Below are 57671 nucleotides of genomic sequence, written 5' to 3' on the forward strand. Positions count from 1 at the left end.
GAGCAGGAGCGGCAGCTCGAAGGCGAGACCGAAGACGATCACCATGCGCGTGACGATGTTGAGGTAGTCGTCGACGGGCAGCAGGTTCGTCGTGTTGTCGGGGGTGAACTCGAGCAGGACCGCGGCCGTCTGCGGCATCAGCTTGTAGGCGAGCGCGGCACCCACGAGGAACAGCGGCACACCCGCGCCGACGAAGCTCAGTGCGTACTTCTTCTCGTGCTTGTGGAGACCCGGGGCGAGGAACGCCCAGAGCTGGTAGAGCCAGACGGGAGTGGAGAGCACCACGCCCGCCATGAGGGAGACCTTGAGAGCGATGGAGAACGGAGCGACCAGACCGTTCACCGTCATCTCGGCGCACGGGTGGCCGTTCTCCTGGACTTTCCTGCCGTTGGTGCAGCCGACCGACTCCAGGATGGGGCGGATCAGGAAGTCGATCAGGTCCTTGTAGAAAAAGGCCGTGACCGACGTGATGACGATGACCGCCAGGACCGCGATCAGCAGCCGGTTACGCAACTCGCGCAGGTGATCAGCGAGAGGCATCCGCCCCTCGCCGTCCTTCTCCTGCTTGCGGGCAGACTTGAGCAACCCACTTCCCTCGTTTCGTGCGGCAGCTGTCGGAGGAACCCTTCAGCTGTCAGCTCTGGGTGGTGGGCTTCGCTTCGTTCACCGGGCGGGAGCTCGTGACATCGCCGGGGGCGGCCTGAATCGTGCGCGCAGCGGCAGGCTGCTGGGCACTCTGGTCGGCGGCCGCTTCCTTCGCGGGCGTCGCCGGCTCGTCGTCCTTCCGCATCGCCTTGGCCTCGCTCTTGAGGATGCGGGCCGACTTGCCCAGCGAACGGGCCATGTCGGGAAGCTTCTTGGCGCCGAACAACAGCAGGATGACAGCGATGATCAGAACGATCTCGAGAGGCTTCAGATTGCCCATGATGTGCTTCCTTCTCGCTGAGGCGGCTGGACGTGGGCTCGCTGCCCTTGGGCCGGACACACATCCGACCATTCGCTGGGAGCGATCGTAACCCGCGGAAGTAAACGCGAGGCAATGCCCGTGCATACTTCCGATAGCGGCCCCCACCCCCTGCCAGGGCCGTCAGCAGCAGCGTACCCCCCGAAACTGAGAAACAGGAGGCCGCGCCCGCTGAGATCGAACAGGCCCGGCTAACGCAGGGATTCACCCGTGGCCGCGAGATCCGTGGCCGCGCGCTCCAGATCCTCGGCGGCCCGGTTGATGCGCTCCGTGGTACGCGTCACCTGATGACCGAGGCGCTGGGCCTCGATGAAGACCTTGACAGCCAGCACTCCCAGGACGGCGATCCCGAGAAATCCCAGGGCGATGGCGAGCATGGGCCAGAACATGCGCAGAGCCTCGATGTTTCTCGTGTCGGGTATCCGGCGCCGACATTCTGAAGACCGGTGCCCGCGAAAGGGCGGTGCCTTCCGAAGGCCGGAGTCCTGTGAGGACCGGTGTCTCGCGAAGACCGGTGTGGTCCGTCTAATGGCTGGTGTGCAGGCGCAGCGTCCGCACGCCGCCGTCGGTGAGGAGCTCGACTATCCGCTCCCCCGCGGGCCTGCGGACGGCGGCGTCGCACTCGGGGCAGGTGAAGGAGTAGAACGTCGTCCGGCTGGTGGCGCCGATCGCGAGCCGGATGGCGCCCGCCGCCAGCTCGAACCGCGCGCGGCAGTCCGGGCAGGCGGCCCTGAACCGTACCGACTCGGGAACGACGACGGTCGGTACGGAGGAAATACTCGACACCGCAGACAGATTGCTCATATCTCCTCAGGTTTCCCCTCGGGCCGGGCCGTCGTACGCGGCGAGCGCCGCACGGGCCGCACGCTGGGCGCTCTGTGCCAGCTCCGGCGGCGAGACGATGCGCCCCTCCCCGCCGAGCCGGAGCGCGAGCCGGCGCAGCGAGGCGGGGTCGGGTGTCCGCAGGGTGATCCGCAGACCGCCGTCCGGCAGCTCGTGGGCGCTGTCGTGCGGGTAGTACTCGGCGACCCAGCGTCCTCCGGGACCGACCTCGACCACGACCTCCGGGTCCTCGGCCGAGGGCTGGACCAGCCCCTCCGACAGATCCCGAAGCTCCAGCTCGGGCGGCGCGGCGGGCTCGTCGAGCAGCCGGATCTCGGCGACCCGGTCGAGGCGGAACGTACGCCGGTCCTCGGAGGACCGGCACCAGGCCTCCATATAGGTGTGTCCCACGGCGAAGAGCCGGATCGGGTCCACCTCGCGCTCGGTGAGCTCGTCGCGTGCGGGCGAGTAGTAGCGCAGCCAGAGCCGGCGCCGCTCCGAGATCGCCCGGTCCACATCGGCGAAGACGCCGCCCTCGGACTCGAAGGTGACCGAGAGCCGGGAGCTCGCCGCCCCCACCTCACCGGCCGCGGCCTCCAGCTTGGCGGTGGCGCGCAGCAGCGCCTGCCGGTCGCTCTCACGCAGTCCGGGCAGTGTCGCGACGGCGCGGGCGGCGACCAGCAGGGCCGTCGCCTCGTCTGCGGCGAGCCGGAGCGGCTCGGCGACGTCGTCCGGGTTGTGCCACCAGATCCGGTCGCCGTCGGTGTCGATGTCCAGCAGATCGCCGCCGCGGAAGCTGGTCCCGCACATGGGCAGGACGTCGAGGTCCGAGATGAGCTCGTCCTCGGTGATCCCGAAGGCCCGCGCGACGTCCTGGACGTGGGCGCCGGGGCGCTCACGCAGATACGTCACCAGGGAGAGCATCCGGCGGGTCTGGTCGATGGCGTTCGTGGCCATGAGTACGGTCCCCTCAGTCCTTGGCCACGGCGCGCAGCCGGTCCACCACATCGGCCCGCAGATCCGCAGGCTCCTGCACGACCACGTCCGGGCCGAACTCGACGAGCCAGGCGTCCAGACCGTGTCCGTACGGAATCTCCAACTCCTCCCACCCGTCGCCGAGTTCCCGGACGGATATCGCGCGGGTCCGCAACGGGTAGCCGGAATCGGCCCGCAGCCTGATCAGCGCGGTGCGGGTCGCGGTCTCCCCCGCCCAGCTCTCGACGGTCTCGCGGACGGTGACGACATCGGGCACCTCGGCGGTGAACGCACCGGCCCTGGAGCGCACCTTGCCGGCGATCCGGGAGAGCCGGAACACCCGCTCCGCACCCCGGTCCCGGTCCCAGCCGGCCAGGTACCAGTGACCACGCCAGCACTCCAGCGTCCACGGCTCGACCTGGCGCTGCTCGGGACGGGCGGAATTGGCCTTGCGGTAGTCGAAGGTCACCGGCCGGCGGTCCCGGCAGGCCAGCATCAGCGGTTCGAAGGCGGCCTCATGGACGGGGATACGTGGTTCGAGGGCGCTCTGCACCTCGTACGCGTCCTCGGTCTCCGGCATGCCTGCGGCCCGCAGTTTCTGCAGGGCGCCGCTGGCCGCACCGGCCAGCCGGGCCTGCTGCCAGACCTTGGCGGCCAGTCCGAGTGCGGCGGCCTCCTCGGCGTCCAGCGTGATCGGGGGCAGCCGGTTGCTGTCGCGGCGGGCGAGGTAGCCGGTGTCGCCGTCCAGGTTCTCCACGGTCTCGATGACCAGACCGAGCTCGCGCAGATCGTCCTTGTCGCGCTCGAACATCCGGTTGAAGGCGTCGTCGGAGCCCGCCTCCAGGTAGGCCTCGATGGAGCCGCGCAGTTCGCGCTTGCTGAGCGGGCGCCGGGTCCCCAGCAGACACAGTGCCAGGTTCATCAGCCGCTCGGCCTTGGCAATCGCCATCGACGCCCTTTCTGTTTTGCTCTACGACCCTCGACCGTACCGCTCCGGAGTGTCAGGACGAAAGCGAGGGCCCGCGCCTTGCGGCACGGGCCCTCGCATCGCACAGATGCGCGATCAGACAGCGACCAGGTCGCAGACAAAGATCAGCGTTTCGCCCGGCGCGATGGCGCCGCCGGCGCCGCGGTCACCGTACGCGAGGTGCGAGGGGATGGTCAGCTGGCGACGGCCGCCGACCTTCATGCCCTGCACGCCCTTGTCCCAGCCGGCGATGACCTGTCCGGCACCGAGCTGGAACTTGAGCGGAGTACCGCGGTTCCAGGAGGCGTCGAACTCCTCACCGGTGGAGAAGGCCACGCCCACGTAGTGGACGGAGACGGTCTGGCCGGCCTTGGCGACCGCGCCGTCGCCCTCCCAGATTTCCTTGATCTCCAGGTCGGCCGGCGGCTCGCCACCCGGGAATTCGATCTCGGGCTTCTCGATGCTCACTGACTTTGCTCCTCTAAATGATGAACTGGGCAACCGGGACAGTCTTACATCTTCGCGAGGATGTCCACGGCGAAGACGAGCGTCGAGTTCGCCGGGATGGACTGCTGTGCCTTGCTGCCGAAGGCCTGGTCCGGCGGGACGACGAGCAGCACACGGCTGCCGATCTTCTTCCCGATCAGGCCGTTCTTGAGCCCCTTGAGAGTGACCTGGGCCAGCGGGAAGGTCTGCGTCTTGCCCGTCGCGTAGGTGCTGTCGAACGTCTTGCTGTCCTTCCACAGCAGACCCACGTAGTTCACGACGACGCTGTCGGTCCCCTTGACGACCTCGCCGTCGGACTCCAGGACGTAGTTGGAGACCAGCTTCTTGGGCGGAGCGGACTTGCTGGGGATCTTGACGGTCGGCGCCTTGCCGTCCGTGTTCGTGCCCACCTTCGGCAGGTCGACGTTGTCCTGGGCGACCTCGGTGCCCTTGGCGGACGCCGGGATCTGCTTCGCCTTCAGGATGTCGACGACGAAGACGAGGGTGGCGTTCGGCTTGATGTCGCCCTGGCCCTGCGCGCCGTAACCGAGGTCCGGCGGGATGACCAGCTCGACCCGGCTGCCGACCTTCTGGCCGACCAGTCCCTTGTCCCAGCCCTGGATGACCATGCCGGCGCCGAGCGTCAGATCGAACGGCTGCTTGCGGTCGAAGCTGTTGTCGAACGGCTTGGTGGAGTCCCAGGCCTGCCCGAGGTAGTTCACCTGGATCGCGTCGCCGTTCTTGAGCTTCGCGCCGTCACCCTCACTGACGACGTCGGTCTTCAGCTCCTTGGGCGGCGTTCCCGTGCCCTTGGCCAGGGTGGGCTTCTCGCCGAACTTCGCGCCCGCGGTGATGGCGGGGAATCCGTCCTTGGAAGGGGCGGAGGCGGACGCGGAGGCGGAAGCGGAGGCGGAGCCCTTGTCGTCGCTGCCGCAGGCCGCTGACAGCAGCAGCAGGGGGACGACTAGAAGGCCGGCAATTCGGCGCACTGGTTCCTCAGATCTCAGACGACACATTTGTTACGGGGTCCCGGACACTCTAGGGCGTGCGCAGGGCCCCGTACGAGGAACGTACGGGGCCCGAGTCGCGCCGGGGTCCGTCGACAGGCACTGAGAACCGGGACACTTCCTGTGCCGGCTCACATGCCCGCGATCAGCTTCTCCACTCGCTCGTCCACCGAACGGAACGGGTCCTTGCACAACACCGTGCGCTGCGCCTGGTCGTTGAGCTTGAGGTGGACCCAGTCGACGGTGAAGTCCCGCCGCTGCTCCTGGGCCCGCCGGATGAAGTCGCCGCGCAGCCGCGCCCTGGTGGTCTGCGGGGGCACCGACTTGCCCTCGAAGATCTTCAGGTCGTTGCAGATGCGGGCGGCCTGCCCCTTGCGTTCCAGCAGGTAGTACAGGCCGCGGCGGCGATGGATGTCGTGGTAGGCGAGGTCTATCTGGGCGACCCGCGGATTCGACATGGTCATGTTGTGCTTGGCCCGGTAGCGCTCGATGAGCTTGTACTTCATGACCCAGTCGATCTCGGTACCGATCCGGTCGAGGTCCTCGGCCTCGATCGCGTCGAGCGTGCGGCCCCACAGTTCGAGGACCTTCTCGACGTTGCCCGTGCGGATGCCGCGGCGGTCGACGAAGTCCACGGCCTTCTCGTAGTACTCGCGCTGCACCTCGATGGCGGATGCCTCGCGGCCACTGGCGAGGCGCACCTTGCGCTGACCCGTGATGTCATGACTGACCTCGCGGATCGCCCGGATGGGGTTCTCCAGGGTCAGATCCCGCATCACCGTGCCCGCCTCGATCATGCGGAGCACCAGGTCGGTCGCGCCGACCTTGAGCAGCATGGTCGTCTCGGACATGTTGGAGTCACCGACGATGACGTGGAGGCGGCGGTACCGCTCCGCGTCCGCGTGCGGTTCGTCCCGGGTGTTGATGATCGGACGGGAGCGCGTCGTCGCGGAACTGACGCCCTCCCAGATGTGCTCGGCACGCTGACTGACGCAGTAGACGGCGCCCCGCGGGGTCTGCAGCACCTTGCCGGCACCGCAGATCAGCTGCCTCGTGACGAGGAAGGGAATGAGGATGTCCGCGAGTCGGGAGAATTCTCCGTGCCGGGCCACGAGGTAGTTCTCATGGCATCCGTAGGAGTTTCCGGCCGAATCGGTGTTGTTCTTGAAGAGATAGACGTCGCCCGCGATTCCCTCCTCGTGCAGACGGCGTTCGGCGTCGACAAGCAGGCCTTCGAGAATGCGCTCGCCGGCCTTGTCGTGGGTGACCAGCTCGGTCAGGTTGTCGCATTCGGGGGTTGCATATTCCGGATGCGATCCCACGTCGAGGTAGAGGCGGGCGCCGTTCCGCAGAAAGACATTGCTGCTGCGGCCCCATGACACAACACGGCGGAAGAGGTAGCGCGCCACTTCATCAGGAGACAGTCGGCGCTGTCCCCTGAACGTGCACGTGACGCCGTACTCGTTCTCCAGCCCGAAAATGCGGCGGTCCATGACTGAACATTACGCCTGATGGCCCGAGCTGAAACCGGGTTCGACGGCACCGTTTCGATCATTTTCCGATCCTCGCGGCGCGACAGCGCTATGCCCGGGAACTGCGAGGACCCTTCCGGTGGCCAGCAGAACGAGCAGCGCCGCCACTCCACCGGCCCCCGCGACGGCGAAGCTCCAGGCCGTCCCGCCCAGTTCCACGGCCGGGCCCGCCACGGCCGTCCCGGCCGCCGCGCCCACCCCGAACGTCGTCACGAGCCAGGAGAACGCCTCCGTCACCGTGCCCCGCGGGGCGTGCCGGTCGACGATGATGAACGAGCAGGCGACCGCGGGGGCCAGGAACACCCCGGCGACGCCGACCAGCACGGTCATCGCCACCACACCGGGGGTCAGCATCAGCGGCAGATAGCCGAGTGCCAGCAGCGCCACGATCACCCGCAGCCGGCGCTCGGGCCGCCCCGGCCACTGCCGCGCCCCGTACACCGCGCCGCCGATCAGCGCGCCGAGCCCCAGGGCGGCCATCAGCCAGCCGTAGACGGACTCCCGGCCGTGATCGTCGGCGTACGCCATGGCCGCCACCGTGATGGAGCCCAGCGCCAGTCCGACGAAGAAGAAGGAGCCGAGCAGCGCCAGCAGCCCGGGGGAGCGGAGCGCGCCCAGCCAGTGCGCCTCGCGCGGCGCGGAGCGCCAGGTCCTGGACGGTTCGGACAGGACGACCGAGAGCGCCCCCAGGACCCCGATCGCGTTGATGACGAGCAGCGCGGCGGCGGGCGACCGGAGCGAGACCAGCAGGGTCACCAGCAGCGGCCCCAAGGTGAACATTGCCTCCTGCGCGACCGCGTCCATGGCGTATGCCCGGTGCACCCGGTCCTCGCTGCCGAGGACGCTCGGCCACAGGGCCCGCAGGCCGCCCTCCAGGGGCGGTGTGGCCACCCCCGCGAGGGCCACGGCCGCGTAGGCGAGCGGCAGCGACCCGAAGCCCGCCAGGGCGAGCAGGGCCATGCCGGAGGCGGACAGGACGGCGGCGGGCAGCTGGACGCGCGGCTGGCCGTACAGGTCGACGGCACGGCCCAGTAGCGGCTGTCCGATCGCCGTGCCCAGCCCGTACACCGCGGCGAGCGCACCGGCGAGGGCGTAGCTGCCGCCCTCCGCACGGGTGAACAGCACGATCGCGATGGGGGCGGTGCCGTTCGGCAGCCGTCCCACGAGGGTCCCCGCCAGCAGCCGTGCGGCATTCCGTGCCCGGAGGATGTCCAGATATCCCGCGGCCATGTCCCACCCCTCTCCATGGGACGCCTTTCGGCCATCCTAGGTTTTACGTATAACCTGCGGGTTCATACGTACCATGTGGCCAATGCGCAGGTCCACCTCCCGGCGCCTGCCCCGACCGGCCCGGAGGCCCGAGTGACCAGCCCAGCGCAGCCCGCCCCGCCCCGGCCGACCAGTCGTGACGTGGCACGGGCCGCAGGCGTCTCCCAGGCCACCGTCTCCCTGGTCCTCGGCGACAAGTGGCGCGGCCGGGTCTCCGAGGCCACCGCGGACCGGGTGCGGGAGGCCGCCCGCGGGCTCGGATACCGGCCGAATCTCGCCGCCCGTAATCTGCGCCTGGGCCGTACCAGGACCGCCCTGCTCGTCGTCCCGGCCCTCACCAACGAGTTCTTCGCCCGGGTGTACACCGGGGCCGCCGCGGTCGCCGCCGAACACGGCTTCGGCGTCGTCCTCTACCCTTCGCCCGACGGCACCGGCCCGGCCCGGGACCCCTTCGCCTCGGCCCGCGCCGCGCTCGACGGTGTGATCGCCTCGTCCATGGCCGCCGACGCGCTGGGCGCCCTGCACGGCGCCGATCTGCCCCTGGTCATGCTCGACAGCGATCCCTCGGCCCCGGGTCCGGCGGCCCGGGTCAACCTCGATGTCGCCGACGGGATGCGCCAGGTGACGGAGCACCTGCTCGATCTCGGCCACCGGCGCTTCGTCCATCTCGCCTCGGCCGTCGACACCTGGACGTTCGCGGTCCGCGCCGACGCCGTCCACGAAGCCCTGCGCGGCATGCCCGGCACCGCCGTACGCACCGTGCCGGCGGCACTGGACGTACGGGCCGGCCGGGAGGCCGCGGAACGCGCACTGTCGCTTCCCGGACCCCGCCCCACCGCCATCATCTGCGACGACGACATCCTGGCAGCGGGCGCCTGCAAGGCCGCCCGCAGGCTCGGGCTGCGGGTGCCGGACGACCTCTCCGTCACCGGCTTCGACGATCTGGCCCTGGCCACGGCCGTGGAGCCGGAACTCACCACCGTTCAACTGCCGGCCGAGCAGGTCGGCGAGCGCGGCATGAGCGCCCTGCTGGCCGTTCTGGAGGGCGGTACAGCCGAAACCGGCAGCCTTCCGGTCCGCCTGGTCGTCCGCGGCTCCTCCGCTCCCCCGCCCACCGGTCAGGACTCATGACAGTGCCCCGGCCCGCCGAAGAGGCGGACCGGGGCACAGACACACTGCGGAACGGGCTACTCCACGTCCCCACCGGAATCGGTGGCATCGGTGGGCTCGGTGGGCTCAGTGGCGTCGGTGGCGACAGTGGAGTCGTCGGATTCGGTGGCGGCCGTCTTGCCACCCGACTTACCACCCTTCTTGCCGGCGTCCGTCGTCGTCGGGGCGATGTCGTCGCCTTCCTCCGTGTCCGAGGGGGCGTCCGTCGGCGTCGAGCCGGCGCCGTCCGCCTCCAGCAGCCGCGCCAGCTGCCGGCCGACGATCCGCTTGAACTTGCGCTGCTGCGGCCGCGTACGGTCCAGGACCGCGACCTCCAGCCGCTCCGCGGGGATCTCCCGCTCGCTGCCGTTGGGGTCGCGGGACAGCGCCTGCACCGCCAGCTTCAGCGCCTCGGCGAGCGACATCCCGTCACGGTGCCGCTGGTCCAGGAAGGTGCTGATCTGCTCCGCGTTGCCACCGACGGCGACCGAGCCGTGCTCGTCGACGATCGAGCCGTCGTGCGGCAGCCGGTAGATCTGGTCGCCGTCCGCCGCCGCGCCGACCTCGGCGACCACCAGCTCCACCTCGTACGGTTTCTCGGCCGCACTGGAGAAGATGGTGCCGAGGGTCTGCGCGTAGACATTCGCCAGGCCACGGGCCGTCACATCGTCACGGTCATAGGTGTATCCGCGCAGATCCGCATAGCGCACTCCGCCGATGCGGAGATTCTCGTACTCGTTGTACTTACCGGCGGCGGCGAAACCGATCCGGTCATAGATCTCGCTGAACTTGTGCAGCGCACGGGACGGGTTCTCGCCGACGAACACAATGCCGTCGGTGTACTGCAGCACAACCAGGCTGCGACCGCGGGCGATGCCCTTCCGGGCGTATTCCGCCCGGTCGGCCATGGCCTGCTGAGGTGAGACATAGAACGGCGTCGACACCGGCTATCCGTCCCTTTCTGTCAGTGACAAGAGCATCGAAGAAGCCTCGGAACGAGTGGTCAGAGCAGCTCGGCGCGCGGGCCGTCGGGCTGTACGAGCCGTCGTTCCAGAATCGAGCGGGCGATCTCGGCGGATTCCGTCTCGGTCAGCTTCCGGAAACCCTCGTCGGTGATGACGGTGACGATCGGATAGATGCGCCGGGCCACATCGGGTCCGCCGGTGGCCGAGTCGTCGTCCGCCGCGTCGTACAGCGCCTGCACGACCAGAGTGAGTGTCTGCTCCTCCGTCAGGTCCTCGCGGTAGAGCTTCTTCATGGAGTTACGGGCGAAGATCGACCCGGAGCCGGTGGACGCGTACCCCTGCTCCTCGGAACGGCCTCCGGTGACGTCGTACGAGAAGATCCGGCCGCGCTCGCGGTCGACGTCGTAGCCGGCGAAGAGCGGTACCACAGCGAGACCCTGCATGGCCATCGCCAGATTGCTCCGGATCATTGTGGAGAGCCGGTTCGCCTTGCCCTCCAGGGAGAGCTGGGCGCCCTCGACCTTCTCGAAGTGCTCCAGCTCCAGCTGGAAGAGCTTGACCATCTCCACGGCCAGACCTGCCGTACCGGCGATGCCCACCGCCGAGTACTCGTCGGCCGGGAAGACCTTCTCGATGTCGCGCTGTGCGATCATGTTGCCCATGGTCGCCCGCCGGTCACCGGCCAGTACCACGCCGCCGGGGAACGAAGCCGCGACGATGGTGGTCCCGTGCGGGGCCTCGATGGCCCCCTTCATGGGCGGCAGCTGCCGGTTGCCCGGCAGCATCCCGGGCGACTGGTCGGTCAGGAAGTCCATGAAGGAAGAGGACCCGGGCGTCAGGAAGGCAGCTGGTAGACGCCCGGTGCTACGAGTGTTGGCTTCCACGCGTTTCCCTCCAGGTAAGCGATGGCCCTGCGCAAGGTGTCAGGATCATCTCCCAACTTGCCTACGGCCGAATTGCAGTTGAAGCACCGTATGCCACGGACCCTACCCGTCCGACGGCAGTGATCCACATGTGTGACGGAGGCATTCGCACCGATCGCCCGGTCCGTGCCCGCAGGCGTGCGGTACGGGCCTCTGCCCGCACCGCACGCCCATCGCCGTCCCCGGCGCCGGTTACTCGCCACCCTTTTGCACGAATGACCGAACGAAGTCCTCGGCATTGGCCTCGAGTACGTCGTCGATCTCGTCGAGTACGTCGTCGACGTCGTCGCTCAGCTTTTCCTGCCGTTCCTGGAGGTCCTCGGAGCCCTGCGCTTCCTGCGCCTGCTCCTCGGACTCCTCGGTGGAACGCGTCGCCTTCTGCTGTCCGCCGCCGGTGTCCTTGGTCGCCATATAGCTCACCCCGCTCGGTTCGAAGCACTTGATCAGACCCTACCTACGGGGTCCGACATTGGCCCGGTACTTGTCTCAACGTCCGGAGGTCATCGGAATGATTCCCAGCCGGCCGCCCTTTCAGCCCCCCGACAGCACTCGGACCAGCTCTTCCGCCGTGCGGCAGCGGTCCAGGAGGGCCTTCACGTGCTCACGGGTGCCCCGGAGCGGTTCCATGGTGGGTACCCGCTGCAGCGAATCGTGGCCGGGAAGGTCGAAGATGACCGAATCCCAGGAGGCCGCGGCGACGTCGTCCGCGTACTGCTCCAGGCAGCGACCGCGGAAATACGCCCTGGTGTCCTCCGGAGGCGCTGTACGGGCCTGCTCGACCTCGCTCTCGTCCAGCAGGCGCTTGATCCTGCCGCGGGCCGCCAGGCGGTTGTAGAGGCCCTTGTCGGGCCGTACGTCGGCGTACTGGAGGTCCACCAGATGCAGGCGGGCCGCGTCCCAGTCGAGGCCGTCGCGGCGGCGGTAGCCCTCCATGAGCTCCCGCTTGGCGATCCAGTCCAGCTCGCCGGACAGGCTCATCGGATCGTTCTCCAGCCGGTTGAGCGTGTCCTCCCAGCGGATCAGGATGTCCTTGGTCTGCTCGTCCGCGTCCGCCCCGTACCGCTCCTCGACGTACTTGCGGCCGAGCTCGAAGTACTCCATCTGGAGCTGCACAGCGGTGAGTGTCCGCCCGCTGCGCAGAGTGATCAGCTGCTGGAGATCCGGATCGTGGGAGACCTGGTGCAGCGTGCGCACCGGCTGGTCGACGGCCAGGTCGACGTTGATGAAGCCGTCCTCGATCATGGAGAGGACCAGGGAGGTGGTGCCCAGCTTGAGATAGGTGGAGATCTCCGAGAGATTCGCATCGCCGATGATCACATGCAGCCGGCGGTACTTCTCGGCGTCCGAATGGGGTTCGTCGCGGGTGTTGATGATCGGGCGCTTGAGTGTGGTCTCCAGGCCGACCTCGACCTCGAAGTAGTCGGCACGCTGGCTGATCTGGAAGCCGTGCTCGTGGCCGTCCTGGCCGATTCCGACCCGTCCGGCGCCGGTGACGACCTGGCGCGAGACGAAGAACGGGGTCAGATGGCGCACGATGTCCGAGAACGGGGTCTCCCGCTTCATCAGATAGTTCTCGTGCGTCCCGTACGAGGCGCCCTTGTTGTCGGTGTTGTTCTTGTAGAGATGGATCGGCTGGGCGCCCGGCAGCTGGGCCGCGCGTTCGGCGGCCTCGGCCATGACGCGCTCGCCGGCCTTGTCCCAGAGGACCGCGTCCCTGGGGTTGGTGATCTCCGGGGAGCTGTACTCGGGGTGCGCGTGGTCCACGTAGAGCCGTGCCCCGTTGGTGAGGATGACATTGGCCAGGCCGATGTCCTCGTCCGTGAGCTGGCTGGAGTCAGCGGTCTCGCGGGCGAGGTCGAAACCTCGCGCGTCTCGCAGCGGGTTCTCCTCCTCGAAGTCCCAGCGGGCGCGGCGCGCCCGGTGCATCGCCGCCGCGTAGGCGTTGACGATCTGGGACGAGGTGAGCATGGCATTGGCGTTGGGGTGGCCGGGCACGGAGATCCCGTACTCCGTCTCGATGCCCATTACTCGCCGTACGGTCATGCGACCCTCCTTGCCCGGCGGCGCTCCCTTCCGGGGGCGGCGCTCAAGTACCGCTGCTTGTCCGGTGCGTGCGCGGTCTGCCCGTACCCGCACTGCGCGACCGGGCGGTACGCAAGAGCCTAGAGCGCCTCTGTGCTGGTGGGGAGATCAATTACGTCATTGCTCCGGTGTCGTCGGAGCTGTCCGGAAAGCAACCGGCTGCGGATGCCCGGCCGGGCATCCGCAGCCGGTCTGCGATCTACAGGTACTGCCCGGTATTTGCCACCGTGTCGATGGAGCGACCGGTGTCCGCGCCCTGCTTTCCGGTGACGAGAGTGCGGATGAAGACGATCCGCTCACCCTTCTTGCCGGAGATCCTGGCCCAGTCGTCCGGGTTGGTGGTGTTCGGCAGGTCCTCGTTCTCCTTGAACTCGTCCACACAGGCCTGGAGGAGATGGGAGACGCGAAGGCCCTTCTGGCCCTGGTCGAGGAAGGCCTTGATGGCCATCTTCTTGGCCCGGTCGACGATGTTCTGGATCATCGCGCCGGAGTTGAAGTCCTTGAAGTACAGGACCTCCTTGTCGCCGTTGGCGTACGTGACCTCGAGGAAGCGGTTCTCCTCGGACTCGGTGTACATCCGCTCGACGACCGACTGGATCATGGCGTGCGCTGCGGCTTCCTTGGAGCCGGTGTGCTCGGCGAGGTCGTCCGCGTGCAGGGGCAGCGAGGGCGTGAGGTACTTCGCGAAGATGTCCTTCGCGGCCTCTGCGTCCGGACGCTCGATCTTGATCTTCACATCGAGCCGGCCGGGTCGCAGGATCGCGGGGTCGATCATGTCCTCGCGGTTGGAGGCGCCGATGACGATGACGTTCTCCAGGCCCTCGACGCCGTCGATCTCGGCGAGCAGCTGGGGGACGATGGTGTTCTCCACGTCCGAGCTGACGCCGGATCCCCGGGTGCGGAAGAGGGACTCCATCTCGTCGAAGAAGACGATGACGGGGGTGCCCTCACTCGCCTTCTCGCGAGCACGCTGGAAGACCAGGCGGATGTGGCGCTCGGTCTCACCGACGTACTTGTTGAGGAGTTCGGGGCCCTTGATGTTCAGGAAGTAGCTCTTGCCGGTGGGCTGACCGGTGACCTCGGCGACCTTCTTCGCGAGGGAGTTGGCGACGGCCTTGGCGATGAGCGTCTTGCCGCAGCCGGGCGGGCCATAGAGCAGAATGCCCTTCGGCGGCCGCAGCTCGTGCTCCTTGAAGAGGTCTGGGTGCAGGTAGGGGAGCTCGACCGCGTCGCGGATCAGCTCGATCTGGTCGCCCAGTCCGCCGATCTTGTCGTAGTCGATGTCCGGGACTTCTTCGAGGACGAGCTCTTCGACCTCGCTCTTGGGCACCACTTCGTAGACGTAGCCGGACCTGGGTTCGAGCAGCAGGGCGTCGCCGGGCCGGATGGTGATGTCCAGCAACGGCTCGGCGAGCCGCACCACCCGTTCCTCGTCGGTGTGCCCGACCACCAGGGCTCGTTCGCCGTCCTCAAGGATCTCCTTGAGCGTGACGATGTCCCCGGCCCGCTCGAATTCCATGGCGTCGACCACGTTGAGCGCTTCGTTGAGCATGACTTCCTGGCCGCGCCGGAGGTCGTCGAGCTCAACACTGGGACTGACGTTCACCCGGAGCTTTCGGCCCCCGGTGAAGATGTCGCAGGTACCGTCCTCGTTGCCCTGCAGGAACACACCGAAACCGGCCGGTGGCTGTGCCAGCCGGTCGACCTCTTCCTTGAGGGCCACGATCTGGTCGCGGGCCTCGCGGAGTGTGCCGGCGAGCCGCTCGTTCTGAGCGGACACGCCTGCGAGGTTGGTCTGGAACTCGACGATCCGCTCCTCGAGAATCCTCGTATGGCGCGGAGAGTCGGCGAGCTTACGTCGCAGGACGGCGATTTCCTGCTCGAGATAGGCGACCTGGCCGGCTGGGTCATCGGACCCCCGCCCGGGCCGGATGCCGCGGTTGATGTCGTCGTCGTGGGCTGCCACGGTCCTCACCTCCTCCAAGGGGAGCTGGACGCTTCCTGACCCTACCTGGGTGGGTGATGATTGAAACCCCTAGATCACAAAGACTGTGGGGTGTGTCCGATCTTCACCCTTGCGCTCTCCCTCGTGTCAGGGGAATACCCACCCTTCAACATCGGAAAGCGGCCGGTTGTATCGTCGAAGTGTTCAACACCCGTAAGGGCTGGCTTTTTTTGGTTCGGATACGCAGGAAACGGCAGGCGAAATGACCGTGCAGCACGACGCTCCCACCGGTGGCGAGACGCAGGACCTGGAGGTCTGGATCGACCAGGACCTCTGCACGGGGGACGGCATCTGTGTGCAGTACGCGCCCGAGGTCTTCGAGCTGGACATCGACGGACTGGCGTATGTGAAGAGCGACGCGGACGAGCTGCTGCAGGACAAGGGGGCGACCACCCCGGTGCCGCTGCCGCTCCTCCAGGACGTCGTCGACTCGGCCAAGGAGTGCCCGGGCGACTGCATCCATGTACGGCGCGTTTCGGACAGGGTCGAGGTCTTCGGTCCCGAGGCCGCCTGATTCGCCGGCCCGGGGGCCGGCGGCTGCGATCGGTGACCGGTCAGGCGTTGCCTTCGGTGGAGTCGTCGGACTGGCTGTTGCGTACGAAGGCCCCGTTCTGCCACTGCCAGGTGACCTTCTCCTGCTGGTCGGGGCAGCAGGACGGGATCGAGGGCGACGAGTAGCCGAGGAGCGTGGCGGAGATGACGCCGTCACGCACCGCGAAGTCACCGACGCTCATGTTCTGGGCGGGGTCCACCAGGGTCGCGACGATCCTGGGTGCGGCCCCGCTTCCCTGTGTGAGGACGTAGACGCCGCTGGGCGGGGTACCGGATCCGGCCGCGCAGTGGACGACCGCGACGGTTTCCGGACGGCCGTCGCCGTCGAGGTCGCCGGGGGCCTGTTTGGCGACCGTGTTGCCGACGCCGCCGCACTGCAGGGGGAATACCGCGCGCTCGGGATCCGGCGGGGGGACGGTCGCCGTGCCGTGCTGCGCCGCGGTGCGGTGGGGTGGGGTGGAGGCAGCGGCGGTCGTGTCGGGCTGGAGCAGGCCGGCTGTCGCGACAACGGCGGCCATGGCCGCCGCGGTGGCGAGCCAGTGCATCGCCTTCGTGTCGGTGTGCGCGAGGTCCGGGAGCACGGAGGTCTGCACGCGGGATGTCTCCTGTGGTTCCTGTGGTGCGGAATGTCTGAAGGGGCGGTGCCGTCGGCAGGGCGTCGACAGCGGGTGTGGGGTGGCCAGCATCGTGCCACACCTCACACACCAGCGGAACGGTGGGGTCGCTGCGGATTGTGTGCCCGGTCCACCTGCACCATGGCAACGAAAAGGCGTCGCCGCCGAGTTCCCGGGTCGGTCCGGGAACTCGGCGGCGACGCCGGTGCGTTGCTCGGGTCAGTCGCGGGCGGAGCCGCTCTGGCTGCCCGGGCCGTCGTAGTCGTCGCCGTAGGCGCCCTTGGAGGGGCGGCGGCGGCGCGGCGGGGCCTGGACCCCGTCGGCCAGCCGGCGGGCGGTGACGAGGAAGCCGGTGTGGCCGATCATCCGGTGGTCCGGGCGGACGGCGAGGCCCTCGACGTGCCAGTTGCGGATCATCGACTCCCAGGGCTGCGGTTCCGCGAAGCAGCCGATCTCACGGATGGACTCGACCGTCCGGGAGAGCTGGGTGGTGGTCGCCACGTACGCGCAGAGGATGCCGCCCGGGACGAGCGCCTTGGAGACGGCGTCCAGGCACTCCCAGGGCGCGAGCATGTCCAGGACGACACGGTCGACGTCGGTGTCCGTCAGGTTGTCCTGGAGGTCGCCGATGGTGAGCTGCCAGGCGGGGTGCGGGCTGCCGAAGTAGCGCTCGACGTTCTGCTGGGCGATCCCGGCGAAGTCCTCGCGGCGCTCGTAGGAGTGCAGCATGCCCTGTTCGCCGATGGCGCGGAGCAGGAAGGTGGAGAGGGCGCCGGATCCCACGCCGGCCTCCACGACGCGGGCGCCGGGGAAGATGTCGCCGAAGGCCAGGATCTGCCCCGCGTCCTTGGGGTAGACCACGGCGGCGCCGCGGGGCATGGACAGGACGTAGTCGGGGAGCAGGGGACGCAGCGCGAGATAGACGACGTTCCCCGTGGTACGGACAACACTGCCCTCGGGAGCACCGATCAGCTCGTCGTGCGAGAAAGAACCCTTGTGGGTGTGGAAGTTCTTTCCGGCTTCGAGCGTGAAGGTGTAGTGGCGTCCCTTGGGATCGGTGAGCTGGACCTGGTCCCCGACCTTGAAGGGCCCACGTCGGCGGGCGGCACCGGTCGGTTCAGACATGTGACCAGCGTACCGGTGTTTCCACGGGCTTCGACCGCTTGTCCGGGCGGGGCCCGCGGTCGCAGGTCACCGGCAGGCTCTCAGGCGGCGGGCCTGGCCATGGCGGCGACGAATGCCCGCTCCACGTCGGCGGTGGACAGCACCCCGTAGATCTCGCCGGTGTCCTCGACGACGAGGTACTCGGTGGCGGGGTTGGCCTTGAGCCGGTCCAGGAGGGCTTCGCCGGCCAGCTCGGCGGGTACCCTCATGCCGTCGGTGAGGTCCTGGGCGAGGCCGCTGACGGCGACCCAGGGGCGGCGGTGCTCGGGTACGGAGACGATGGCGGCCTCGCGGACGAGGGCCTTCGGTTCGCCGCTTCCGTCGACGACGACGAGGGCGCGGGCCCCGGCCTCGTTGGCCCGCCGCAGCGCCTCGGAGAGCGGGGTGGCCGCCTCGACCGGTACGGCGCGCCTGGTGAGGGCGCGGGCGCGCAGGTCGGGGAGGTGCTCGCGCAGCCGGGCCATGCGCAGGCTGTTGCCCGCTCCGGTCCAGATGATGGCGGCGAGGACCGCGGCGAGCAGGGCGTCGATGACGGTGTCCATGCCGCTGAGGTCGGCGGTGTTGTTCCCGAAGGACCCGGCGCGGGTGAGGAGGGGAAGGCCGATGAGGGTAGTGACGGCGAGGGCGCGGCCGACCCAGGCGGCTGCGACGGTGCCGCTCATCGGGCGGCCGGTGATCTTCCAGACGACGGCGCGGAGCATGCGGCCGCCGTCGAGCGGGAGGCCGGGCAGCAGGTTGAAGGCGGCGACGATGAGGTTGGAGATCATCAGCCCGCCGAGCAGCACACCGGGGAGGGTGCCGCGCTCGACGAAGTTCAGCGGGATGTAGAAGACGCCGGCCAGGACGAGGGAGAGCAACGGGCCGACGAAGGCGAGGACGAACTCGCGGCCGGGGGTCTCGGATTCCTTCTCGATCTCGGAGACGCCGCCGAAGAACTGGAGCTGGATACGGCGCACCGGGAGCTTGTAGCGCAGCGCGACCACCGTGTGTGCGAGTTCGTGGACGAGCACGGAGGCGTAGAAGGCGATGGCGAAGAAGAGTGCGACGAGGTAGCGCGCCGCGCCGAGGCCGGGCAGGACCCGGTCGAGCTGGCCGCCGAAGACCCAGGTGATCAGGGCCGCGACGAGGAACCAGCTCGGTGCCACGTAAACCGGCACCCCGAAGGGGCGGCCCATGAGGATGCCGCCTCCGGGCTCTTCCGGGCGATCCGGTTTGCCCTTGTCGGGGCCGGCGCCGGGGTCCGTTCCCCCTGCGCCGGGCTGCGGCCGCCCGCTGTTGCCGCTGTCGTCCACGAGGTCCCTTCGGTCGGTGCCCGTCCGGCACGATCATGCAGTGTTCGAGGGTCTGTGGTCGATGGTATGCCGGTTGTTGTCAGTGGCGGGTCGTAGGGTCTTCGTCATGACCTCAGTGCCGCGGCCGCCTCAGCCGCCCTCGTCCCTTTCCCCGTCGCGGGCGAGCGACTTCATGCAGTGTCCCCTGCTGTACCGCTTCCGGGTCATCGACAAGTTGCCGCAGAAGCCCAGTGAGGCGGCTACCCGGGGGACGCTGGTCCATGCGGTGCTGGAGCGGCTCTTCGACAACCCTGCGACGGAGCGGACGCCCGGCCGGGCCACCGCGCTGATCCCGGGGCAGTGGGACCGGCTGCTGGAGTCGAAGCCGGAGCTGTCGGAGCTGTTCGCCGAGGACGCGGAGGGTGAGCGGCTCTCGCGCTGGCTGGCGGAGGCGGAGCGGCTGGTGGAGCGCTGGTTCGCGCTGGAGGATCCGACGCGGCTGGAGCCCGCCGAGCGGGAGCTGTTCGTCGAGACGGAGCTGGAGTCGGGTCTGCGGCTGCGCGGGGTGATCGACCGGATCGACGTGACGCCGACGGGCGACGTCCGGATCGTCGACTACAAGACGGGGAAGGCGCCGCGTCCGGAGTACGCGGAGGGTGCCCTCTTCCAGATGAAGTTCTACGCGCTGGTCATCTGGCGGCTGAAGGGTGTGGTGCCGCGCCGGCTCCAGCTGGTCTACCTCGGCAGCGGGGACGTGATGACGTACGACCCGGTGGTGGCGGACCTGGAGCGGGTGGAGCGCAAGCTGCTGGCCCTCTGGGAGGCGATCTCGCTGGCCACGGAGACCGGTGAGTGGCGGCCGCGGCCGACGAAGCTGTGCGGCTGGTGCGACCATCAGGCGCTCTGCCCCGAGTTCGGTGGCACTCCCCCGGTCTATCCGCTGTCGGTACGCCCGGCGGAGTCGGCGCAGGACGTCCAGGGCAGAATGGACCCGGTCCGTGCCGAGGCCGGCCGGCCTGCGGCCGTTGAAGGACCCTGAGGAGATCCCGTGGCAATCCGCGTCCTGCTGGTCGATGACCAACCGCTGCTGCGCACCGGCTTCCGGATGATTCTGGAGGCGGAGGGTGATCTCGCGGTGGTGGGCGAGGCCGGTGACGGTCTCCAGGCCCTCGACCAGGTGCGGGCGCTGCAGCCCGATGTGGTGCTGATGGACATCCGGATGCCGCGGATGGACGGTGTCGAGGCGACGCGTCAGATCACCGGTCCCGGCCGGGACGGTCCGGCGAAGGTGCTGGTGCTGACCACGTTCGATCTCGACGAGTACGTGGTGGAGGCGCTGCGTGCCGGAGCCAGTGGCTTTCTGCTGAAGGACGCGCCGGCCAATGAGCTGGTGCAGGCGATCCGGGTCGTCGCGGGCGGCGAGGCGATGCTGGCTCCGAGCATCACGCGTCGGCTGCTGGACAAGTACGCGGATCATCTGCCGTCCGGTGAGGAGCCGGTGCCGGACGCCTTGAACACGCTGACGGACCGCGAGGTGGAGGTCCTGAAGCTGGTGGCGCGCGGGCTGTCGAATGCGGAGATCGCCGCCGATCTCTTCGTCAGCGAGACGACGGTCAAGACGCATGTGGGCCATGTCCTGACGAAGCTGGGGCTGCGCGACCGGGTGCAGGCGGCCGTCTACGCCTACGAGAGCGGGCTGGTGCGCCCCGGCGCCCAGTGACCCTGCCGGGTTCCGGGGCCGGGGCCCGGCCGGTGCCGGGGCTCAGCCGGTGGTGCTGCGGCCGAGCTCCCAGAGCTGGAGGTCGGCCGCGGAGTTGACCGCCCACTCCACGCCGGTGACGCCGTCGCGGGAGGCGACGTACTGCTTGCCCTGCCAGACCGGGAGGACCGGGACGTCCTCCGCGACGATGTCCTGGAGCTGCTCGAAGGTAGGGGCGGCGAGGCTGCGGTCGGTCTCTCGGCGGGACTGCGGGATGAGTTTCTTCTGGGCGACGGCCGAGTCGTAGGGCGAGTTGAGGAAGTTGTCCTCGTCGAGGAAGGGCGCCGTGTAGTTGTCCGGGTCCGGGAAGTCGGGGAACCAGCCCATGCCGTAGACGGCGTACTCGCCACGCAGTTCGGCCGGGCGGTACTTGGCCCAGGGGGAGCCCTGCACGGTGACGTCGAACAGCCCCGTGTCGTTGAGCTGCTTGCGCAGTGTCCTGAACTCGTTCGCGGTCGCGTCGCCGTAGTGGTCGGTCGTGTAGTGGAGCGTGAACTTCACCGGGGTGTGGATCCTGGCGTCCTCCAGGATCGCGGCGGCCTTGGCCGTACTGGGCTCGCCGTACTTGTTGAAGAACGAGTTGGTGTGCCCGGCGATGCTGGACGGGATCAGCGAGTACAGCGGTTCGGCCGTGGTGCCGTACACCTCGCTCGCGATCTGGCCGCGGTCGATGACCTGGGCCATGGCCTGGCGGACCGCCTTGTTCTTCACGGCGGGGTCGTCGGTGTCGAATCCGAGGTAGCTGATGGCGAGGCCGGGCATCTCGGTGAGCTTGACGCCGTCCTGGGGGTTCTCCAGCATTTTCTGCGACTGCTTCGGCGACATGCTGCGGGTCATCAGGTCGATCTTCTTCTCGGCAAGCGCCTTGCCCATGGCGGTGGCGTCGGGGAAGAGATCCAGTTCGACCTTCTCGTTCAGCACCTTGAGATCCCCCTTGTAGCGGGGATTTCTGGTGAAGGCGACTTTCACGACCTGATCGTTCTTGACTTCCGGCTCCATGGTGTACGGGCCGGAACCGTCCACCTGGAATCCGCTGCGCGGGGAGGTCGCCGGGTATTTGTCCTGCTGGACTATTCCGGCGGGCGGGGTGGAGAGCTTGTAGGGGAAGGTCGCGTCCGAGGTCCGGAGGTGGAATATGACCTCGCGGTCGCCCTTGGTCTCCACGGTGTCGATGTTGTTGAGCAGGGCGACGGGTCCATTGGTGGACTTGATCCGGATGACCCGGTCGATGGAGTACTTGACGTCCTCGGCGGTGACCGGGCTGCCGTCGGCGAATTCCAGGCCGCTGCGCAGCTTGCAGCGGTAGCTCTCGTTCTCCGTGTCCGTGAAGGTGCAGCTCTCGGCGGCCTCGGGCACCGGCCGGCCGCCGCCGCGCGGGACGTGCATCAGCGTCTGCACGGTCTGCCGCAGTACGTTCCAGACGCCCGCCTCGTAGCCGATGGCGGGGTCGAGCGGTGCGGGGGCGTCCTTCGAGGCGGCCAGCTGGTCCGTGGTGCCGACAGCGATGGCGCCGCCGCTACCGCTCCCACCGTCCGACGCGCCGCAGGCGGCGAGTACGGGTGCGAGCAGGCCGACGACGGCCGGCAGCACCAGTGTCTTGCGGTTCATCGTGGACGTTCTCCCTCATCCGGTCATGGAGAAAACGACATTAGTAGGCCCCGTCGGCAATGCCGGACCCATGCCGTCCGATGCGCAATCGAAGGGCGAAGGGAATGCGTGACGCACTGATTCCCGGATACCGGAATGATTCGTACAGGGATTCACGAACCGGGACACTTGGGTACGCCGAAACGGTCAACCCGGCACATCTTCCGAATACATTGACGACCGAAACAGTGACAAAGGTCACTCGGCGAACGTCTCGCAAACATTTTCGAGGCCCAGATACGCACCGGAATCGCGTGCACGCGAGTACGACAGAAAAAGCACGGTCCGACACCGGGAGCTTTTCTATTCATTCACAGAAGCACTCTCGGTGTGCCGCTCAACGCATTCCAGTGACCAGGCCCCTGAGGAACGCAAGATCGACTTCTTCGAGAGAACTCACGACCACCCGGCCCGCGGCAGGTGCGATCGGTGACACGGACGGCACGGCGACCACCCGGCATCCGGCGGCCTCCGCCGCGGCCACCCCGGTCGCGGTGTCCTCGATGACCGCGCAGAGCCGGGGCTCGGCCCCGAAGCCGTTCGCGGCGGCGAGATACGGCTCCGGGTGCGGTTTCGTGCGGGAGACCTCGTCGCCCGCGACGGTGAGCGCGAAGTGGTGGTGGCCCACGGAGTCCAGCACCCGGTCGATGATCCGCCGGTGCGAGGCCGAGACCAGTGCGGTGGGGATCTCGTGTCTGCCCAGTTCGGCGAGCAGCCGTGCCGCGCCCGGCATCAGCGGCACACCGGAACCGATGCGCTTCTCGAAGCTGTCGTTGAGCAGCACGGTCAGCTCGGCGAGCGTGATGTCGGCGCCGGTGGAGTCGATCAGGTACCCGGCGCTGCGGGTCATGGGGCCGCCGACGACCACGTCCCTCCACGCCTCGTCCAGCCGGTGTCCGAGGTTCGCGAAAACCTCCACCTCGACGTCCCACCAGAACCCCTCGGTGTCGACCAGGGTGCCGTCCATGTCGAGAAAGACGGCCTGCAGGGCGGCACCCTCGGCCGTACGGGTCAGGGACGCGGCGATCGTACTGGTCATCCGGCACACCTTTCATGAGGGGCGAGAAGGCCGGCCGCCATTCCCCGGAGGGAGGCGACCGGCCTGCACTGGACCGACCAGTGTACGACTTGTCCGCTACCACACGTCGAACGACGTCTTACCGCGCGTTGAAGTACTTCGCCTCCGGGTGGTGGATGACGATCGCGTCGGTGGATTGCTCGGGGTGGAGCTGGAACTCCTCGGAGAGGTGCACGCCGATCCGCTCGGGCTGGAGCAGGTCGGCGATCTTCGCCCGGTCCTCCAGGTCCGGGCAGGCGCCGTAGCCGAGGGAGAAGCGCGCGCCCCGGTACTTCAGCGCGAACATGTCCTCGACATCGGCCGGGTCCTCACCCGCGAAGCCCAGCTCCGAGCGGACCCGGGCGTGCCAGTACTCGGCGAGCGCCTCGGCCAGCTGGACGGAGAGCCCGTGCAGCTCCAGGTAGTCCCGGTAGGCGTTGGCCTCGAAGAGTTTGGCCGTCTCGCCGCCGATCTTCGAGCCGACGGTGACGACCTGGAGGCCGATCACGTCCGTCTCGCCGGAATCCTCCGGGCGGAAGAAGTCGGCGAGGCACAGGCGGCGGCCGCGGCGCTGGCGCGGGAAGGTGAAGCGGGTGCGCTCCGAGCCGTCCTCGTGGAGCAGGATCAGGTCGTCGCCCTTGGAGACGCAGGGGAAGTAGCCGTAGACGACGGCGGCTTCCAGCAGGTTCTCGGTGTGCAGCTTGTCGAGCCAGCCGCGCAGGTGCGGACGGCCCTCGGTCTCGGCCAGTTCCTCGTACGTCGGTCCGTCACCGGCGCGGGCCTGCTTGAGGCCCCACTGGCCCTTGAAGAGGGCTCCCTCGTCGAGCCAGGACGCGTACTCCTTGAGCTGGATGCCCTTGACGACCCGGGTGCCCCAGAACGGCGGGGTGGGGACCGGGTTGTCGACGGAGACGTCGGAGCGGACGCCGTCCTTGGGCTCCTCGACCTCCAGTACGGCCGTGTCGCGCTTGGGCACGCGGCGCTGCTTGAGCTCGGGGAGGGAGGCGCCCGGGACGCCGCGCTTGACCGCGATGAGCGCGTCCATCAGGCGCAGCCCCTCGAAGGCGTCGCGGGCGTAGCGGACCTCGCCTTCGTAGATCTCGTGCAGGTCCTGCTCGACGTAGGCGCGGGTGAGGGCGGCGCCGCCGAGGATCACCGGGTATTCGGCGGCCAGCTTGCGCTGGTTCAGCTCCTGGAGGTTCTCCTTCATGATCACGGTGGACTTGACCAGGAGGCCGGACATGCCGATGACGTCGGCCTTGTGTTCCTCGGCGGCGTCCAGGATCGCGGAGACGGGCTGCTTGATGCCGATGTTGACGACGTTGAAGCCGTTGTTGGACAGGATGATGTCGACGAGGTTCTTGCCGATGTCGTGGACGTCGCCGCGGACGGTGGCCAGGACGATGGTGCCCTTGCCCTCGGCGTCCGACTTCTCCATGTGCGGTTCCAGGTGGGCCACCGCGGCCTTCATGACCTCGGCGGACTGGAGCACGAAGGGCAGCTGCATCTGGCCGGAGCCGAAGAGTTCACCGACGACCTTCATGCCCTTCAGCAGGGTGTCGTTGACGATGTCGAGGGCCGGGCGGGTCCGGAGCGCCTCGTCGAGGTCGGCCTCCAGGCCGTTCTTCTCGCCGTCGATGATGCGGCGCTGGAGGCGCTCGTCGAGCGGCAGCGCGAGGAGTTCCTCGGCCCTGCCCGCCTTCATCGACTTCATGTTGACGCCCTCGAAGAGCGCCATGAGCTTCTGCAGCGGGTCGTAGCCCTCGGAGCGGCGGTCGTGGATGAGGTCGAGGGCGACCTTCACCTGCTCCTCCTCCAGGCGCGCGATCGGGAGGATCTTGGATGCGTGCACGATGGCCGAGTCGAGCCCGGCCTTGACGCATTCGTCGAGGAAGACGGAGTTGAGCACGACGCGGGCGGCCGGGTTGAGGCCGAAGGAGATGTTGGAGAGTCCGAGCGTGGTCTGGACGTCGGGGTGGCGCTGCTTCAGCTCACGGATGGCACCGATGGTGGCGATGCCGTCGCCCCGTGACTCCTCCTGACCGGTACAGATCGTGAACGTCAGACAGTCGATCAGGATGTCCGACTCCTTGATGCCCCAGTTGCCGGTCAGGTCCTCGATGAGGCGCTCCGCGATGGCGACCTTGTGCTCGACGGTGCGGGCCTGGCCCTCCTCGTCGATGGTCAGCGCGATCAGGGCGGCGCCGTGCTCGGCGGCGAGCCGGGTGACCTGGGCGAAGCGCGACTCGGGTCCGTCGCCGTCCTCGTAGTTGACCGAGTTGAGCACCGCGCGGCCGCCGAGCTTCTCGAGGCCGGCCTGCAGCACGGGCAGCTCGGTGGAGTCGAGCACGATCGGGAGGGTGGAGGCGGTGGCGAACCGTCCGGCCAGTTCGGCCATGTCGGCGGCGCCGTCGCGGCCCACGTAGTCGACACAGAGGTCGAGCATGTGCGCGCCCTCGCGGATCTGGTCGCGGGCCATCTCCACGCAGTCGTCCCAGCGGGCTTCGAGCATGGCCTCGCGGAACTTCTTGGAGCCGTTGGCGTTCGTACGCTCGCCGATCGCGAGGTACGAGGTGTCCTGGCGGAACGGGACGGTCTGGTAGAGGGACGCGGCGCCGGGCTCGGGGCGCGGGTCGCGGGTGGTGAGGGTGCAGCCGCGGACGCGGTCGACGACCTGGCGCAGGTGCTCCGGGGTCGTACCGCAGCAGCCGCCGACCAGCGAGAGCCCGTACTCCTGGACGAACGTCTCCTGGGCGTCGGCGAGTCCCTCGGGGCCGAGCGGGAAGTGCGCGCCGTCCTTGGTCAGGACCGGCAGTCCGGCGTTGGGCATGCAGAGCAGCGGGATCGGGGAGTGGCGGGTGAGGTAGCGCAGGTGCTCGCTCATCTCGGCCGGGCCGGTCGAGCAGTTCAGGCCGATCATGTCGATGCCGAGCGGTTCCAGGGCCGTCAGGGCGGCGCCGATCTCCGAGCCGAGCAGCATCGTCCCGGTCGTCTCGAAGGCCAGCGAGACCAGCAGCGGCAGGTCGCTGCCCAGGGCCTCCAGCGCGCGCCGCGCACCCAGGATGCCGGCCTTGGTCTGCAGGAGGTCCTGGGTCGTCTCGACGATGAGCGCGTCGGCGCCACCCGTGATCAGCCCCTCGGCGTTCTGCTGGAATCCGTCGCGGAGCTTCACGTACGGGGCGTGGCCGAGCGTCGGCAGCTTCGTTCCCGGGCCCATGGAGCCGAGTACCCAGCGCTGCTGTCCGGTGGAGGCGGTGAACTCGTCGGCGACCTCGCGGGCGATGCGCGCGCCGGACTCGGAGAGCTCGTGGACCCGCTCGGCGATGTCGTACTCACCCAGCGCCGCGGTGTTGGCGCCGAAGGTGTTGGTCTCCACGCAGTCCACACCGACCGCGAAGTACTCCTCGTGCACGGAGCGCACGATGTCGGGGCGGGTGAGATTCAGGATCTCGTTGCAGCCCTCGAGGTTCTCGAAGTCCTCAAGCGTGGGGTCCTGTGCCTGGAGCATGGTGCCCATGGCACCGTCGGCCACCACCACTCGGGTGGCGAGCGCCTCGCGGAGGGCTGCGGCTCGGGTCCGGCTGTCGGCGGAAGGGGTCGGCGACGAGGCCATGGATGTACTCCCTGGGATGCGACGGCTGTCGGCTTTGCGGCTTCGGCGGAAGGCGCACGAGGCCAGGGTAGCCGGGCGGCGTCCTGGACCGTCACTCTGTCCCACGAATCGGACTGCATGCTGTTCAGGGGGCTGTCCGGGCCGCTGGGGGTACCGCAGAATTGAACTGCGGTCGAGCACGGGTCGACATCGACCGATAGTGTTCAGCATTGTCGAACCGAGGTGGAGGAGTACGGCGCGATGGCCAAGAACATCCAGTCGCTGGAGCGGGCGGCCGCGATGCTGCGGCTGCTGGCGGGCGGCGAACGGCGACTGGGACTGTCCGACATCTCCTCCTCACTGGGCCTGGCCAAGGGCACCGCGCACGGCATCCTGCGCACGCTCCAGCACGAGGGCTTCGTCGAGCAGGACGCCGCCTCCGGCCGCTACCAGCTCGGCGCCGAACTGCTGCGCCTGGGCAACAGCTATCTGGACGTCCACGAACTGCGGGCCCGCGCCCTGGTCTGGACGGACGACCTGGCCCGCTCCAGCGGCGAGAGCACCCACCTGGGCGTACTGCACCAGCAGGGCGTCCTCATCGTCCATCACGTCTTCCGGCCCGACGACAGCCGGCAGGTCCTGGAGGTCGGGGCCATGCAGCCACTGCACTCCACCGCCCTGGGCAAGGTGCTGGCGGCCTACGACCCGGTGGCGCACACGGAGGCCATGGAGGCCGAGCGGCAGTCCTTCACGCCCCACACCGTCACCGCTCCGGAGGAGTTCGAGTCGATGCTTGAACTGATCCGCGCGCGCGGCTGGGCGGCCGACATGGAGGAGACCTGGGAGGGGGTGGCCGCGGTGGCCGCCCCGATCCACGACCGGCGCCGGATGCCGGTCGGAGCCGTGGCCGTGACCGGCGCGGTGGAGCGGGTCTGCACGGACGGCGAGCTGCGGCCCGACCTGATCGCGGCGGTACGCGACTGCGCCCGCGCGGTCTCCCGGGATCTGGGCGCCAGGCGCTTCTGAGCCCGGTGCGGGATCATCGGTGACGAGGGGCTCAGTCGAGTTCTGCGCCACACACCCCTTGACGTGTCATTCACCTGGGAGAAACACTGCCGTTCACCGGTCGGCATTATCGAACGCCTGACGGAAGCAAGCGTTAGGGTGTGACAGTGTCAAGGGCCGGTAACGCCCTCACCTGAGGGCGCGGACCACCGGAGAGACCCGGGGTTCGGCTTCCTGGACGAAGGACAAAGGAGTCGCGGGTGTCCAGCTCCGACATCTTCATCGGCGAGACCATCGGTACCGCCGTACTCATCCTGCTCGGCGCCGGCGTCTGCGCCGCCGTCACCCTCAAGCACTCGAAGGCGCGGAACGCCGGCTGGCTCGCGATCACCTTCGGGTGGGGTTTCGCGGTCCTGACCGGCGCTTATCTGGCCGGCGGGGTTTCCGGTGCCCATCTCAACCCGGCCGTCACCATCGGTCTGGCGATCGAGGGCGGCACCAAGTGGAGCGATGTGCCGCTCTACCTCGCCTCCGAACTCCTCGGCGCGATGATCGGCGCGGTGCTGGTCTGGCTGGCGTACTACGGACAGTTCCGGGCCCATCTGACAGATCCGGAGGTCCTGGAGGCCCATCGGGGTGAAGAGGGCATGGTCGACCCGGCGGCGGCCCCCAAGGCCGGACCGGTGCTCGGCATCTTCTCGACGGGCCCCGAGATCCGCAACGCCGTGCAGAACGTCGTCAGCGAGGTCATCGCCACGGTCGTACTCGTCCTGGCGATCCTCACCCAGGGCCTCAACGACAACGGCAACGGCATCGGCACGCTCGGCGCGCTGATCACCGCCCTGGTCGTCGTCGGTATCGGCCTCTCGCTCGGCGGCCCGACGGGCTACGCAATCAACCCGGTCCGCGACCTCGGCCCGCGTATCGTGCACGCGCTGCTTCCGCTGCCGAACAAGGGCGGCTCCGACTGGGGCTACGCCTGGATCCCGGTCGTCGGACCCCTCATCGGCGGCGCACTCGCGGGCGGGCTCTACAACCTCGCCTTCGCCTGAGCCACAGAGCCCAGAGCCGTTACCCCAAGACCCCACAGACCTCCGGAGCACACCGTGACCGACGCACACACCACCGGCACCCACGGAACCGGGCCGTTCATCGCGGCCATCGACCAGGGCACCACCTCCAGCCGCTGCATCGTCTTCGACAAGGACGGCCGGATCGTCTCCGTCGACCAGAAGGAGCACGAGCAGATCTTCCCGAAGCCGGGCTGGGTCGAGCACGACGCGGCCGAGATCTGGGAGAACGTCCAGGAGGTCGTGGCGGCCGCCATCGTCAAGGCCGGCATCACCGCCGCCGATGTGAAGGCGATCGGGATCACCAATCAGCGCGAGACCACGCTGATGTGGGACAAGAACACCGGTGAGCCCGTCCACAACGCCCTCGTCTGGCAGGACACCCGCACCGACGCGCTCTGCAGGGAACTCGGCCGCAATGTGGGCCAGGACCGCTTCCGCCGCGAGACCGGACTGCCGCTCGCCTCGTACTTCGCCGGGCCCAAGGTCCGCTGGCTGCTCGACAACGTCGAGGGCCTGCGCGAGCGCGCCGAGCGCGGCGACATCCTCTTCGGCACCATGGACTCCTGGATCATCTGGAACCTGACCGGTGGCACCGAGGGCGGCGTGCACGTCACCGACGTCACCAACGCCTCGCGCACGCTCCTGATGAACCTGCGCAAGATGGCATGGGACCCCAAGATCCTCTCGTCCATCGGCATCCCGGCGGCGGTGCTGCCCGAGATCCGTTCCTCGGCCGAGGTGTACGGCCACGCCAAGGGCGGCGTGCTCGACGGTGTGCCGGTCGCCTCCGCGCTCGGCGACCAGCAGGCCGCGCTGTTCGGCCAGACGTGTTTCGCCGAGGGCGAGGCCAAGTCCACGTACGGCACCGGCACCTTCATGCTGCTCAACACCGGCGAGACGCCCGTCAACTCGTACAACGGTCTGCTGACCACGGTCGGATACCAGATCGGCGACCAGAAGCCGGTGTACGCCCTGGAGGGGTCGATCGCCGTCACCGGTTCGCTGGTGCAGTGGATGCGCGACCAGATGGGCCTGATCCAGTCCGCGGCCGAGATCGAGACCCTGGCCTCGTCGGTGGAGGACAACGGCGGCGCGTACTTCGTGCCCGCGTTCTCCGGCCTGTTCGCCCCGTACTGGCGCCCCGACGCCCGCGGCGTCATCGCCGGTCTCACCCGCTACGTCACCAAGGCGCACATCGCCCGTGCCGTGCTGGAGGCCACCGCCTGGCAGACCCGTGAGATCAGCGACGCCATGACCAAGGACTCCGGCGTCGAGCTGACCGCGCTCAAGGTCGACGGCGGCATGACCTCCAACAACCTGCTGATGCAGACGCTCGCCGACTTCCTGGACGCACCCGTGGTGCGGCCCATGGTCGCCGAGACCACCTGCCTCGGCGCCGCCTACGCCGCCGGCCTGGCCGTCGGCTTCTGGCCGGACACCGACGCGCTGCGCGCCAACTGGCGCCGGGCCGCCGAGTGGACCCCCCGCATGGACGCGGACACCCGCGACCGCGAGTACAAGAGCTGGCTCAAGGCCGTTGAACGGACCATGGGCTGGATCGAAGACGAGGAGTAGACAACATGACCACCCTGCAGAGCGTCCCCGCCCTCGGGACGCATCCGGCCTCCGGCTCCCTTCCGAGCCGCGCCGAGAGCCGGGAGCAGCTTTCCAAGGCGACGTACGACCTCCTGGTGATCGGCGGCGGCATCCTGGGCATCTCCACCGCCTGGCACGCCGCGCAGTCCGGACTGCGGGTGGCCCTGGTGGACGCCGGCGACTTCGCCGGCGCCACCTCCTCGGCCTCCTCGAAGCTGCTCCACGGCGGTCTGCGCTACCTGCAGACGGGCGCGGTGAAGCTGGTGGCGGAGAACCACTTCGAGCGGCGCGCGGTGTCCCGTCAGGTCGCACCGCACCTCGCCAACCCGCTCACCTTCTACCTGCCCGTCTACAAGGGCGGGCCGCACGGCGCCGCCAAGCTCGGCGCGGGCGTGTTCGCGTACTCGGCGCTCTCCGCGTTCGGTGACGGGGTCGGCCATGTGATCAGTCCGGCGAGGGCGCAGCGCGATGTCCCGGAGCTGCGTACGGACAACCTGAAGGCCGTCGCCGTCTACGGCGACGACCAGATGAACGACGCGCGGATGGCGCTGATGACGGTCCGTGCGGCCGTCGAGGCGGGCGCCGCCGTTCTCAACCACGCCGCCGTGACCGGGCTCCGCTTCACCAGGGGCCGGGTGACCGGTGCCGATCTGCGGGATTCCGTGGACGGTACGGAGTTCGGGATCAACGCCCGTCTGGTGCTCAACGCCACCGGGCCGTGGGTCGATCACCTGCGGAAGATGGAGAACCCGGACGCGGCGCCCTCGATACGTCTCTCCAAGGGCGCGCACCTCGTGCTCAGGCGCACCCGCCCGTGGAAGGCCGCGCTCGCCACACCGATCGACAAGTACCGGATCACGTTCGCCCTGCCGTGGGAGGACATGCTGCTGCTCGGCACGACGGACGAGGAGTACGAGGGCGATCCGGCGGATGTCGCGGTCACCGAGAAGGACACCGCGCAGATTCTGGACGAGGCGGCGTTCTCGGTCCGGGACCAGCAGCTGTCGCGCGATCTGATCACGTACTCCTTCGCGGGTCTGCGGGTGCTGCCGGGCGGTCCCGGCAGCACCTCCAAGGCCAAGCGCGAGACCGTCGTGACGGAGGGCCGCGGCGGGATGCTGTCGGTGGCGGGCGGCAAGTGGACGACGTTCCGCCACATCGGCCGTACGGTGATGAACAAGCTGGCCGCGCTCCCCGGGCACCCGCTGGCCGAGGACATGGAGCCGATGGCCCGGCTGCCGAAGAAGCTCCCGCTGCCCGGCATCGCCAACCCGAACGCGGTCGCGCACCGGCTGCTGGTGGACGGCGGAACGCCCGGACCGCGGATGTCCGCCGACACGGCACGGCACCTGGCCACGCACTACGGTTCGCTGTCGTTCGACATCGCCCGGCTGGCCAACGAGAACCCGGCGCTCGCCGAGCGCATCCACCCGGAGGCGCCGGAGATCTGGGCGCAGGTCGCCTACGCGCGCGACCACGAGTGGGCCGAGACGGCGGACGACGTGCTGCGGCGCCGGACGACGCTGACGATCCGGGGTCTGGCCACGGACGAGATACGGGCCGGCGTCGAGTCCGTGCTCGGCGACCGCAGGAGCTGACGCACCGGGAGAGGGGTGGTGTCCGTCCGTCGACGGGCACCACCCCTTTCCCGTGCGGGCCGGCCGCGGTGAATGATTTCGGACTCCGGCACACGGAACCGGTCGAAACACCCCAGGCAGCGGGGCGGGCGTCGCACCCGTTGCCCCGAAGAGCGCACCGGCCGCCTCCGGGGACGCATAATGGGGCGATACATCGGATGTCTGGAGGTCGCCCATGGCTGTCACTGACGAGGCCATCGAGAAGATCAAGGGAATGATCGTCTCGGGTGCGCTACGGCCCGGCGATCGTCTCCCCAAGGAGAGCGAACTCGCCGCGGAGCTCGGTCTGTCCCGCAACTCGCTGCGGGAGGCGGTGCGCGCCCTGTCGCTGATCCGCATTCTCGACGTGCGCCAGGGCGACGGCACGTATGTCACCAGTCTGGATCCGCAGTTGCTGCTGGAGGCGCTGAGCTTCGTGGTGGACTTCCACCGCGACGACACGGTGCTGGAGTTCCTGGCGGTCCGCCGGATCCTGGAGCCGGCCGCGACCGCGATGGCGGCGAGCCGGATCACCGAGGACCAGCTGGATCTGCTGGGCTCCCAGCTGGACGCCCTGGGCAGCCGCCCCTCGGTCGAGGAGCTGGTGGCCGGTGATCTGGAGTTCCACCGCGGCATCGTCCAGTCGTCAGGCAACTCGGTGCTCTGCTCACTGCTCGACGGTCTTTCGGGGCCGACGACACGGGCCCGGGTCTGGCGCGGTCTGACCCAGGAGGACGCGGTGAGCCGCACGCTGCACGAGCACCGGGCGATCTTGTCGGCGCTGCGGGACCGCGATGCGGAGGCCGCGCGGGCGTGGTCGACGGTGCATGTGGCGAGCGTGGAGCAGTGGCTGCGCTCGACGCTCTAGCCCTGCATACGGGGAGGGGTGGGCAAGGGAATTTCTTTGCCCACCCCTTCCCGTGGCCGGGGCTCCGCGCCCCGTCCGCTCAGTCCTGCTTCTCGCCGCTCGCGAAGCGGGAGATGACCAGCGCGACGATGATGATCGCGCCGTTGAGGAACTGGTTCCAGAGGGCCGGGACGCCGCCGAGGGTCATCACGTTGACCACCAGCTGAAGCGTCAGTACGCCGGTCAGCGCACCGAACAGGGTGCCGCGCCCGCCCTTGAGGCTGATACCGCCGATCACCGCGGCGGCGAACACCTGGAAGATCCAGCCGTTGCCCTGCGTCGCGGCGACCGCGCCGTAGTGGCCGGTGTAGAGGATGCCGGCGAAGGCCGCCAGCAGACCGCCGATGGCGAGCACGATCCAGGTGACCCGGTCGACCCGGATACCGGCCGCGCGCGCCGCTTCCGGGTTGCCGCCGATCGCGTACAGCGAGCGTCCGTGCCGCAGCCAGGCCAGGGCCGCGCCGCCGATCGCGAAGAGCACCAGGCAGATCCAGACCGCGGCCGGCACCCCGAACCACTGACTCTTGCCCAGGTAGCGGAAGGACTCCGGGACGTCGGTGATGGACTTGCCCTCGGTGATGCCGATGTGGAGTCCGCGCAGCATGGTCAGCATGCCGAGCGTGGCGATGAAGCCGTTGACCCGCAGCTTCAGCATCAGGAAGCCGTTGATCGCACCGATGACGAGGCCGACCAGCAGGCAGAGCGGAATCGCCGTCCAGGTGGGGAGCACGCCCAGACCGGCGAAGCGGCCGTCGTCCCCGGGCAGCACCAGCCACATGGCGACGACGGGCGCGATGCCGATCGTCGACTCCAGCGACAGGTCCATCCGCCCGCAGATCAGGATCAGCGCCTGACCCAGGACCAGCAGGCTGAGCTCGGAGGACTGCTGGACGACGCTGATCAGGTTGTCCGAGGTGAGGAAGACCGGCGAGACGATGAAGCCGATCACCATCAGCACCAGGATCACCGGCACCAGCGAGAAGTCGCTCCACCGGATCAGCTTGAGCCTGCTCAGCGGGCTGTCGCCGCCTAGTCCGCCCTTCGCTCCCGCGTCGATGTCGTCGGCCGTGGACGGCCGTATCGTGCCGGTCATTCCCTTTCCCCCACACCTTCCATGGCGGCGACGAGTTCCCCGTCGGTCCACCCGCTTGCGAACGTGGCGACCACTCGCCCGTGGAACAGGGCGAGCACCCGGTCGCAGACCCGCAGATCGTCCAGCTCGTCCGAGACGACGACCGCGGCATTGCCCTCGTCGGCGACCCGCCGGACGACCCCGAGGAGCGAGTCCTTGGACTTGACGTCCACACCCGCCGTGGGCCGGACCGCCACCAGCACGCTGGGTCCGCGGGCCAGTGCGCGGGCGACCACCACCTTCTGCTGATTGCCGCCGGAGAGCCCGGAGACGGGCTGCTCGGGGCCCTGGGTCTTGATGTCCAGCGAGTCGATCATGCCCCGGGCGAACTCCCTTGTGCGGGAGGGCAGTACGGTCCCCCACGGTCCGAGCTGGTCGGTGACCGTGAGGGTGGCGTTCTCCGCGACGCTGCGCCCGAGGACGAGGCCCTGGTCGTGCCGGTCCTCGGGGATGTAGCCGATCCCGGCGGCCAGCGCGTGCGGCACGCTCCCCGAGCGCACGGCCTCGCCGTGCACCCGGACGGTGCCGCCACCCGCCTTGCGCATGCCCGCCAGGACCTCGCCCAGCGCCGTGTTGCCGCTGGCCGCGGAGCCTGCCAGGCCGAGCACCTCGCCGGGGCGCACCTGGAGGTCCAGCGGTTCGAACCGGCCCTCCAGGGTGAGCCCCTCGGTGCGCAGGACGGGCTCCGCCGACGCGTCGGGCGGTGTGGCGGTGCCTGCGGCGTGCCAGGCGACGGCGCCGCCGGACTTCTCGCCCGTCATCGCCGCCACCAGCTCCGTCTTCGCCACGTCCGCCACGGGGGCGGTCAGCACATGGCGGGCGTCGCGGTAGACGGTGACCGCCGTGCAGAGCTCGTACACCTCCTGCAGATGGTGGGAGATGAAGAGGAACGCGACCCCCTGGCTCTGCAGTTCCCGGAGCTTGTCGAAGAGCCGCCCGATGCCCCGGGCGTCGAGCTGGGCGGTCGGCTCGTCGAGGATGATCAGCCGCGCGCCGAAGGAGAGCGCGCGGGCGATCTCGACGAACTGCCGCTGCTCGACCGCGAGATCGCGCGCCCGGGTGTTCGGGTCGACCTGGACGCCGTAGTCGGCGAGGAGCTGCTCCGCGCGCTTGCGCAGCCGCCCCCAGCTGATCCAGCGGGCGTTGTCGTCGAACCGGTTGAGGAAGAGGTTCTCGGCGACGGTCAGGTCGGGGACGACCATGGACTTCTGGTAGACGCAGGCGACCTTCGACTGCCAGGCCGTGGTGTCCCCGAAGGCGGGCGCGGGCTCGCCGCCGAACGTGACCGTGCCCGCGTCCGCCTTGTGGAGTCCGGTCAACACGCTGACCAGGGTCGACTTGCCCGCGCCGTTGCGGCCGACGAGGGCGTGCGACTCACCGGGCTGCACGGTGAGCTGCACCCCGTCGAGCGCGACGGTGGGTCCGAAGCGTTTGACAACGCCTTCCGCCTGTACGGCGGGTGGTGGTGCCTGGTCCATGGCTAGCTCTTCTTCTCCAGCTGATTGGCCCACAGCTTCGGGTCGTCGACGTTGTCCTTGGTCACCAGCGGCGCGGGGAGCTGGTCCTCGAAGCCGTTCGGGATCTTGATGATGGTGGAGTCGTGGTCGGTCGGGCCCTCCTTGAAGGTCTTCCCGTCCAGCGCCGCCTTGGCGTAGTACAGCGCGTACTTCGCGTAGAGGTCGGCGGGCTGGGAGATCGTCGCGTCGATCTTCCCGGCCTTGATGGCGTCGAACTCCTCCGGGATGCCGTCGTTGGAGATGATGGTGATGTGGCCCGGCGAACCGGCCGGCTTCAGCAGCTTCTTCTGCTCCAGGAGCGCGAGGGTCGGCTGCAGGAAGACACCGCCGGCCTGCATGTAGATGCCGTTGATGTCGGGGTGGGCGGCCAGCGTCGACTGGAGCTTCGCGGAGGCGACGTCGCCCTTCCAGTCGGTGGCGAGCTCGAACACCTTGATGTCCGGGAAGTCCTGGTCCATGCAGGCCTTGAAGGCCTCGGAGCGGTCGCGGCCGTTGATCGAGGACAGGTCGCCCTGGAACTCGACGACCTTGCCCTTGCCCTTCAGCTGCTCGCCGAGGTACTTGCAGGCGTTGGTTCCGTACGCCTTGTTGTCGGCCCGCACCACCATGTAGACGTTGCCCTTGTCGGGGCGGGTGTCGACGCTGATGACCGGGATCTTCTTCTCGTTCAGGGTGTTGAGCGACTCGGCGATCGCGCCGGTGTCCTGCGGAGCCATCACCACGGCCTTGGCGCCCTGGTCGGTGAAGGTCTGGACGTTGGCGACCAGCTTGCCGATGTCGTTCTGCGAGTTGGTCAGCGGCAGCGCCTTGACCTCGCCGCCCTTGACCCCCTTCTGGATGTAGTTCTGGTAGGAGTTCCAGAAGTCGCTGTCGCTGCGCGGCAGGTCGATGCCGACCTTCCCGCCACCCGCACCGTCGTCCGATGATTCGCGGTTGCAGCCCGCGAGGGCAGTGACGGCCAGCAGTACGGCGCAGGCTGCCGCACTCGTGGTACGCACTCTCATGGTGTCCCGTTTCCTTTGTGGAGTACCGGCTCGGAGATCTGATGGCATTACTGGGGTGCGTGGTGCAGGTGGTGCGAGGTGTAGAGCCCAGGTGGTTCCCGGTCGGACCGCACACCGTCCGGTCAGCTGCCGGCGGGGCGCAGGCGCAGGCCCTGCATTCCGCCGTCGACGGCCAGTGCGGTGCCCGTCACGGAGGCCGCGGCGGGGCTGGCGAGGTAGACGATCGCGGCGGCCACCTCGTCGGCGGAGACCAGCCGGCCCAGCGGCTGCCGGGCGTTGAGGGCCGCGCGTTCGGCGGCCGGGTCGTCGGCCTGACCGAGCAGCCGGCCGATCCACGGGGTGTCCGCGGTGCCGGGGTTGACGCAGTTGACGCGGACGCCCTCGCGGACGTGGTCGGCGGCCATGGCGAGGGTCAGCGAGAGGACCGCGCCCTTGCTCGCGCTGTACAGGGCACGTTGCGGCAGCCCGGCGGTCGCGGCGATCGAGCAGGTCTGGGTGATCGAGACGGCGCCGGGGCGCTCGGCCGCCGCGCGCCGCAGATGCGGCAGGGCGTGACGGGCGGTGCGGACCATGCCGAGGACGTTGATGTCCAGGACCCGGGTCCATTCGTCGTCGTCGTTGTCCTCGACGGAGCCGATGGAGCCGATGCCCGCGTTCGACACGAGCGTGTGCAGGGAGCCCAGTTCGGCCGCGGCCCGGTCGACCGCCTCGCGCACGGCCGCGTCGTCGGTGACATCCGCCTCGACGGCGAGGGTGCCCTCGGGGGCGCCCGCGGTCTCCCGGTCGAGGACGGCCACGCGGGCCCCGCGCTCCAGGAGCATGGTCGCGACGGCGGCCCCGATACCGGAGGCACCGCCCGTCACCAGGGCGTTCATCCCGTCGAAGTCGCGTGTGCCGGTCATCGGCCGTCCTCCTCGGTGGTGCGGCGGGCCTGCCATACGGGCCCCTCCGGATAGCGGTGTGCGGCGATCGACTCGGGGAGCATCCGGGCGGAGAAGCCCGGGGACACCGGCGTCCGGTAGCGGCCCGAGTCGATCACGGTGGGGTCGACGAAGTGTTCGTGCAGATGGTCGACGTATTCGATCACCCGGTCCTCCCAGGTGCCCGAGACCGCCACGTAGTCGAACATCGAGAGGTGCTGCACCAGCTCGCACAGGCCGACGCCGCCCGCGTGCGGGCAGACCGGTACGCCGTACTTGGCGGCGAGCAGCAGGATCGCCAGGTTCTCGTTGACGCCCGCGACCCGGGCGGCGTCGATCTGGACGAAGTCGACCGCGCCGGCCTGGAGCAGCTGCTTGAACACGACCCGGTTGGCGACGTGTTCGCCGGTGGCGACCTTGACCGGCTGTCCGGCGCGCACGGCGGCGTGGCCGAGGATGTCGTCGGGGCTGGTCGGCTCCTCGATCCAGTGCGGGTCGTACGGCGCGAGCGCGGTCATCCACTCCACCGCGTCGGCGACGTCCCAGCGCTGGTTGGCGTCGACCGCGATCCGTACGTCGGCGCCGACGGCGTCACGGGCGAGCCCGAGCCTGCGGACGTCGTCGTCGAGGTCGCCGCCGACCTTCAGCTTGATCTGGGTGAAGCCGTCGGCGACGGCCTCCTTCGCCAGCCTGACCAGCTTGTCGTCGGAGTAGCCGAGCCAGCCGGGCGAGGTGGTGTAGGCGGGGTATCCCTCGGCGCGCAGCCGCGCGGCCCGCTCGGCCCGGCCCGGTTCGGCGGCTTGCAGGATCGCGAGCGCCTCCTCGGGGGTGAGGGCGTCGCTGAGGTAGCGGAAGTCGACGAGGGAGACGAGTTCCTGCGGCGTCATCTCGGCCAGGAACTGCCAGACGGGTCTGCCCGCATGCTTCGCCGCCAGGTCCCAGGCGGCGTTGACGACCGCCCCGGCCGCCATGTGCATCACGCCCTTCTCGGGCCCCAGCCAGCGCAGTTGTGAATCGTGGGTGAGGTCCCGGTACAGCGCACCGAGGTCGGCCGCGGTGCGGGGCACGGGACGCCCGACCACATAGGGCCGCAGCGCCTGGATGGCGGCCGCCATCACCTCGTTGCCGCGCCCGATGGTGAAACAGAAGCCATGTCCCTCGATACCGCCGGCGTCATGGTCCGCGGCGTCGGTACGCAGTACGACGTAGGCAGCCGAGTAGTCGGGATCGGGGTTCATGGCGTCCGAGCCGTCCAGTTGTTCCGAGGTCGGAAAACGGATGTCGTGAACCTCGAAATCCGTGACGGTCTGACTCATGCGCGCCCCCAGGGGAAATAACATCGGACCTCTGCTCTGGTCATCCGATGTATAGCGCCCTGAAGGCCCCAACGTCCAGGGTTGAGGCGAAATTGACCGCTCACAGCTCGGATGTATGGCCCACCTGATGCCCTGATTCGGTCGCCGATACACCTTCGTGGCCCAGGTTCGCGCCGCCTTGCGCAGGGGCTGCGGCGAGGGTGGCCTGAAGCCGTAAGGTTGTTCCGTACGCAAGGGAACTTCGGAAGGAGGCCTGGGTGATCGAGCTCGAGGGGGTTCCCGAGCTGATCGACCCGGTCATGGTGGCCGCGTTCGAGGGGTGGAACGACGCAGGTGACGCCGCTTCCACAGCGGTCGCGCACCTGGACCGGGAGTGGAAGGGCGAGGTGTTCGCGGCGCTGGACGCCGAGGACTACTACGACTTCCAGGTCAACCGCCCGACGGTGTGGCTGGACGGCGGGGTGCGCAAGATCACCTGGCCGACGACCCGGCTCTCCGTGGTCCGCATCGGCGGGGACAAACCCCGCGACCTCGTCCTGGTCCGGGGCATCGAACCGTCGATGCGCTGGCGCTCGTTCTGCAACGAGATCCTGGGCTTCGCCCATGAACTGGGCGTCGAGATGGTCGTGGTGCTCGGTGCGCTGCTCGGCGACACCCCGCACACCCGTCCGGTACCGGTCAGCGGCGTCACGTCCGATCCGGACCTGGCGCGGACCATGGACCTGGAGGAGACCAGGTACGAGGGGCCGACCGGCATCGTCGGCATCCTCCAGGAGGCGTGCACCCACGCGGGCGTGCCCGCCGTGAGCCTGTGGGCGGCGGTACCGCACTACGTGTCGCAGCCGCCCAACCCCAAGGCCACCCTGGCACTGCTGAACCGGCTGGAGGATCTCATCGGGCTGCGCATCCCCCTGGGTGAACTGGCCGAGGACGCGCGCGCCTGGCAGCTCGGGGTCGACCAACTGGCCGCCGAGGACAGCGAGGTGGCCGAGTACGTGCAGACGCTGGAGGAGGCCCGGGACACCGCGGAGCTTCCCGAGGCGAGCGGCGAGGCCATCGCCCGGGAGTTCGAGCGCTATCTGCGGCGCCGGGACCCCGGTCCGGGCGCCGCACCGGGCGGACACGCGACGGAGAGCGGCGACGGCTCGTATCTGCGGGACACCTCCGGCGGCCGGGCCAGGCCGCCGAAGCCGAACCGGCCGGAGACCGGACCCGGGCCGGTGAGCGGGTCCGGAGGCGGGTCCGCGGCCGGTCCCGCGACGGGCCCGGCACCGGCCGAGGGCGGGGAGGACCGCGATACCGGCGGCCCGCACCGTCCGCCGGGCGAAGCCCCGAAGGACGCCCCGAAGGACTCCTCGGAGGGTGCCCCTGCGGATCCGCCGGAGGAGCCGGACGGGAATTCGTCGGAGGACTGATCGGGACAGCCGGGAGCCGGACGGGTGGACACCCGTCCGGCTCCCTGGTTTCGCTGCGGACATTCAGGAGCAGGTGAAGCGCGCGGCTCCCCAGTCGCCGTGGTCGCCGGTCTTGGAACCGTTGGTGTCCGTGACCTTCAGACGCACATGGCGTGCGCCGTCGAGCGGCACATCGACGGGTACGGTCGCCGACGCCCCGGTCACCTTCGGCGAGGTCCAGAGCACCTTGCCGTCGGCCTCGACGGAGAACGCCACCTCGCCGTAGCCGTCGATCTCGTCGTCGATCCCGGCGTCCGCGGTGAACTTCGAGCACTGTCCGCCGAGATAGATCTCGATGTCGGAGTCGGCATGGGTGCCGATCCCCTTCTCGTACACCTTCCCGGCCAGCGTGAGCGGGCCGCCGTCGGCCGCACCCGACTCGCCGTTGCTGCGGTCGCGCTCGGCCGGACCGTAGCCGTTGACCGAGCTCAGCCACTCCAGATCGCTCGCCCACACCTCACCGGTGGGAGGCGGCGGCATCACCGCCGCGGCGATCCGCTGGACCGCCGTACGGGATTCGCCCGCCGAGCGGTAGCGGACGAGCGCGGTGATCCGCGCCTCTCCCGCCGCGGCGTCCTTCGCCGGGGTGACCGACACCTCGACCCGCCGGGTGGTGCCCGCCGGGATCCGCTGCACGGGCTCGGCCGGGGTGACCCGCCAGCCCTTGGGGACGTCCAGGGAGACCGCGGCGTCCGTCACATCGGCCCTGCCCGCGGTGACGTCCACGGCGACGGTGGCCGGGACTCCCGCGCCGGCCTCCTGGCCCTGCGGTGCAGAGACCGTGGCCGTCGCGGCCGCGTTCCGTCCGCCGACCGCACTGGTGTTCTCCAGCTTCACGGAGAACTTCCTGCCCGTGGACAGCGGGGCGGTCTTGATCTTCACCACGCCGCCGCGGTCGTCGCGGTCGTACCACCAGCCCTGCTTCGCCGAGGCGTACGCGGCGGCCGAGCCGAGCCGGGGCAGCTTGCCGGTGAGCTTCACCGCGCTCGGCTCCGAGCCGGTGTGCACGCTGAACTCGTACGGGCGGCTGCTCTGCTTCCCGGTGAACTTCCCCTTGCTCTCACCGATGTTCACGGTGATGTCTCCCGCGCCCCTGGCCGGTGCGCGGACATCGGCCGTCTGCGTCGCGTACGCGCCGTCGCGGTGCTGCCGGGTCACGCCGTCGTCCTCGTACAGGGTGAACGACGACTTGCCCTGCGGGTAGATGTCCCAGGCCAGCGGGGAGCCGGCGGTGCGGTCCTTGTACGAGCGGATGCCCGGCCACATCGGCACACTGGCGCCTCCCCTGACGAACAGCGGCAGGGTGTCGAGCGGGGCGCTGTAGTCGTCGACGGTGGTCGGGCCCTGGTAGGTCCGCCCGGTCCAGTAGTCGGTCCAGGTGCCCTTCGGCAGGTAGATGCCGTCCCGCTCGGTGCTGTCCTGGTAGACCGGGGCGACGAGGAAGTCCTCGCCGGACATGAACTCGTACTTGGCCGCGTCCGTCGCCGCCTTCGGGTCGTCCGGGTACTCCAGCACCAGCGGGCGCACCATGCCGACACCGGTCTTCGTCGCCTCGTGGGCGTAGGAGTACTGGTAGGGCAGCAGCGACTCCTTGAGCTTGAGGTACTCGCGGTTGACGGAGGTGTACGGCTCCCCGTACCGGAAGGGCTGCTTGTCGCTGGCCGCCCAGCCGTCCATGGTCATCGTGGTCCCCAGGAACATCTTCCACTGGAGGTCACGGGTGTACGTTTTGGCGCTGCCGCCGAAGATGCCGTCGACGTCGCCCGTGGTGTAGGCGAGGCCGGACATCGTGGCGCCGGCGTAGGTCGGGATCTGCCAGCGGATGTAGTCCCAGGTGCCGTACTGGTCGCCGGACCACTGGACACCGCAGCGCTGCGCGCCGGACCAGCTCTCGGGGGCGTAGGTGAAGCCGCGGGCGTCGCTGTTGTCCTCGATGCCCTTGTACGCGTCCTTGCAGCCGTCCAGGGCGAACTTGTAGCCGTCCCCGATCCAGGCCACGTCGAGCTTGGCGACGCGCTGGCCGGCCTTGACCTGCTCGGCGATCTTGTCGATGCCGTCCTGGGTCCACAGGCCGAGCTGCATGTCGCGGTCCTGGAGGCCCTTGGCGGTCTCCGCGAGGTCCTCGTGGCCGCAGCCGTAGCCGTCGTTGACGAGCATCCAGCCGTTCGGCATGTCGTTCTCGACGTAGCCGTCGGCGATCTTGAGCGCGTCCAGGGTGTGGCGCTCGCCCCGGTTGGCGTTGTGGAGGTAGCAGTCGGCGTCGCCGATCTCCATGCCGTACACCGGCGGCAGGAACGGCTTGCCGGTGAGCTTCGTGTACTGGCCTATGACCTCCTTGGCGTCACCCGCGAAGTAGTAGGCGTCGAAGCGCTGTTCCTCGGCGCTGGTGGTCACCGGGTCGGTGAAGCGGTAGGTGCCCGGCGCGAAGGTGTTGCGGAACACGCCGTAGCCGGCCGACGAGAGGTAGAACGGAACCGAGTTGGGGTGCCCGCCGTCGTCCCAGTCGTAGTCGACGCCGACCTCGACGGTCTTGCCCCGGTGCGAGGTGTTGCCGCGGCCGTTCTGCATACCGGCGCCGTAGAACTGCTCGTCGCCGCCGCGCGCGAGGGTCTGGGTGGTCTTCTCGCCGTCCCAGCTCAGCCCCTTCGCCTCGGACCAGACCTGGCTCCCGTCGGCCCGGTGCAGGGCGAATCGCAGGGGCGACTTGTAGACACGCAGGGTGACGTCGCCGGTGGAGAGGTCGTAGCGGTCGCTCCGCTCCTTCCAGTGGGTGCGGGGCGGCGACCCCTGGGGCAGCACGATGGCGTCGCCGGCCGGGTCGGAGAACGTGCCGTCGGGGGCGAGTTCGATCCGGAAGGTCTCGGCGGACACGAAGCTGACGCGGGCCTCCGCCGTCCCCGCACGCAGGTGGTAGACGGATCCGTCGGCCGAGAAGCCGGTGAGGTCGCCGACCGTCGACTCAGCGGGTGGGGCCGGATCCGCCTGGGCACTGCCCGGTCCCGAGAGGACGGCGAACAGTCCCAGCAGCGCTGCAACTACTGCCGTTCTGATGCGTGTTGACGATTGCATAGAGCGCTTTTAGCGCAGCATCAAGCATTTGACCATGGACAAAACGGAATCGGCCCCGAACTTCGTCAAGAAGTTCGGGGCCGATGAACGGGCTTGATACAGCGGGCAGTTACAGCGCGACACCGAGCAGCGCGTCGACGGTGCGCGAGACGAGTCCCGGCGCCCCCTCGTCCGTGCCGCCGCCGGCGGTCTGCCGCTCGGCCCAGCGGTCCACGGCGGCCAGGGCTGCCGGGGCGTCCAGATCGTCGGCGAGGGCCTCGCGGACCTCGTCGACGAGGGCGTCGGCGGACAGCCCGTCGGGCCGCGAGACGGCGGCGCGCCAGCGGGCGAGCCGGTCCACCGCGTCGGCGAGCACCTGGTCGGTCCACTCCCAGTCGGAGCGGTAGTGGTGCGAGAGCAGTGCGAGACGGATCGCCGCCGGGTCCACGCCGTCGCGGCGGAGCACCGAGACGAAGACCAGGTTCCCCTTGGACTTGGACATCTTCTCGCCGTCCAGGCCGACCATGCCGGCGTGCACGTACGCCTGGGCGAACGGGTGCTCGCCGGTCAGCACCTGGGCGTGCGAAGCGCCCATCTCGTGGTGCGGGAAGGCGAGGTCGGAGCCGCCCCCCTGAACGTCGAAGCCCATGCCGAGATGGTCCAGGGCGATGGCGACGCACTCGATGTGCCAGCCGGGCCGGCCGGCGCCGAGCGAGGCGCCGTCCCAGCTCGGCTCGCCCTCACGGGCGGCCATCCAGAGCATCGGGTCGAGGGGGTTCTTCTTCCCGGGGCGCTCCGGGTCGCCGCCGCGTTCGGCGGAGAGCAGTCGCATCGCCTCGGCGTCGAGGTTGGAGACCTGGCCGAAGCGCGGGTCGGTGTCGACGGAGAAGTACACATCGCCGTCGAGTTCGTAGGCGGCGCCCGCGTCGCGGAGTCGTTCGACGAGCGGCACGATGCCGGGTATCGCCTCGACGGCTCCGATGTAGTGCTGCGGCGGGAGCATGCGCAGTGCGGTCATGTCCTCGCGGAACAGGGCCGTCTCACGCTCGGCGAGCTCGGTCCAGTCCTGACCGTCGCGCACGGCCCGCTCCAGCAGCGGATCGTCCACGTCGGTCACGTTCTGGACATAGTGAACCTGCCGCTTGGTGTCGAGCCACACGCGCTGAACGAGGTCGAACGCGTTGTAAGTCGCCGCATGACCCATATGGGTCGCGTCGTACGGCGTGATGCCGCAGACATAGATGCGGGCGACGGGACCGGGGTCAAGGGTGATCCGTCCGCCGGTCGCGGTGTCGTGGATCCGAAGGTCGCGGCCCTTGCCAGGCAGGGCGGGGACCTCAGAAGCGGGCCAGGCATGCATGCGACGAGCGTAACCGGACGCGGCTTCCGGATACGAACCGGAGGGGGAACCTGTCCGAAGAGGCACCCTTGCGCACGGCCCCGAACGGTGCCCCGTTCCCCCGGGGCTCCGCTCCCCAGCCCCCCGGACCGGTCCGGGGAGGCGGTCGCACCAGGGGCCCGTCCGCCGGACCCCTGCCTACACCGGCGGCCACGGAATGGCAGGCCACCCGCCGCTCGGCTCCCGGTGGAGCCCCGTGGACCGCAGCCCCGCCACCCGGGCCCGCAGCGCCTCGATCTCGGCCGCGGTGATCAGTTCGCCCAGCCGGGTGACCAGTGCGGCCCCCGGTTCGAGCTCGTCGGCCAGCCGGTCCAGCACCTCCACCGCCTCCACGGGCAACGGCTCGCCCGCCCAGCCCCACAGCAGGGTCCGCAGCTTGTCCTCGGCGTTGAAGGTGACGCCGTGATCGATGCCGTACAGCCGGCCGTCGGGGGCGGGCAGCAGGTGTCCACCCTTCCGGTCGCCGTTGTTGATCACCGCGTCGAGGACCGCGAGCCGCCGCAGCCGCGGATCGTCCGCGTGGACCAGCAGCGCCGTCCTGCCCTCCCCGACCTCGGCGAGGGCCACGGCCTTCCAGCCCTCGTCCGGCTCCTCGTCCTCGACGAGCGCGAGCAGTCGGGGGCCGTCCTCCTCCTGTGGCGCCGCCTCGATCCACAGCTGGCACATGCCCTGGCCGTAGGGCCCGTCCCGCAGCACGGTCGGTGGCACCAGGCCCCATCCCGTCGCCTCGGAGACCTCGTACGCGGCCACCTCGCGCTGGGCGAGCGTGCCGTCGGGGAAGTCCCACAGGGGCTGTTCGCCGGCCACCGGCTTGTAGACGCAGTGCGTCTGCTCGCCCTCGTACGCGACCGAGCAGTACAGCACCGCGTTGGAGGCCCCTCGGACCCGTCCGAGGACGGTGAGCTCGCCCTTGCCGAGCAGGGTCATCCGCTCGGCGTCGGTCAGGCCCCGCGGCGGTATCCGTTCTGGCGGGGGCATACGTGTCCTTCCGGATCGAGCGGGAGGCTGCACAGCGGGCACGGCGGGCGGCCGGCGTTCACGACGTCCAGGGCGCGTTTGGCGAACGCGCGGGCCTGCGCTCCGCTGAGCCGGACCCGGAGCATCGGCGGGCCGTTCTCCTCGTCCTGGAGCAGTCGCTCCTCGGCCTCCGCGAGATCCTCGACGGATTCCGCTTCCAGCTCGACCAGGGCCTGCGCCTCGACGATCATGCGTTGTTCCTCGCCGTCCCAGGCGAGTGCCATCGTGCCGACCCGGAACTCCTCCTCGACGGGGACGTCGAGCGGAGCGGTGTCGGTGACGTCCATCGGGGCCACTGCGGGCACCGGGGAGTTCCCCCCGGTGCGCCGGACCACTTCGTCGAGCAGTTCGTCCACGCGCTCGGCGAGCGCGGCGACTTGGGTCTTCTCCAGGGCAACGCTGGTGACACGTCCGCCTGAGGATGCCTGCAGGAAGAACGTACGACGTCCAGGCAGCCCGACCGTACCGGCCACGAAACGGTCCGGGGGGTCGTAGAGGAACACCTGACGGGACACGTCCTGTCTCCCTTGTGATTTGACGCGGATGAGGGTTCGGCCGGGGCCCGGGAGAGTCCTCCCGGAAAAGGCGCCTACGGCGCGTCCACCCTACTGCGCGGAGCGATCACGGCGCCCCAGCGCCGCCCCCGACCGCGGCGTCCGCGGCTCCGCCGGCCGCCTTGCCCTCGTCAGGAGCCGGTACGCGCGGCACCAACGGGGCGAGGTCGCCCGTGTCACCGAGCCTCAGCAGGAACGGCCTCAGCCGGGTGTAGCGGATCGCGGTGACCGAGCACGGGTCGGCGTGGACCCGCTGGAAGAGGTCCAGATGCATGCCGAGCGCGTCGGCGACAAGGGACTTGATGATGTCGCCGTGCGAGCACATCAGGTAGACGGCGCTCTCGCCGTGCTCCGCCTCGATCCGCGCGTTCCACTCCCGTACCGCGTCGACGGCGCGTGCCTGCATCGCCCTCATGGACTCGCCGCCGGGGAACGCCGCCGCCGACGGGTGCTGCTGCACGACCGCCATCAGCGGATCGTCGGCGAGCTCGGCGAGCTTGCGGCCCGCCCAGTCCCCGTAGTCGCACTCGCTGATCCGCTCCTCGGTGTGCAGCGGCAGGTCCGGCCGGGCGTCGAGCAGCGGCCGCAGGGTCTCCCGGCAGCGCTGCAAGGGGCTGGTGACGGCCGCGGCGAGGGGCAGTGCGGCCAGCCGTCCGGGGAGTGCTGCGGCCTGCTCGGCGCCGCGCTCGTCGAGCGCTACGCCGGGGGTCCGGCCCGCGAGCACCCCGGCCGTGTTGGCGGTGGAGCGGCCGTGGCGTACGAGGATCAGGGTGGGCATAGCGGCCAGCGTAGGCCGACGCTCCGGGAAAGGTGCATCCGGGACCGTGGCAGGGCAGAATGCGCGCCGTGATTGTGGACTGCGCCATCTACCGGGACGGACGCCGTACCGACGGCCCCGCCGACTTCTCCGACGCCCTCGACGAGGCCCGGGCCACCGGTGACGCCTTCTTGTGGATCGGCCTCCACGAGCCGACGGAGAAGGAGTTCGACCTGGTCAGCAGCGAGTTCGGGCTGCACCCGCTCGCCGTGGAGGACGCCCTGGCCGCGCACCAGCGGCCGAAGCTGGAGGTGTACGACGACTCGCTGTTCGCGGTGATAAAGCCGGTCGCGTACGACCACGAGAACGACACGGTCAGCACGGACGAACTGATGGCGTTCATAGGCGACTCGTTCGTGGTGACGGTCCGGCACGGCGAGGCCGCGCCGCTGGCCGCCGTGCGCCGCCGGCTGGAGGCCGACGCCGATCTGCTCAAGCACGGGCCCACGGCGGTGCTGTACGCGATCAGCGACGCGGTCGTGGACCACTACATCGATGTCGCGGGCGAACTCCAGGTCGACCTGGAGGAGCTGGAGACGCAGGTCTTCGCCCCGACCGCCACCGGCGACTCGAAGAACACCGCGGCCCGCATCTACACGTTCAAGCGCCAGGTGCTGGAGTTCCGCAGGGCGACCGGCCCGCTGGCCTCCCCGATGGCCCGGCTGGCGAGCGCGGCGGTGCCCTTCGTCCGCGAACAGTCGCAGCCGTTCTTCCGGGACGTCCAGGACCATCTGACGCGTGCCAACGAGCAGGTGGAGGGCCTCGACCGGCTGCTCTCCGACATCCTGTCCGCGCATCTCGCCCAGATGGGGGTCCGGCAGAACGACGACATGCGCAAGATCTCGTCCTGGGCGGCGATGGCCGCGGTACCGACCATGGTCGCGGGGATCTACGGCATGAACTTCAAGCACATGCCGGAGCTGCGCTGGGTGTGGGCCTATCCGACGGTGGTCCTGCTGATGGCGGGCGTGGTCCTCGGCCTGTACCGCCAGTTCAAGCGACGCGGCTGGCTCTGAGGAGGGGGAGATCGTCAGCCGTACTCGGGTGCCGGGACGGCCGGCCCGCCCAGCGCGTCGCGCCGCTCGGGCAGGGCCAGGCTCACCATGCGCCGCCAGCCCACCAGGCGCTCGTACGCGTAGACGGCGTGGATTCCCGCGGCCAACGCCGCGGCCTTGGCCCTCGGCCAGCCCAGGATGCGGCCCATGTGGTCCATCACGGCGAGGCTGACGTCGCGGTAGACCCGGATCTCGCCGAGTGCGCACTCGCGCAGGATGCTCTGGATCGTACGGCCGTGTCCCGACCTGGCGAAGCGCAGCAGTTCCTCGTGGCAGTACGCCAGGTGGTTGTCCTCGTCGTGCGAGATCATCCGCACCGCGCGGCCGAGGTCGGGGTGGTCGGCGAAGTACCTCCGCAGCAGTCGCATCTGCTCGGAGGCGCGCTGCTCGGTCACCCGGCTGTGTGCCAGGTAAGTGATGATGTCGCGCTCGGCGAGCGGCTCCTCACGCCCCAGCTGCTCATGGGCGAGGCCGATGCCGTACTGCTCCAGCAGCATCGTGTAGTCGGTCTCGTGCGGGACCTCGACGGGCGCCAGACCGCGCTTCCTGAGCAGGGCGTGGAAGATCCGGCCGTGCTTGTCCTCGTCGGCGCCGTGCCGGGTGATCTTCGGGGCCAGCGCCCGCTGGCTCGCGGGTACGAGGGCCGCGATGCGGCCGTTCTCCCAGCCTCCCTGGGACTCGCCGCCGGCGGCGATGGAGCAGAACAGCCGGAACGACTCGTCGTCGTCGAGGATCTCCTGGAACAGCTTCTTCGCCGAGAGCATCACTGCCACCTCCGTACCGGCATCCGCCGAGCGACAGTCAAGTGCTCCCAGCTCCGACGGGCAACAGGAGGGCCCCCGGACTGGACCGAACGTGCACCCGGCACGGTCCTGGGCGCGCACATGACGAATCGTTTCCGCATGCGCCCCGTAACCCAACCGCCTCCGACCGCGTTGTTCCGCGTGACGGCCGTGGCGGGGAGCCCCCGAGCCCCCACCACGGCCGCAGTGCTGCCCGGGAGCCGGGCGATGCCGCTTCCGCGGCCTCTCAGGTCAGGCGAGCCCGGACCGCTCCAGCGCGTCCGTACCGGCGCGCAGCGCGGCGATCCGCTCGTCGAGCGTGAAGCCGGCCGGGGCCAGGGTCAGGGTCGTGACGCCCGCGGCCGCGTAGGCCTGCATGCGGTCGGCGATCCGCTCCACCGACCCCAGCAGCGTGGTCTGGTCGATCAGCTGGTGCGGTACGGCGGCGGCCGCACCGCTCTTGTCGCCGGACAGGTACTTGTCCTGGATCTCGGCGGCTTCCTTCTCGTACCCCATGCGCTGGGCGAGCTGGTTGTAGAAGTTCTGCTTGCGGCTGCCCATGCCGCCGACGTACAGCGCGGTGTACGGCCGGAACATGTCGGCGAGGCCGTTGACGTCGTCGCCGATGGCGAGCGGCAGGGTCGGGCAGACGTCGAAGCCCTCCATCGTCAGGCCGGCTTTCTCACGGCCCGCCCGCAGGTGCTTCACCGCGGTGTCCTCCAGGTGGTCCGCGGAGGGGAAGATCAGCAGCGCCCCGTCGGCGATCTCGCCGGTCTGCTCCAGGTTCTTCGGGCCGATCGCGGCGATGTACAGCGGGATGTGCTCGCGCTGCGGGTGGACGGTCAGCTTGATCGGCTTGCCCGGACCGTCCGGCAGCGGGAGCGTCCAGTGCTGCCCCTCGTACGACAGCCGCTCGCGGGTCATCGCCTTGCGGACGATCTCGACGTACTCCCGGGTGCGGGCCAGCGGCTTGTCGAACTTGACGCCGTACCAGCCCTCGGAGACCTGCGGCCCCGACACCCCGAGGCCGAGCCGGAACCGGCCGCCGGACAGCGAGTCGAGGGTGGCCGCGGTCATCGCCGTCATGGCGGGCTGGCGGGCCGGGATCTGCATGATCGCGGAGCCGACGTCGATGGACTCGGTCTGCGCGGCCACCCAGGTGAGCACGGTCGGCGCGTCCGAGCCGTAGGCCTCGGCCGCCCAGCAGACGTCGTAGCCGAGCCGGTCGGCCTCCTGCGCGACGGCGAGGTTGTCCCCGTCCATACCCGCGCCCCAGTAACCGAGATTGATGCCGAGCCGCATAGCCGCTCCCCTTACTGATCAGTAACGTCCCTGTGTTCCGGACTCTAGCGCGCGGGAACGGGATCCGGCAGGGGCGACCCGGGCCCCGGTCGTCCACAGCCCCGCGCCGAGCGGAGCCACGGCCAGTAATCTCAGCGCCCATGGAGCAGAGGCATCTCGGCCGCACCGGCCTTCGAGTGTCCCGGATCGGGCTCGGCACCCTCACCTGGGGCCGGGACACCGACGAGCACGACGCTGCCGAGCAGCTGAAGGCCTTCTGGGAGGTGGGCGGCACCCTGGTCGACACCGCGGACGTGTACGGCGCCGGCGAGTCGGAGTACCTGCTCGGGCGCCTCGTCGAGAACCTGGTGCCGCGGCACGATCTGGTCATCGCCACCAAGGCCGGCAACGTGCTCGATCCGTACCGCAGGTTCAACGGTTCGCGCGGACATCTGCTGGCGGCCCTCGACGCCTCGCTGGACCGGCTCGGCACGGACTACGTGGACCTGTGGCAGCTGCACGCCTTCGACCCGGTGACGCCGCTGGACGAGACGCTCCAGGCTCTGGACCTGGCGGTGTCCAGCGGGCGCGCCCGCTATGCGGGGGTGTCGAACTTCTGCGGCTGGCAGCTGGCCAAGGCCGCGACCTGGCAGCTGGCCTCGCCCGGTGTGCGGACCCGGCTGGCCAGTACGCAGATGGAGTACTCGCTGCTGCAACGGGGCGTGGAGCGCGAGGTGCTGCCGGCCGCTCTCGACCTCGGCGTGGGGCTGCTGCCGTCGTCGCCCCTGGGCCGGGGCGTGCTGACCGCCAAGTACCGCACCGGCACCCCGGCGGACTCACGCGGCGCGTCCGAGCGGCTGGCCCCGTTCGTCGAGCCGTATCTCGACGATCCGGCGAGCCGCATCGTGGAGGCCGTGGCGACCGCGGCCGACGGGCTGGCCACGACGGCCCTCCAGGTGGCGCTCGCCTGGGTGCGGGACCGGCCGGGGGTGGTGGCCCCGATCGTCGGCGCGCGCAACGCGCGGCAGCTCGCGGAGGCATTGTCAGTGGAGACGCTTAGTCTTCCTGACGAGATCTGCCGCGCGCTCGACGATGTGTCGGCGCCCGTGCACCGCTATCCCGACCAGGACTGGAGCACGCTGTGACTGCGCTTCCCCGGGGGGAATCCCCCGGCCCCTCGGCCACCGACGACGACAGCGTTGTCGCGGACGCCCCCGTGCCCGCCCCCGCGGTTACCGCACCTGCCGAGGAGGCCGCCGGGACCGACGAGGCGACCGACGAGGCGACGGGCGAGGCGACCGGCGGTGTTGGCGACGACGTTGCTGATGGCGTTGACGACGGCGTTGACGATGGCGTTGACAACGGCGGGGAGACGGCCGCCGGAACGGGCGGGTCCGACGGGTCCGACGAGACGGCCGAGGCAGCGGACGACGCCGACACCGCTGCGGAGACGGGCGGAAGCGCCGACGCCGACACCACCGACGGGACCGATGGCGCCGCCGCTGTCCCGGTCCTCTCCGAGGCCGAGGCGGAGCTCGCCGCCCAGCGCGAGCTGCTGGAGCGGATCGAGAAGCGCAAGGCCGAGAAGGACGGCCCCATCCCCGCCGGTACGAAGCTGAGCGGGCCGGCCGCCGATCTGCTGGCGGCCGTGCGCGCCGTGGAGAGCGGCGAGAAGCCGGGAGCCGCGTTCTTCGACTCCCCGGCTCCCGCCGTCCCCCGCCGGACCGTCCCCGCACCGACGCCGGTGCGGGAGCGGGCCCCGGAGTCCGCCCGCTCCCCCCAGGGCGCTGCGCCCGAGGTGGTCAGCGCCGTGGCTGCCGTGCTGGCCGCGGGCGGAGCTCCCGAGAGCCTGGCCGGCCCGGCCGCCGGGACACTCGGCGCGCAGGCCGCCGACGCCCTGCGCGAGGACCCCTGGCAACTGCTCTCCCTCCCCGGCGTCGGGCCGGAACAGGCCGACGGCTTCGCCCGGGCCCTGCTGGGCGCCGAGTGCGGGCCCGACGACGAGCGGCGTACCGCGGCGCTGGTCGGCTGGCTGCTGGAGCGTGCCGCACTGCAGGGCCACACCGCGCTGGACGCGGCGGACGTACGGACCGCACTCGCCGGGCGGGCGGTGACCGACCCCGACGCGGCCGTGCAGCACGCCGTCGCCGAGGGCGTCGTGCTGGTCTTCCAGGACGGTCCGGAGGACGAGGAGGCCGAGGAGGCCGCACAAGCCCCGGAAGGAGGCGCCGACGCCGACGAGGGCGCGCGGGCCGGGGACGGGCGGGAGCCGGTGCAGGTGTTCCTCGGACTCGACCGGTACGCCCTGGCCGAGGAGAGCCTCGCCGACGGGCTGGCCCGGCTGGTGAACGCCTGCGAGAAGGATGCCGACTGGTCGGCGGCCGCCTCGTCCGCACCTTCCCCCTCGGCCGCCGAGCTGATCCGTACGGCCGCGGCCCACGGACTCGTCGCGCACACCGGTGGCGAGGCGGCCAGGGCCGAGCCCGCCGCGCTGATCGCGGCCGCGAGCGGCCTCGGGCTACGGGCGCTGGGCGCCACCCACAGCGTGGACGGCAGGCATCGGCTGGCCGAGGCGGTCGGCGACCCCTCGGCGGCGGTCACGCTGGCCGGGCTGCTCGCCGGCACCGAGGGCCCCGGACGGGACGAGGAGGGGGCCGTAGCCGTCGACCTGCTCGTCGTGCTGGACGCCCCGCAGGTCGACGTCGAGACCGGTGCGATGCTGGTGGAGGCCCTCGCCGACGGGACCCGTCTGGTGCTCAGCGGCGATCCGGGTGTGCTGGGCTCGGCGGGTGCGGGGCGGGTGTTCGCCGATGTGCTGGCCGCCCGCGCGTGCCCGCAGGTCGTCTCCCGTACGCCGGATCCCGGTCCGATCGGCGAGCTGGTCTCCGGCATCGGCGTCGGGGAGCTGAACCAGGTGGCGGCGCCGGGCAGGGAAGTGGTGATCGTGCCCGTGCGCGACGCGGGCGAGGCGGTGCACCGCACGGTGCAGCTGGTCGCCGACTCGGTGCCGCGCGCCATCGGTGTGCCGTCGTCCGACACCCAGGTGATCACCGTCGGCCACGGCGGCTCGGCGGGCACCCGGGCGCTGAACGAGGCGCTCAAGCAACGGCTCAACCCCGGGCCCGGACGGTTCGGCGGCTTCGACCCCGGCGACCGGATCGCCCATGTCCCCGCACCGGGCAGGACCGTGCCGGGCGTGGTCGTCTCGGCCGATGCCGAGGGGCTGCACCTGGACTGTGCGGGGACCCCGCTCGTCGTACCGCAGGAGCGGGTGGAGGCGTCCGTGCGCCATGCCTGGGCGCTCAGCGCCCATCAGGCGGCCGGTATGCGGTGGCCCGCGGTGGTCGTCGTACTGCCCGGTGACGCGGCGCAGGGGCTCAGCCGCCCCTGGGTCTACACCGCCTTCGGCCGGGGTGAGCGGCACCTGTCGGTGGTGCACGGGGTGGATCAGGCCCTGCCGCGCGCGGTCGCCCAGTCCCCCGCGCAGGACCGCACCACCCGACTGCGCACCTTGTTGGAGGCTGCCGACGGGTGACCCCGAAGGGCCGGGCGGCTGCGTCGCGCAGCCACCCGGCCCCTGGGCACGCCACCGGTCACGGTGGGACGTTCACCGACGGACGGGTCAGGAGGCGTCCCTCGCCGGACCGTCCGGTTCCTCGTCCAGCTCGTCCTCGTCGAAGACGGCACTGACATCGAACCGGCACACGACCAGCTGCGGGTCCGCGTCGTCGAAGGGCGCTCCCAGCCACTCGCCCGGATCCGGCAGTCCGTCCGCCGCCGCGACCCAGAGTGTGGAGTCGCCCTCCTCAAGGCCGAACTCCGTGTGCCGGGACGCGATCTCGTCCGCCTCGTACTCCCCGAAGAGCACCCCCAGCGCCGCGTGGACGCTGCTGCCTACCACGGCCGCGGTCTCGCTTTCGCGGTCGTCCGGGTCCAGGTCCGCAAGGCGCTGTGCCTGCGCGAGCAGCCGCTGAGGCTCCACCACCGCGTAGTCGCGGCGGATCAGCACACTGAGTGCGTTCGGCTCCTCCGGACCGCTGTAGGGCGGGAGGGAGTCCTCCGCGCCCGGAATCTCGAACGGGGTGACCTCGTCATGGCGGTCGTAGAGGAGTTCGTCGTAGACCTCCGCCGCAGCGGCCAGTGCGTTGAACGCGTCGTAAACAGCGGGGTCGTCGTCCCCGGACCGGCGTTCGACCGCCTCGAGGTGACGGTCGAGCGCGACCTTGACCGCATCGGCGGCGGCGCGTACCTCGGCAGCGGATGGCTGCGCAGCATCAGACATAGGGCAGACGCTATCCGTACACGGGCTCTGCCCGCACAATAGATGCGATGCCGGAATACGAATTTGTCGACGTGTACGTACCGCGCGGGGTGTCCCGGAAGGAGACGACCCGCCTGCTGACCGACCATGCCGAGTACGGGCACTGGGAGTTGGACCGGCTGTCGCTGCACCGAGACGGCAGCCGCCGGGTGCGGCTGCGCCGACGGATCATCCGCCAGCTGCGGGCCACCTGGTGACAACACGGAGCGGGCCCCGCTGCTGCGGGGCCCGCTCCGTTGCCGTGCTCGGCCTGGTGCCGTTTTAGGCGGCCCTGCCGCGGCGGTACAGCACCGTGCCCGCGCCTGCCAGCAGCAGACCCGCGCTCGCCGGGATCAGCAGGTCGAGCCCGCCCGCTCCGGTGTGCGCGAGCTGCGGGGTGCTCTGGGGCACGCTCTGCGGCGCCGGCGTGTTCGGGATGTGCGGTGCGGGTGGCGGCGGTACCTCGTGGGTGACCGGAGTCACCGGAGTCACCGGTGTGACCGGTGTGACCGGTGTGACCGGAACCTCGACCTGCGGCGTGCTGTCGTTCTCGCACGTGTTGCCGAGGCTGGGGTTCAGCAGGCCAACGATGTTGACACTGTTCCCGCAGGCGTTCACGGGGATGTCGATGGGGGCCTGAACCTGGTTGCCCGAGAGCAGACCGGGCGAGCCCTGCGCGTACCCCTCCGCCGTTGCCCCGCCCCCGCCGTCGTTGCGGACGGCCCGGTGCTTGCCGGTGCCCGCCCGCGCGCCCGCGCCGCGGTCGTCCGACGCGCGGCTGCCGGAGGTCCGGCTGTCCGACGCGTGACTGCCCGGCGTGCCGGCGGTCGTTCCGGTCCGGCCTGCAGCCGCACCTCCAGAACCGTTTCCGCAGGCATTTCCCGCGGTCGGGTTGAGCAGTCCGACAACGCTCACGGAGTTACCGCAAACGTTGACCGGAACGTCGATCGGGATCTGTACCGAATTCCCTGAAAGCACCCCCGGGGAATTCGATGCGCCGCCGGCCGCTCCCGCGTCGGCGTGTGCGTAACCGCCACTGAGGGCGAGCACGCCGCCCGCCGCCGCCATGGTGATCAGGCCTTTACGCGTGACCTGTCGCATAGGTTGTTTCCTGCCTTCTACCTTCCGGAATACCCCCGGACTTGACCGTGCGGAGGCAAAGGACCCGGCGGCCCCGGAGCACATGGCGTGTGCTCCGGGACCGCCCGGGCTCAAACCCTTGCGGGTTGACGCACAACGTCAGGCGTTGACGCAGGTGTTGCCGAAGGCCGGGTTCAGCAGCCCGATCACGGAGATCGTGTTGCCGCACACGTTCACGGGAACGTGGACGGGGACCTGAACGACGTTGCCCGAGAGCACGCCGGGGCTGCCGATAGCGGCACCCTGGGCGCCGGAGTCGGCGACGGCCATGCCGGCACCCGCGAGCACCAGACCACCGGTGACAGCCGCAGCGGCGACGATCTTCTTGATCATTGTTCCTCCTAGTTGGCAAATGCGGTCCCAGCCGCGGACCGCATCACCTGTAACGAGGGGAAAGCACTCGGGCTACGAGGGGAAAGCCCCTTTCACTCGTTCCGGTCACGCACGTACACGCTGTCGATTAACTCGGCGCGAGGTCAGCTGTGGTCGATGAAGCGGTCGAGCACCCGGACGCCGAACTTCAGGCCTTCGACCGGCACCCGCTCGTCCACACCGTGGAACATGCCCGCGAAATCGAGCTCCGGCGGAAGCTTCAGCGGGGCGAATCCGAAGCAGCGGATACCCAGGTCGTCGAACGACTTGGCGTCCGTACCGCCCGAGAGCATGTACGGGACCGCGCGGGCGATCGGGTCCTCCGCCTTGAGCGCGATCTGCATCGCGTCCACCAGCGAGCCGTCGAAGTCGGTCTCCAGCGCCTTGTCGCCGTGCACGTCCTCGCGCCTGACGCGCGGGCCGAGGATCCGGTCGAGGTCGGCCAGGAACTCCTGCTCGTACCCCGGCAGGAAACGGCCGTCGACATGGGCGGTGGCCTGCCCCGGGATCACGTTCACCTTGTAGCCCGCGCCCAGCATGGTCGGGGCGGCGGAGTTGCGCAGGGTCGCGCCGACCATCTTGGCGATGCCGCCCAGCTTGGCCAGCGTGGCATCCATGTCCTCGGGGTCCAGCGGGGTGCCGAGCGCGTCGGACAGCTCGTCCAGGAAGGACCGCACCGTCTTGGTCACCCGCACCGGCCAGGTGTGCCGCCCGAGCCGCCCCACCGCCTCGCACAGCTCGGTGATCGCGTTGTCGTCGTTGGTCATCGAACCGTGACCGGCCGTGCCGTCCACGGTCAGCCGCATCCAGTGCATGCCCTTCTGGGCGGTCTCCACGAGGTAGAGCCGCAGGTTCTCGTTGACCGTGAAGGAGAACCCGCCGACCTCGCCGATCGCCTCCGTGACGCCCTCGAACAGGCCGGGGTGCTTGTCGACGAGATAGCGGGCCCCGTACGTGCCGCCCGCCTCCTCGTCCGCGAGGAAGGCGAGCACGATGTCCCGCGGAGGCTTGCGGCCGCTGCGCATCCGCTCACGCACGACCGCCAGGGTCATCGCGTCCATGTCCTTCATGTCGACCGCGCCCCGGCCCCACACACAGCCGTCCGCGATCTCCCCCGAGAAGGGGTGGTGCGTCCAGTCGTGGGCGTTCGCCGGGACGACATCGGTGTGGCCGTGGATCAGCAGCGCGGGCTTGGAGGAGTCCTCGCCCGCGATCCGCGCCACCGTGGACGCGCGGCCCTTGTGGGACTCGAAGATCTGCGGCTCGAGCCCGACCTCCGCAAGCTTCTCCGCCACGTACTCGGCGGCCGCCCGCTCGCCCGGCCCCGAGTGGTCCCCGTAGTTGCTGGTGTCGATCCTGATCAGATCACGACAGAGGTCCACGACCTCGTTCTCGGCGCTCTCGCCCAAGCCGGTCCGGGCCGCTCTGGTCTCGCTCACGCTGGTTCCTTCCACTGTCGCTGTGGTGCTCCCCCTCATCCTCCCGCGCCCCGCCCGCACACCCAAGGCCCCCACCCCTCGCCGTCCCCGCTTCGCACGGACCCGGGCGTGATCGAGCACCTCCC

Annotated in this window: 51 protein-coding genes and 1 pseudogene (1 of these 52 only partly in view); 14 read left to right on the forward strand and 38 right to left on the reverse strand. The window is 69.9% G+C overall.

Features of this window, described 5'->3' with window-relative positions; translation table 11 throughout:
• The 10 genes from tatC to FHX80_RS02170 form a co-directional block, all read right to left on the reverse strand.
• Positions 1-585, reverse strand: the 5' portion of a protein-coding gene (tatC, locus tag FHX80_RS02125; protein WP_145762537.1) for a twin-arginine translocase subunit TatC. 381 nt of this gene lie to the left of the window's left edge; 585 of the gene's 966 nt are visible here — the first part of the coding sequence; the start codon lies at positions 583-585; the stop codon falls past the left edge of the window.
• A gap of 49 nt (positions 586-634) precedes the next feature.
• Positions 635-928 (reverse strand): Sec-independent protein translocase subunit TatA, encoded by a 294-nt coding sequence (gene tatA / locus FHX80_RS02130; RefSeq protein ID WP_145767028.1) that lies wholly within the window; start codon positions 926-928, stop codon positions 635-637.
• Positions 929-1155: 227 nt separating this feature from the next.
• Positions 1156-1353: a hypothetical protein gene (locus tag FHX80_RS02135; RefSeq protein WP_145762538.1), complete on the reverse strand. Its 198-nt coding sequence runs from the start codon at positions 1351-1353 to the stop codon at positions 1156-1158.
• Between the two features lie 136 nt (positions 1354-1489).
• Positions 1490-1768: a hypothetical protein gene (locus tag FHX80_RS02140; RefSeq protein ID WP_145762539.1), complete on the reverse strand. Its 279-nt coding sequence runs from the start codon at positions 1766-1768 to the stop codon at positions 1490-1492.
• A gap of 6 nt (positions 1769-1774) precedes the next feature.
• Positions 1775-2743, reverse strand: a complete 969-nt coding sequence (locus tag FHX80_RS02145) for a helix-turn-helix transcriptional regulator (protein WP_145762540.1) — start codon at positions 2741-2743, stop codon at positions 1775-1777.
• A gap of 13 nt (positions 2744-2756) precedes the next feature.
• On the reverse strand, positions 2757-3710 hold the full coding sequence (locus FHX80_RS02150; protein ID WP_145762541.1) for a helix-turn-helix transcriptional regulator: 954 nt from the start codon (positions 3708-3710) through the stop codon (positions 2757-2759).
• 114 nt (positions 3711-3824) lie between these two features.
• On the reverse strand, positions 3825-4196 hold the full coding sequence (locus tag FHX80_RS02155) for an FKBP-type peptidyl-prolyl cis-trans isomerase (RefSeq protein WP_145762542.1): 372 nt from the start codon (positions 4194-4196) through the stop codon (positions 3825-3827).
• A 44-nt stretch (positions 4197-4240) separates the two neighbouring features.
• On the reverse strand, positions 4241-5203 hold the full coding sequence (locus FHX80_RS02160; protein WP_145762543.1) for an FKBP-type peptidyl-prolyl cis-trans isomerase: 963 nt from the start codon (positions 5201-5203) through the stop codon (positions 4241-4243).
• A 149-nt stretch (positions 5204-5352) separates the two neighbouring features.
• Positions 5353-6714, reverse strand: coding sequence for a Pup--protein ligase (gene pafA, locus FHX80_RS02165; RefSeq protein ID WP_145762544.1), 1362 nt, complete (start codon positions 6712-6714; stop codon positions 5353-5355).
• Positions 6715-6723: 9 nt separating this feature from the next.
• Positions 6724-7983, reverse strand: coding sequence for an MFS transporter (locus tag FHX80_RS02170; RefSeq protein WP_145762545.1), 1260 nt, complete (start codon positions 7981-7983; stop codon positions 6724-6726).
• Between the two features lie 132 nt (positions 7984-8115).
• On the opposite strand from FHX80_RS02170, the gene FHX80_RS02175 reads away from it, so the two are divergent.
• Positions 8116-9153 carry a LacI family DNA-binding transcriptional regulator gene (locus FHX80_RS02175; protein WP_167523347.1) on the forward strand — a complete coding sequence of 346 codons (1038 nt, stop codon included), beginning with the start codon at positions 8116-8118 and terminating at the stop codon, positions 9151-9153.
• Between the two features lie 56 nt (positions 9154-9209).
• Here the strand turns inward: FHX80_RS02175 and prcA are convergent, their stop codons facing one another.
• The 6 genes and pseudogenes from prcA to arc all read right to left on the reverse strand — a co-directional run bounded on the left by prcA (position 9210) and on the right by arc (position 15107).
• Positions 9210-10115, reverse strand: a complete 906-nt coding sequence (gene prcA, locus FHX80_RS02180; RefSeq protein WP_244318111.1) for a proteasome subunit alpha — start codon at positions 10113-10115, stop codon at positions 9210-9212.
• 59 nt (positions 10116-10174) lie between these two features.
• Positions 10175-11020: a proteasome subunit beta gene (gene prcB / locus FHX80_RS02185; RefSeq protein ID WP_145762546.1), complete on the reverse strand. Its 846-nt coding sequence runs from the start codon at positions 11018-11020 to the stop codon at positions 10175-10177.
• A pseudogene (locus tag FHX80_RS02190) lies at positions 10972-11163 on the reverse strand (endonuclease domain-containing protein); the annotation flags it as partial. The gene prcB and the pseudogene FHX80_RS02190, both read right to left, overlap by 49 nt.
• A gap of 88 nt (positions 11164-11251) precedes the next feature.
• Positions 11252-11470: a ubiquitin-like protein Pup gene (locus FHX80_RS02195; protein ID WP_145762547.1), complete on the reverse strand. Its 219-nt coding sequence runs from the start codon at positions 11468-11470 to the stop codon at positions 11252-11254.
• A 120-nt stretch (positions 11471-11590) separates the two neighbouring features.
• A complete protein-coding gene (gene dop / locus FHX80_RS02200) occupies positions 11591-13102 on the reverse strand; it encodes a depupylase/deamidase Dop (RefSeq protein WP_145762548.1) in 1512 nt (503 codons plus the stop codon).
• Positions 13103-13340: 238 nt separating this feature from the next.
• Complete coding sequence (gene arc / locus FHX80_RS02205; protein ID WP_145762549.1) at positions 13341-15107, reverse strand: proteasome ATPase; 1767 nt, start codon at positions 15105-15107, stop codon at positions 13341-13343.
• Positions 15108-15348: 241 nt separating this feature from the next.
• On the opposite strand from arc, the gene FHX80_RS02215 reads away from it, so the two are divergent.
• Positions 15349-15660: a ferredoxin gene (locus tag FHX80_RS02215; RefSeq protein ID WP_145762550.1), complete on the forward strand. Its 312-nt coding sequence runs from the start codon at positions 15349-15351 to the stop codon at positions 15658-15660.
• A gap of 40 nt (positions 15661-15700) precedes the next feature.
• On the opposite strand, the gene FHX80_RS02220 is transcribed toward FHX80_RS02215, so the two are convergent.
• The 3 genes from FHX80_RS02220 to FHX80_RS02230 all read right to left on the reverse strand — a co-directional run bounded on the left by FHX80_RS02220 (position 15701) and on the right by FHX80_RS02230 (position 18768).
• Positions 15701-16291, reverse strand: coding sequence for a hypothetical protein (locus FHX80_RS02220; protein ID WP_145762551.1), 591 nt, complete (start codon positions 16289-16291; stop codon positions 15701-15703).
• Between the two features lie 240 nt (positions 16292-16531).
• Positions 16532-17437 (reverse strand): tRNA (adenine-N1)-methyltransferase, encoded by a 906-nt coding sequence (locus tag FHX80_RS02225; protein WP_145762552.1) that lies wholly within the window; start codon positions 17435-17437, stop codon positions 16532-16534.
• Between the two features lie 80 nt (positions 17438-17517).
• Positions 17518-18768 carry a site-2 protease family protein gene (locus tag FHX80_RS02230; RefSeq protein WP_145762553.1) on the reverse strand — a complete coding sequence of 417 codons (1251 nt, stop codon included), beginning with the start codon at positions 18766-18768 and terminating at the stop codon, positions 17518-17520.
• Between the two features lie 172 nt (positions 18769-18940).
• On the opposite strand from FHX80_RS02230, the gene FHX80_RS02235 reads away from it, so the two are divergent.
• Together FHX80_RS02235 and FHX80_RS02240 are read left to right on the forward strand one after the other, a co-directional pair.
• Positions 18941-19786 carry a RecB family exonuclease gene (locus FHX80_RS02235; protein WP_244318509.1) on the forward strand — a complete coding sequence of 282 codons (846 nt, stop codon included), beginning with the start codon at positions 18941-18943 and terminating at the stop codon, positions 19784-19786.
• A gap of 9 nt (positions 19787-19795) precedes the next feature.
• Positions 19796-20467, forward strand: a complete 672-nt coding sequence (locus tag FHX80_RS02240) for a response regulator (RefSeq protein ID WP_123468692.1) — start codon at positions 19796-19798, stop codon at positions 20465-20467.
• 42 nt (positions 20468-20509) lie between these two features.
• Here the strand turns inward: FHX80_RS02240 and FHX80_RS02245 are convergent, their stop codons facing one another.
• The 3 genes from FHX80_RS02245 to metH all read right to left on the reverse strand — a co-directional run bounded on the left by FHX80_RS02245 (position 20510) and on the right by metH (position 26823).
• Positions 20510-22114, reverse strand: a complete 1605-nt coding sequence (locus tag FHX80_RS02245) for an ABC transporter substrate-binding protein (protein ID WP_145762554.1) — start codon at positions 22112-22114, stop codon at positions 20510-20512.
• 376 nt (positions 22115-22490) lie between these two features.
• Complete coding sequence (locus tag FHX80_RS02250; RefSeq protein ID WP_145762555.1) at positions 22491-23192, reverse strand: HAD family hydrolase; 702 nt, start codon at positions 23190-23192, stop codon at positions 22491-22493.
• 118 nt (positions 23193-23310) lie between these two features.
• The gene (gene metH, locus FHX80_RS02255) at positions 23311-26823 is read right to left on the reverse strand and encodes a methionine synthase (protein ID WP_145762556.1); all 3513 of its coding nucleotides are present in this window, start codon (positions 26821-26823) and stop codon (positions 23311-23313) included.
• Positions 26824-27063: 240 nt separating this feature from the next.
• Here metH and FHX80_RS02260 point away from each other — a divergent pair, with 240 nt between their 5' ends.
• From FHX80_RS02260 to FHX80_RS02280, 5 genes are all read left to right on the forward strand, one after another.
• A complete protein-coding gene (locus FHX80_RS02260; RefSeq protein WP_244318112.1) occupies positions 27064-27828 on the forward strand; it encodes an IclR family transcriptional regulator in 765 nt (254 codons plus the stop codon).
• A gap of 239 nt (positions 27829-28067) precedes the next feature.
• Positions 28068-28859, forward strand: a complete 792-nt coding sequence (locus tag FHX80_RS02265) for an MIP/aquaporin family protein (protein WP_145762558.1) — start codon at positions 28068-28070, stop codon at positions 28857-28859.
• 54 nt (positions 28860-28913) lie between these two features.
• The gene (gene glpK, locus FHX80_RS02270; protein ID WP_145762559.1) at positions 28914-30455 is read left to right on the forward strand and encodes a glycerol kinase GlpK; all 1542 of its coding nucleotides are present in this window, start codon (positions 28914-28916) and stop codon (positions 30453-30455) included.
• A 5-nt stretch (positions 30456-30460) separates the two neighbouring features.
• Entirely contained in the window at positions 30461-32074 is a 1614-nt protein-coding gene (locus FHX80_RS02275; RefSeq protein WP_145762560.1) for a glycerol-3-phosphate dehydrogenase/oxidase, read from the forward strand.
• Positions 32075-32288: 214 nt separating this feature from the next.
• Positions 32289-32960, forward strand: coding sequence for a FadR/GntR family transcriptional regulator (locus FHX80_RS02280; RefSeq protein ID WP_145762561.1), 672 nt, complete (start codon positions 32289-32291; stop codon positions 32958-32960).
• Between the two features lie 79 nt (positions 32961-33039).
• Here the strand turns inward: FHX80_RS02280 and FHX80_RS02285 are convergent, their stop codons facing one another.
• The 5 genes from FHX80_RS02285 to FHX80_RS02305 form a co-directional block, all read right to left on the reverse strand.
• Positions 33040-34092, reverse strand: a complete 1053-nt coding sequence (locus FHX80_RS02285) for an ABC transporter permease (protein ID WP_145762562.1) — start codon at positions 34090-34092, stop codon at positions 33040-33042.
• Positions 34089-35609, reverse strand: coding sequence for a sugar ABC transporter ATP-binding protein (locus FHX80_RS02290; RefSeq protein WP_145762563.1), 1521 nt, complete (start codon positions 35607-35609; stop codon positions 34089-34091). Before FHX80_RS02290 ends, FHX80_RS02285 begins: the two co-directional genes overlap by 4 nt.
• 2 nt (positions 35610-35611) lie before the next feature.
• Entirely contained in the window at positions 35612-36652 is a 1041-nt protein-coding gene (locus FHX80_RS02295; RefSeq protein ID WP_145762564.1) for a sugar ABC transporter substrate-binding protein, read from the reverse strand.
• A gap of 122 nt (positions 36653-36774) precedes the next feature.
• On the reverse strand, positions 36775-37554 hold the full coding sequence (locus FHX80_RS02300) for an SDR family NAD(P)-dependent oxidoreductase (protein WP_145762565.1): 780 nt from the start codon (positions 37552-37554) through the stop codon (positions 36775-36777).
• Positions 37551-38888, reverse strand: coding sequence for an enolase C-terminal domain-like protein (locus FHX80_RS02305; protein ID WP_145762566.1), 1338 nt, complete (start codon positions 38886-38888; stop codon positions 37551-37553). The genes FHX80_RS02300 and FHX80_RS02305 overlap by 4 nt, the downstream gene beginning before the upstream one ends.
• Before the next feature lie 257 nt (positions 38889-39145).
• Here FHX80_RS02305 and FHX80_RS02310 point away from each other — a divergent pair, with 257 nt between their 5' ends.
• A complete protein-coding gene (locus FHX80_RS02310) occupies positions 39146-40303 on the forward strand; it encodes a PAC2 family protein (RefSeq protein WP_145762567.1) in 1158 nt (385 codons plus the stop codon).
• A gap of 63 nt (positions 40304-40366) precedes the next feature.
• Here FHX80_RS02310 and FHX80_RS02315 read toward each other — a convergent pair whose 3' ends face one another.
• The 5 genes from FHX80_RS02315 to FHX80_RS02335 all read right to left on the reverse strand — a co-directional run bounded on the left by FHX80_RS02315 (position 40367) and on the right by FHX80_RS02335 (position 47138).
• The gene (locus FHX80_RS02315; RefSeq protein WP_145762568.1) at positions 40367-43411 is read right to left on the reverse strand and encodes an NPCBM/NEW2 domain-containing protein; all 3045 of its coding nucleotides are present in this window, start codon (positions 43409-43411) and stop codon (positions 40367-40369) included.
• Positions 43412-43520: 109 nt separating this feature from the next.
• Positions 43521-44750 carry a cysteine--1-D-myo-inosityl 2-amino-2-deoxy-alpha-D-glucopyranoside ligase gene (gene mshC, locus FHX80_RS02320; protein WP_145762569.1) on the reverse strand — a complete coding sequence of 410 codons (1230 nt, stop codon included), beginning with the start codon at positions 44748-44750 and terminating at the stop codon, positions 43521-43523.
• 177 nt (positions 44751-44927) lie between these two features.
• Positions 44928-45767, reverse strand: a complete 840-nt coding sequence (locus FHX80_RS02325; protein ID WP_145762570.1) for an SCO1664 family protein — start codon at positions 45765-45767, stop codon at positions 44928-44930.
• Positions 45731-46321, reverse strand: a complete 591-nt coding sequence (locus FHX80_RS02330) for a DUF3090 domain-containing protein (protein WP_123468727.1) — start codon at positions 46319-46321, stop codon at positions 45731-45733. The genes FHX80_RS02325 and FHX80_RS02330 overlap by 37 nt, the downstream gene beginning before the upstream one ends.
• 106 nt (positions 46322-46427) lie before the next feature.
• Positions 46428-47138: a histidine phosphatase family protein gene (locus FHX80_RS02335; RefSeq protein ID WP_145762571.1), complete on the reverse strand. Its 711-nt coding sequence runs from the start codon at positions 47136-47138 to the stop codon at positions 46428-46430.
• A 59-nt stretch (positions 47139-47197) separates the two neighbouring features.
• Here FHX80_RS02335 and corA point away from each other — a divergent pair, with 59 nt between their 5' ends.
• Positions 47198-48193, forward strand: coding sequence for a magnesium/cobalt transporter CorA (corA, locus tag FHX80_RS02340; protein ID WP_145762572.1), 996 nt, complete (start codon positions 47198-47200; stop codon positions 48191-48193).
• Between the two features lie 14 nt (positions 48194-48207).
• On the opposite strand, the gene FHX80_RS02345 is transcribed toward corA, so the two are convergent.
• A complete protein-coding gene (locus FHX80_RS02345; RefSeq protein WP_145762573.1) occupies positions 48208-48996 on the reverse strand; it encodes a ferritin-like domain-containing protein in 789 nt (262 codons plus the stop codon).
• A 270-nt stretch (positions 48997-49266) separates the two neighbouring features.
• A complete protein-coding gene (locus FHX80_RS02350) occupies positions 49267-50316 on the reverse strand; it encodes an LLM class F420-dependent oxidoreductase (RefSeq protein ID WP_145762574.1) in 1050 nt (349 codons plus the stop codon).
• 140 nt (positions 50317-50456) lie between these two features.
• Between FHX80_RS02350 and FHX80_RS02355 the strand changes: the two genes are divergently transcribed.
• Together FHX80_RS02355 and FHX80_RS02360 are read left to right on the forward strand one after the other, a co-directional pair.
• Positions 50457-51440, forward strand: coding sequence for an aldo/keto reductase (locus FHX80_RS02355; protein ID WP_145762575.1), 984 nt, complete (start codon positions 50457-50459; stop codon positions 51438-51440).
• On the forward strand, positions 51437-53830 hold the full coding sequence (locus FHX80_RS02360) for a helix-hairpin-helix domain-containing protein (RefSeq protein ID WP_145762576.1): 2394 nt from the start codon (positions 51437-51439) through the stop codon (positions 53828-53830). Before FHX80_RS02355 ends, FHX80_RS02360 begins: the two co-directional genes overlap by 4 nt.
• Positions 53831-53917: 87 nt before the next feature.
• On the opposite strand, the gene FHX80_RS02365 is transcribed toward FHX80_RS02360, so the two are convergent.
• Positions 53918-54577, reverse strand: coding sequence for a hypothetical protein (locus FHX80_RS02365; protein WP_145762577.1), 660 nt, complete (start codon positions 54575-54577; stop codon positions 53918-53920).
• A 47-nt stretch (positions 54578-54624) separates the two neighbouring features.
• Between FHX80_RS02365 and FHX80_RS02370 the strand changes: the two genes are divergently transcribed.
• Positions 54625-54813, forward strand: a complete 189-nt coding sequence (locus FHX80_RS02370) for a DUF5703 family protein (RefSeq protein WP_145762578.1) — start codon at positions 54625-54627, stop codon at positions 54811-54813.
• A 64-nt stretch (positions 54814-54877) separates the two neighbouring features.
• On the opposite strand, the gene FHX80_RS02375 is transcribed toward FHX80_RS02370, so the two are convergent.
• The 3 genes from FHX80_RS02375 to FHX80_RS02385 form a co-directional block, all read right to left on the reverse strand.
• Entirely contained in the window at positions 54878-55696 is an 819-nt protein-coding gene (locus tag FHX80_RS02375) for a chaplin (protein ID WP_145762579.1), read from the reverse strand.
• Positions 55697-55834: 138 nt separating this feature from the next.
• Entirely contained in the window at positions 55835-56068 is a 234-nt protein-coding gene (chpH, locus tag FHX80_RS02380) for a chaplin ChpH (protein WP_123528131.1), read from the reverse strand.
• Positions 56069-56211: 143 nt separating this feature from the next.
• Positions 56212-57546 (reverse strand): M20/M25/M40 family metallo-hydrolase, encoded by a 1335-nt coding sequence (locus tag FHX80_RS02385; protein WP_145762580.1) that lies wholly within the window; start codon positions 57544-57546, stop codon positions 56212-56214.
• Between the last annotated feature and the right edge of the window lie 125 nt (positions 57547-57671).

Source organism: Streptomyces brevispora, from assembly GCF_007829885.1.
GTDB classification, from domain to species: Bacteria; Actinomycetota; Actinomycetes; order Streptomycetales; family Streptomycetaceae; genus Streptomyces; species Streptomyces brevispora.

Coding starts and splice junctions, on each gene's coding strand:
- FHX80_RS02145 (WP_145762540.1), bottom strand. CDS start 2,743: ATGGCCACGAACGCCATCGACCAGACCCGCCGGATGCTCTCCCTGGTG.
- FHX80_RS02275 (WP_145762560.1), top strand. CDS start 30,461: ATGACCACCCTGCAGAGCGTCCCCGCCCTCGGGACGCATCCGGCCTCC.
- FHX80_RS02375 (WP_145762579.1), bottom strand. CDS start 55,696: ATGCGACAGGTCACGCGTAAAGGCCTGATCACCATGGCGGCGGCGGGC.
- FHX80_RS02365 (WP_145762577.1), bottom strand. CDS start 54,577: ATGTCTGATGCTGCGCAGCCATCCGCTGCCGAGGTACGCGCCGCCGCC.
- FHX80_RS02355 (WP_145762575.1), top strand. CDS start 50,457: ATGGAGCAGAGGCATCTCGGCCGCACCGGCCTTCGAGTGTCCCGGATC.
- FHX80_RS02285 (WP_145762562.1), bottom strand. CDS start 34,092: ATGACCGGCACGATACGGCCGTCCACGGCCGACGACATCGACGCGGGA.
- FHX80_RS02195 (WP_145762547.1), bottom strand. CDS start 11,470: ATGGCGACCAAGGACACCGGCGGCGGACAGCAGAAGGCGACGCGTTCC.
- FHX80_RS02140 (WP_145762539.1), bottom strand. CDS start 1,768: ATGAGCAATCTGTCTGCGGTGTCGAGTATTTCCTCCGTACCGACCGTC.
- FHX80_RS02295 (WP_145762564.1), bottom strand. CDS start 36,652: ATGAGAGTGCGTACCACGAGTGCGGCAGCCTGCGCCGTACTGCTGGCC.
- corA (WP_145762572.1), top strand. CDS start 47,198: ATGCGCGCCGTGATTGTGGACTGCGCCATCTACCGGGACGGACGCCGT.
- FHX80_RS02300 (WP_145762565.1), bottom strand. CDS start 37,554: ATGACCGGCACACGCGACTTCGACGGGATGAACGCCCTGGTGACGGGC.
- metH (WP_145762556.1), bottom strand. CDS start 26,823: ATGGCCTCGTCGCCGACCCCTTCCGCCGACAGCCGGACCCGAGCCGCA.
- FHX80_RS02250 (WP_145762555.1), bottom strand. CDS start 23,192: ATGACCAGTACGATCGCCGCGTCCCTGACCCGTACGGCCGAGGGTGCC.
- FHX80_RS02335 (WP_145762571.1), bottom strand. CDS start 47,138: ATGCCCACCCTGATCCTCGTACGCCACGGCCGCTCCACCGCCAACACG.
- FHX80_RS02215 (WP_145762550.1), top strand. CDS start 15,349: ATGACCGTGCAGCACGACGCTCCCACCGGTGGCGAGACGCAGGACCTG.
- FHX80_RS02350 (WP_145762574.1), bottom strand. CDS start 50,316: ATGCGGCTCGGCATCAATCTCGGTTACTGGGGCGCGGGTATGGACGGG.
- FHX80_RS02245 (WP_145762554.1), bottom strand. CDS start 22,114: ATGAACCGCAAGACACTGGTGCTGCCGGCCGTCGTCGGCCTGCTCGCA.
- mshC (WP_145762569.1), bottom strand. CDS start 44,750: ATGCATGCCTGGCCCGCTTCTGAGGTCCCCGCCCTGCCTGGCAAGGGC.
- FHX80_RS02280 (WP_145762561.1), top strand. CDS start 32,289: ATGGCTGTCACTGACGAGGCCATCGAGAAGATCAAGGGAATGATCGTC.
- FHX80_RS02150 (WP_145762541.1), bottom strand. CDS start 3,710: ATGGCGATTGCCAAGGCCGAGCGGCTGATGAACCTGGCACTGTGTCTG.
- FHX80_RS02170 (WP_145762545.1), bottom strand. CDS start 7,983: ATGGCCGCGGGATATCTGGACATCCTCCGGGCACGGAATGCCGCACGG.
- FHX80_RS02315 (WP_145762568.1), bottom strand. CDS start 43,411: ATGCAATCGTCAACACGCATCAGAACGGCAGTAGTTGCAGCGCTGCTG.
- FHX80_RS02305 (WP_145762566.1), bottom strand. CDS start 38,888: ATGAGTCAGACCGTCACGGATTTCGAGGTTCACGACATCCGTTTTCCG.
- FHX80_RS02260 (WP_244318112.1), top strand. CDS start 27,064: ATGGCCAAGAACATCCAGTCGCTGGAGCGGGCGGCCGCGATGCTGCGG.
- pafA (WP_145762544.1), bottom strand. CDS start 6,714: ATGGACCGCCGCATTTTCGGGCTGGAGAACGAGTACGGCGTCACGTGC.
- FHX80_RS02235 (WP_244318509.1), top strand. CDS start 18,941: ATGCAGTGTCCCCTGCTGTACCGCTTCCGGGTCATCGACAAGTTGCCG.
- FHX80_RS02225 (WP_145762552.1), bottom strand. CDS start 17,437: ATGTCTGAACCGACCGGTGCCGCCCGCCGACGTGGGCCCTTCAAGGTC.
- FHX80_RS02370 (WP_145762578.1), top strand. CDS start 54,625: ATGCCGGAATACGAATTTGTCGACGTGTACGTACCGCGCGGGGTGTCC.
- FHX80_RS02325 (WP_145762570.1), bottom strand. CDS start 45,767: ATGCCCCCGCCAGAACGGATACCGCCGCGGGGCCTGACCGACGCCGAG.
- FHX80_RS02135 (WP_145762538.1), bottom strand. CDS start 1,353: ATGTTCTGGCCCATGCTCGCCATCGCCCTGGGATTTCTCGGGATCGCC.
- FHX80_RS02290 (WP_145762563.1), bottom strand. CDS start 35,609: ATGGACCAGGCACCACCACCCGCCGTACAGGCGGAAGGCGTTGTCAAA.
- FHX80_RS02345 (WP_145762573.1), bottom strand. CDS start 48,996: ATGCTCTCGGCGAAGAAGCTGTTCCAGGAGATCCTCGACGACGACGAG.
- dop (WP_145762548.1), bottom strand. CDS start 13,102: ATGACCGTACGGCGAGTAATGGGCATCGAGACGGAGTACGGGATCTCC.
- chpH (WP_123528131.1), bottom strand. CDS start 56,068: ATGATCAAGAAGATCGTCGCCGCTGCGGCTGTCACCGGTGGTCTGGTG.